This window comes from Streptomyces sp. NPDC001941, from assembly GCF_040296945.1.
Classification (GTDB): Bacteria; Actinomycetota; Actinomycetes; order Streptomycetales; family Streptomycetaceae; genus Streptomyces.
This window is the reverse complement of the sequence record NZ_JBEOYE010000055.1, coordinates 1-55,363: the sequence shown is the minus strand read 5'-3', so window position 1 is coordinate 55,363 and position 55,363 is coordinate 1. Positions and strand designations below refer to the sequence as shown.

General features: G+C 74.6%; 54 protein-coding genes (1 of these 54 cut by a window edge). 27 read left to right on the top strand and 27 right to left on the bottom strand.

Going from position 1 to position 55,363, the window contains the following annotated elements:
- The 3 genes from ABT160_RS30420 to ABT160_RS30410 form a co-directional block, all read left to right on the top strand.
- Positions 1-204, top strand: partial view of an MOSC domain-containing protein gene (locus ABT160_RS30420; RefSeq protein WP_351651124.1) — the end only. It extends 624 nt beyond the left edge of the window; only the last 204 of its 828 coding nucleotides appear in the window; its start codon lies beyond the left edge, outside the window; its stop codon occupies positions 202-204.
- Between the two features lie 126 nt (positions 205-330).
- Positions 331-933 carry an Rv1733c family protein gene (locus ABT160_RS30415; protein ID WP_502984329.1) on the top strand — a complete coding sequence of 201 codons (603 nt, stop codon included), beginning with the start codon at positions 331-333 and terminating at the stop codon, positions 931-933.
- 106 nt (positions 934-1,039) lie between these two features.
- Positions 1,040-3,436, top strand: a complete 2,397-nt coding sequence (locus ABT160_RS30410; protein WP_351651122.1) for a right-handed parallel beta-helix repeat-containing protein — start codon at positions 1,040-1,042, stop codon at positions 3,434-3,436.
- On the opposite strand, the gene ABT160_RS30405 is transcribed toward ABT160_RS30410, so the two are convergent.
- Positions 3,406-5,799, bottom strand: a complete 2,394-nt coding sequence (locus ABT160_RS30405) for a hypothetical protein (RefSeq protein ID WP_351651121.1) — start codon at positions 5,797-5,799, stop codon at positions 3,406-3,408. The two genes, ABT160_RS30410 and ABT160_RS30405, sit on opposite strands and share 31 nt — an antisense overlap.
- A 248-nt stretch (positions 5,800-6,047) precedes the next feature.
- On the opposite strand from ABT160_RS30405, the gene ABT160_RS30400 reads away from it, so the two are divergent.
- From ABT160_RS30400 to ABT160_RS30390, 3 genes are all read left to right on the top strand, one after another.
- Entirely contained in the window at positions 6,048-6,866 is an 819-nt protein-coding gene (locus ABT160_RS30400) for a DeoR/GlpR family DNA-binding transcription regulator (protein WP_351651120.1), read from the top strand.
- Positions 6,863-7,321 (top strand): SRPBCC family protein, encoded by a 459-nt coding sequence (locus ABT160_RS30395; RefSeq protein WP_351651119.1) that lies wholly within the window; start codon positions 6,863-6,865, stop codon positions 7,319-7,321. The genes ABT160_RS30400 and ABT160_RS30395 overlap by 4 nt, the downstream gene beginning before the upstream one ends.
- Before the next feature lie 117 nt (positions 7,322-7,438).
- Positions 7,439-7,927, top strand: coding sequence for an SRPBCC family protein (locus ABT160_RS30390; RefSeq protein ID WP_351651118.1), 489 nt, complete (start codon positions 7,439-7,441; stop codon positions 7,925-7,927).
- Between the two features lie 108 nt (positions 7,928-8,035).
- Here the strand turns inward: ABT160_RS30390 and ABT160_RS30385 are convergent, their stop codons facing one another.
- On the bottom strand, positions 8,036-9,178 hold the full coding sequence (locus ABT160_RS30385) for a PLP-dependent cysteine synthase family protein (protein WP_351651117.1): 1,143 nt from the start codon (positions 9,176-9,178) through the stop codon (positions 8,036-8,038).
- Positions 9,179-9,528: 350 nt separating this feature from the next.
- Here ABT160_RS30385 and ABT160_RS30380 point away from each other — a divergent pair, with 350 nt between their 5' ends.
- Positions 9,529-9,846: a hypothetical protein gene (locus ABT160_RS30380; RefSeq protein ID WP_351651116.1), complete on the top strand. Its 318-nt coding sequence runs from the start codon at positions 9,529-9,531 to the stop codon at positions 9,844-9,846.
- 283 nt (positions 9,847-10,129) lie between these two features.
- Positions 10,130-10,669: an ATP-binding protein gene (locus tag ABT160_RS30375; RefSeq protein ID WP_351651115.1), complete on the top strand. Its 540-nt coding sequence runs from the start codon at positions 10,130-10,132 to the stop codon at positions 10,667-10,669.
- A 69-nt stretch (positions 10,670-10,738) separates the two neighbouring features.
- Here ABT160_RS30375 and ABT160_RS30370 read toward each other — a convergent pair whose 3' ends face one another.
- The 3 genes from ABT160_RS30370 to ABT160_RS30360 are packed head-to-tail and all read right to left on the bottom strand — an operon-like array spanning position 10,739 to position 14,381.
- The gene (locus tag ABT160_RS30370) at positions 10,739-13,288 is read right to left on the bottom strand and encodes an FtsX-like permease family protein (protein ID WP_351651114.1); all 2,550 of its coding nucleotides are present in this window, start codon (positions 13,286-13,288) and stop codon (positions 10,739-10,741) included.
- Positions 13,285-14,100 carry an ABC transporter ATP-binding protein gene (locus tag ABT160_RS30365; RefSeq protein ID WP_351651113.1) on the bottom strand — a complete coding sequence of 272 codons (816 nt, stop codon included), beginning with the start codon at positions 14,098-14,100 and terminating at the stop codon, positions 13,285-13,287. Before ABT160_RS30365 ends, ABT160_RS30370 begins: the two co-directional genes overlap by 4 nt.
- Positions 14,097-14,381, bottom strand: a complete 285-nt coding sequence (locus tag ABT160_RS30360; protein WP_351651134.1) for an SHOCT domain-containing protein — start codon at positions 14,379-14,381, stop codon at positions 14,097-14,099. The genes ABT160_RS30365 and ABT160_RS30360 overlap by 4 nt, the downstream gene beginning before the upstream one ends.
- Before the next feature lie 214 nt (positions 14,382-14,595).
- On the opposite strand from ABT160_RS30360, the gene ABT160_RS30355 reads away from it, so the two are divergent.
- Complete coding sequence (locus tag ABT160_RS30355; RefSeq protein WP_351651112.1) at positions 14,596-15,159, top strand: TetR/AcrR family transcriptional regulator; 564 nt, start codon at positions 14,596-14,598, stop codon at positions 15,157-15,159.
- A gap of 32 nt (positions 15,160-15,191) precedes the next feature.
- Positions 15,192-15,785: a DUF4865 family protein gene (locus ABT160_RS30350; protein WP_351651111.1), complete on the top strand. Its 594-nt coding sequence runs from the start codon at positions 15,192-15,194 to the stop codon at positions 15,783-15,785.
- 67 nt (positions 15,786-15,852) lie between these two features.
- Here ABT160_RS30350 and ABT160_RS30345 read toward each other — a convergent pair whose 3' ends face one another.
- Complete coding sequence (locus ABT160_RS30345) at positions 15,853-17,085, bottom strand: ROK family protein (protein WP_351651110.1); 1,233 nt, start codon at positions 17,083-17,085, stop codon at positions 15,853-15,855.
- A 109-nt stretch (positions 17,086-17,194) separates the two neighbouring features.
- On the opposite strand from ABT160_RS30345, the gene ABT160_RS30340 reads away from it, so the two are divergent.
- From ABT160_RS30340 to ABT160_RS30330, 3 genes are read left to right on the top strand one after another with little or no spacing between them, the layout of a single operon-like run.
- The gene (locus ABT160_RS30340; protein ID WP_351651109.1) at positions 17,195-18,433 is read left to right on the top strand and encodes an MFS transporter; all 1,239 of its coding nucleotides are present in this window, start codon (positions 17,195-17,197) and stop codon (positions 18,431-18,433) included.
- A 48-nt stretch (positions 18,434-18,481) separates the two neighbouring features.
- Entirely contained in the window at positions 18,482-18,865 is a 384-nt protein-coding gene (locus ABT160_RS30335) for an SCO4225 family membrane protein (RefSeq protein WP_351651108.1), read from the top strand.
- Complete coding sequence (locus tag ABT160_RS30330; protein ID WP_351651107.1) at positions 18,852-19,604, top strand: maleylpyruvate isomerase family mycothiol-dependent enzyme; 753 nt, start codon at positions 18,852-18,854, stop codon at positions 19,602-19,604. Before ABT160_RS30335 ends, ABT160_RS30330 begins: the two co-directional genes overlap by 14 nt.
- 22 nt (positions 19,605-19,626) lie before the next feature.
- Here ABT160_RS30330 and ABT160_RS30325 read toward each other — a convergent pair whose 3' ends face one another.
- The 3 genes from ABT160_RS30325 to ABT160_RS30315 form a co-directional block, all read right to left on the bottom strand.
- Complete coding sequence (locus tag ABT160_RS30325; protein ID WP_351651106.1) at positions 19,627-20,292, bottom strand: response regulator transcription factor; 666 nt, start codon at positions 20,290-20,292, stop codon at positions 19,627-19,629.
- Positions 20,289-21,587 (bottom strand): sensor histidine kinase, encoded by a 1,299-nt coding sequence (locus tag ABT160_RS30320; RefSeq protein ID WP_351651105.1) that lies wholly within the window; start codon positions 21,585-21,587, stop codon positions 20,289-20,291. The genes ABT160_RS30325 and ABT160_RS30320 overlap by 4 nt, the downstream gene beginning before the upstream one ends.
- A gap of 270 nt (positions 21,588-21,857) precedes the next feature.
- The gene (locus ABT160_RS30315) at positions 21,858-23,096 is read right to left on the bottom strand and encodes a geranylgeranyl reductase family protein (protein ID WP_502984328.1); all 1,239 of its coding nucleotides are present in this window, start codon (positions 23,094-23,096) and stop codon (positions 21,858-21,860) included.
- Positions 23,097-23,292: 196 nt separating this feature from the next.
- Here ABT160_RS30315 and ABT160_RS30310 point away from each other — a divergent pair, with 196 nt between their 5' ends.
- A complete protein-coding gene (locus ABT160_RS30310) occupies positions 23,293-24,657 on the top strand; it encodes a dipeptidase (protein ID WP_351651103.1) in 1,365 nt (454 codons plus the stop codon).
- Between the two features lie 199 nt (positions 24,658-24,856).
- Complete coding sequence (locus ABT160_RS30305; protein ID WP_351651102.1) at positions 24,857-25,543, top strand: MBL fold metallo-hydrolase; 687 nt, start codon at positions 24,857-24,859, stop codon at positions 25,541-25,543.
- 97 nt (positions 25,544-25,640) lie between these two features.
- On the opposite strand, the gene ABT160_RS30300 is transcribed toward ABT160_RS30305, so the two are convergent.
- A complete protein-coding gene (locus ABT160_RS30300; protein ID WP_351651101.1) occupies positions 25,641-26,678 on the bottom strand; it encodes an NUDIX hydrolase in 1,038 nt (345 codons plus the stop codon).
- A gap of 248 nt (positions 26,679-26,926) precedes the next feature.
- On the opposite strand from ABT160_RS30300, the gene ABT160_RS30295 reads away from it, so the two are divergent.
- Complete coding sequence (locus ABT160_RS30295; protein ID WP_351651100.1) at positions 26,927-27,103, top strand: DUF8839 family protein; 177 nt, start codon at positions 26,927-26,929, stop codon at positions 27,101-27,103.
- A 108-nt stretch (positions 27,104-27,211) separates the two neighbouring features.
- On the opposite strand, the gene ABT160_RS30290 is transcribed toward ABT160_RS30295, so the two are convergent.
- The gene (locus tag ABT160_RS30290) at positions 27,212-28,183 is read right to left on the bottom strand and encodes an ROK family protein (protein WP_351651133.1); all 972 of its coding nucleotides are present in this window, start codon (positions 28,181-28,183) and stop codon (positions 27,212-27,214) included.
- Positions 28,184-28,334: 151 nt separating this feature from the next.
- Here ABT160_RS30290 and ABT160_RS30285 point away from each other — a divergent pair, with 151 nt between their 5' ends.
- Positions 28,335-29,414 (top strand): LacI family DNA-binding transcriptional regulator, encoded by a 1,080-nt coding sequence (locus ABT160_RS30285; protein ID WP_502984327.1) that lies wholly within the window; start codon positions 28,335-28,337, stop codon positions 29,412-29,414.
- A 51-nt stretch (positions 29,415-29,465) separates the two neighbouring features.
- Here ABT160_RS30285 and ABT160_RS30280 read toward each other — a convergent pair whose 3' ends face one another.
- The 6 genes from ABT160_RS30280 to ABT160_RS30255 form a co-directional block, all read right to left on the bottom strand.
- Positions 29,466-31,184 (bottom strand): serine/threonine-protein kinase, encoded by a 1,719-nt coding sequence (locus ABT160_RS30280; protein ID WP_351651132.1) that lies wholly within the window; start codon positions 31,182-31,184, stop codon positions 29,466-29,468.
- Positions 31,185-31,406: 222 nt separating this feature from the next.
- A complete protein-coding gene (locus tag ABT160_RS30275) occupies positions 31,407-32,696 on the bottom strand; it encodes a DUF6986 family protein (protein WP_351651098.1) in 1,290 nt (429 codons plus the stop codon).
- A 181-nt stretch (positions 32,697-32,877) separates the two neighbouring features.
- Positions 32,878-33,840, bottom strand: coding sequence for an electron transfer flavoprotein subunit alpha/FixB family protein (locus tag ABT160_RS30270; RefSeq protein WP_351651097.1), 963 nt, complete (start codon positions 33,838-33,840; stop codon positions 32,878-32,880).
- Between the two features lie 61 nt (positions 33,841-33,901).
- Positions 33,902-34,687: an electron transfer flavoprotein subunit beta/FixA family protein gene (locus ABT160_RS30265; protein ID WP_351651096.1), complete on the bottom strand. Its 786-nt coding sequence runs from the start codon at positions 34,685-34,687 to the stop codon at positions 33,902-33,904.
- Between the two features lie 200 nt (positions 34,688-34,887).
- Positions 34,888-35,394 carry a flavin reductase family protein gene (locus ABT160_RS30260; protein WP_351651095.1) on the bottom strand — a complete coding sequence of 169 codons (507 nt, stop codon included), beginning with the start codon at positions 35,392-35,394 and terminating at the stop codon, positions 34,888-34,890.
- Positions 35,395-35,717: 323 nt separating this feature from the next.
- On the bottom strand, positions 35,718-36,050 hold the full coding sequence (locus tag ABT160_RS30255; protein WP_351651094.1) for a TlpA family protein disulfide reductase: 333 nt from the start codon (positions 36,048-36,050) through the stop codon (positions 35,718-35,720).
- Between the two features lie 279 nt (positions 36,051-36,329).
- On the opposite strand from ABT160_RS30255, the gene ABT160_RS30250 reads away from it, so the two are divergent.
- On the top strand, positions 36,330-37,052 hold the full coding sequence (locus tag ABT160_RS30250; RefSeq protein WP_351651093.1) for a lysophospholipid acyltransferase family protein: 723 nt from the start codon (positions 36,330-36,332) through the stop codon (positions 37,050-37,052).
- A 268-nt stretch (positions 37,053-37,320) separates the two neighbouring features.
- On the opposite strand, the gene ABT160_RS30245 is transcribed toward ABT160_RS30250, so the two are convergent.
- The 5 genes from ABT160_RS30245 to ABT160_RS30225 form a co-directional block, all read right to left on the bottom strand.
- Positions 37,321-38,397, bottom strand: coding sequence for a threonine aldolase family protein (locus tag ABT160_RS30245; protein WP_351651092.1), 1,077 nt, complete (start codon positions 38,395-38,397; stop codon positions 37,321-37,323).
- A complete protein-coding gene (locus ABT160_RS30240) occupies positions 38,394-39,155 on the bottom strand; it encodes an SDR family NAD(P)-dependent oxidoreductase (RefSeq protein WP_351651091.1) in 762 nt (253 codons plus the stop codon). The genes ABT160_RS30245 and ABT160_RS30240 overlap by 4 nt, the downstream gene beginning before the upstream one ends.
- A 26-nt stretch (positions 39,156-39,181) precedes the next feature.
- On the bottom strand, positions 39,182-40,579 hold the full coding sequence (locus ABT160_RS30235; RefSeq protein WP_351651090.1) for a DUF6421 family protein: 1,398 nt from the start codon (positions 40,577-40,579) through the stop codon (positions 39,182-39,184).
- 81 nt (positions 40,580-40,660) lie between these two features.
- On the bottom strand, positions 40,661-41,662 hold the full coding sequence (lipP1, locus tag ABT160_RS30230; protein WP_351651089.1) for a LipP1 family hormone-sensitive lipase: 1,002 nt from the start codon (positions 41,660-41,662) through the stop codon (positions 40,661-40,663).
- The gene (locus ABT160_RS30225; RefSeq protein WP_351651088.1) at positions 41,659-42,828 is read right to left on the bottom strand and encodes an LLM class flavin-dependent oxidoreductase; all 1,170 of its coding nucleotides are present in this window, start codon (positions 42,826-42,828) and stop codon (positions 41,659-41,661) included. Before ABT160_RS30225 ends, lipP1 begins: the two co-directional genes overlap by 4 nt.
- A gap of 51 nt (positions 42,829-42,879) precedes the next feature.
- On the opposite strand from ABT160_RS30225, the gene ABT160_RS30220 reads away from it, so the two are divergent.
- From ABT160_RS30220 to ABT160_RS30210, 3 genes are all read left to right on the top strand, one after another.
- On the top strand, positions 42,880-43,596 hold the full coding sequence (locus ABT160_RS30220; RefSeq protein WP_351651087.1) for a PadR family transcriptional regulator: 717 nt from the start codon (positions 42,880-42,882) through the stop codon (positions 43,594-43,596).
- A gap of 78 nt (positions 43,597-43,674) precedes the next feature.
- Positions 43,675-43,800 carry a hypothetical protein gene (locus ABT160_RS30215; protein ID WP_351651086.1) on the top strand — a complete coding sequence of 42 codons (126 nt, stop codon included), beginning with the start codon at positions 43,675-43,677 and terminating at the stop codon, positions 43,798-43,800.
- A 109-nt stretch (positions 43,801-43,909) separates the two neighbouring features.
- On the top strand, positions 43,910-44,593 hold the full coding sequence (locus tag ABT160_RS30210) for a glycerophosphodiester phosphodiesterase (RefSeq protein WP_351651085.1): 684 nt from the start codon (positions 43,910-43,912) through the stop codon (positions 44,591-44,593).
- Positions 44,594-44,715: 122 nt separating this feature from the next.
- Here the strand turns inward: ABT160_RS30210 and ABT160_RS30205 are convergent, their stop codons facing one another.
- Complete coding sequence (locus ABT160_RS30205; RefSeq protein ID WP_351651084.1) at positions 44,716-45,276, bottom strand: GNAT family N-acetyltransferase; 561 nt, start codon at positions 45,274-45,276, stop codon at positions 44,716-44,718.
- 179 nt (positions 45,277-45,455) lie between these two features.
- Here ABT160_RS30205 and ABT160_RS30200 point away from each other — a divergent pair, with 179 nt between their 5' ends.
- From ABT160_RS30200 to ABT160_RS30190, 3 genes are all read left to right on the top strand, one after another.
- Positions 45,456-46,154, top strand: coding sequence for a DUF5134 domain-containing protein (locus ABT160_RS30200; RefSeq protein WP_351651083.1), 699 nt, complete (start codon positions 45,456-45,458; stop codon positions 46,152-46,154).
- Positions 46,155-46,273: 119 nt separating this feature from the next.
- Positions 46,274-47,209 (top strand): M56 family metallopeptidase, encoded by a 936-nt coding sequence (locus ABT160_RS30195; RefSeq protein ID WP_351651082.1) that lies wholly within the window; start codon positions 46,274-46,276, stop codon positions 47,207-47,209.
- A 33-nt stretch (positions 47,210-47,242) separates the two neighbouring features.
- Positions 47,243-47,959, top strand: a complete 717-nt coding sequence (locus tag ABT160_RS30190) for a phosphatase PAP2 family protein (protein ID WP_351651081.1) — start codon at positions 47,243-47,245, stop codon at positions 47,957-47,959.
- A 184-nt stretch (positions 47,960-48,143) separates the two neighbouring features.
- Here the strand turns inward: ABT160_RS30190 and ABT160_RS30185 are convergent, their stop codons facing one another.
- The 3 genes from ABT160_RS30185 to ABT160_RS30175 all read right to left on the bottom strand — a co-directional run bounded on the left by ABT160_RS30185 (position 48,144) and on the right by ABT160_RS30175 (position 50,422).
- Complete coding sequence (locus ABT160_RS30185) at positions 48,144-48,755, bottom strand: TetR/AcrR family transcriptional regulator (RefSeq protein WP_351651080.1); 612 nt, start codon at positions 48,753-48,755, stop codon at positions 48,144-48,146.
- Between the two features lie 156 nt (positions 48,756-48,911).
- The gene (locus ABT160_RS30180) at positions 48,912-49,607 is read right to left on the bottom strand and encodes an HAD family hydrolase (RefSeq protein ID WP_351651079.1); all 696 of its coding nucleotides are present in this window, start codon (positions 49,605-49,607) and stop codon (positions 48,912-48,914) included.
- A 131-nt stretch (positions 49,608-49,738) separates the two neighbouring features.
- Positions 49,739-50,422 carry a DUF6214 family protein gene (locus ABT160_RS30175; protein WP_502984326.1) on the bottom strand — a complete coding sequence of 228 codons (684 nt, stop codon included), beginning with the start codon at positions 50,420-50,422 and terminating at the stop codon, positions 49,739-49,741.
- A 495-nt stretch (positions 50,423-50,917) separates the two neighbouring features.
- Between ABT160_RS30175 and ABT160_RS30170 the strand changes: the two genes are divergently transcribed.
- Positions 50,918-52,267, top strand: a complete 1,350-nt coding sequence (locus ABT160_RS30170; protein WP_351651078.1) for an FAD-dependent oxidoreductase — start codon at positions 50,918-50,920, stop codon at positions 52,265-52,267.
- Positions 52,268-52,339: 72 nt separating this feature from the next.
- Here the strand turns inward: ABT160_RS30170 and ABT160_RS30165 are convergent, their stop codons facing one another.
- The gene (locus ABT160_RS30165; protein WP_351651077.1) at positions 52,340-52,687 is read right to left on the bottom strand and encodes an ArsR/SmtB family transcription factor; all 348 of its coding nucleotides are present in this window, start codon (positions 52,685-52,687) and stop codon (positions 52,340-52,342) included.
- Positions 52,688-52,859: 172 nt separating this feature from the next.
- Between ABT160_RS30165 and ABT160_RS30160 the strand changes: the two genes are divergently transcribed.
- Both ABT160_RS30160 and ABT160_RS30155 read left to right on the top strand, forming a co-directional pair.
- A complete protein-coding gene (locus ABT160_RS30160) occupies positions 52,860-53,939 on the top strand; it encodes an NADH:flavin oxidoreductase/NADH oxidase (protein ID WP_351651076.1) in 1,080 nt (359 codons plus the stop codon).
- Between the two features lie 164 nt (positions 53,940-54,103).
- Entirely contained in the window at positions 54,104-55,261 is a 1,158-nt protein-coding gene (locus tag ABT160_RS30155; protein WP_351651075.1) for a WD40/YVTN/BNR-like repeat-containing protein, read from the top strand.
- The last annotated feature ends 102 nt before the right edge of the window (positions 55,262-55,363 follow it).

The following is a 55,363-nucleotide window of genomic DNA, read 5'->3' as shown; positions in this document are numbered from 1 at the left end:
GAGGTGACCTTCCGCGTCGCCAGGCCCTGCGGGCGCTGCGTGGTGACCACCACCGACCAGCTGACCGCCGAGCGCGGCAAGGAGCCGCTGCGCACCCTGGCCCGCCACCGCCGCTTCGGCGACCAGCTGGTCTTCGGCCAGAACCTGGTGCCCGAGCACACCGGCACGGTGCGCGTCGGCGACAAGCTGGAGGTCCTGGACTGACGGCCGCCGGGCCCGGGGACCCGGCCGGTTCGAGCCGCCCTCCAGGGGAACTCGCCGACGAGCCCGGCCCGTTGGGCACAATGGGAGGACCTGGAGGCCCGGCCCGGCGGAAGGCGGTGCGCGATGGTGCGAACGGCCCTCGGACTGCGGCGCTGGCGGCACAACCCGCTGCGCAGGACCACGGACCTCGTCGAGGCGTGGACGGCCCTCCTCGCCCTGCTGCTGCTCGTCCTCGGGGTGCCCGCGGCCGGAGTGGTCGGCGGTCGGGCCACCGACGCCTCGCTGACCCAGGAGGTGCGCCGCCAGCACGCCACCCGGCACCGGACGACCGCCACCGTGCTCGGCCCGGCCGCCCCGGCGCGCACCGCGCGCGACCCCGGGCAGTCGGAGCACCCGCCGCGCCGCGCGGTCACCGCCCGCTGGACGGCCACCGACGGCACCCCGCGCACCGGCCCGGTGGCCACCGCCTCCCCCGGCGCCCGCCCCGGCACCACGCTGACGGTGTGGACCGACCCCACCGGACGGCTCGTCAACCAGCCGCTGGGTGTGGCCACCGCACATACGCACGCCGTCCTGACGGGCCTCTCCTCCGCCCTGCTCACCGCCCTCCTGGTCGAGGGCGTCCGGCGCCTCGTCGTATGGCGGCTCGTACGGCGGCGGTACGCGCGCCTGGACCGCGCGTGGGCCGCGGCGGGCCCGGACTGGGGACGCACCGGCACCGGCAGCTGAGCCGGAGCGCGCAGCCCCCGTACCGGTCAACTCACGCCCGCCCCGCGCGCTACGGTGGTGCGACCGGTTCACCAGCTGACACACGAGGCGGGGGCAGAGCAGCGCCATGGCACAGGGCACGGTCCAGGTGACGCACGGCGGAACGTCTCGGTGGCGGCGCCGGACGGGAGAGTACGCCTCCCTGGCCGCCGCCCTGGAGGCCGCGGGCGACGGGGACGTGCTGACCGTCGCTCCCGGCACGTACCGGGAGAACCTCGTCCTGCGGCGGGCGATCACGCTGCGCGGGCCCGAGGGTTCGGCCGGGTCGGTGCGCATCGCGCCGACCGAGGGCGTCCCGCTGACCGTGCGCGCCTCGGCGACCCTGCGCGACCTGCACGTGGAGGGCCAGGACGCGGCGGCGCCCGCGCTGCTCGTCGAGGACGGCACGCCCGAGCTGGTGGACCTGCGGATCGTCACGCGCTCGGCGGCCGGCATCGAGGTGCGCGGCGCGGCCCGGCCCACCGTGCGCGGCTGCACCGTGGACAACCCCGGCGGCGTGGGCATCGGCGTCCTGGACGGCGCGGGCGGGGTGTTCGAGGACTGCGAGGTGGTCGCGGCCGGACAGTCGGGCGTCTCGGTGCGCGGCGGTGCCCACCCGCGCCTGGAGCGCTGCCGGGTGCACCACGCCTCGGGCGCCGGGTTCAGCGTCACCGGCGAGGGCAGCGGCCTGGAGGCGCTGGGCTGCGAGGTGTACGAGATCAAGGGCACTGGTGTCCAGATCGCCTCCCGGGCCGCCGCGCACCTGACGAACTCCTCGGTGCACCGCACGAGCGCCGACGGCATCACCCTGGACACCGACGCGGTGCTCACGCTCGCCGACTGCGACATCCACGACATCCCGGAGAACGCGATCGACCTGCGGTCGCGCTCGGTGCTGACGCTGACCCGCTCCACGGTCCGCCGCTTCGGCCGCAACGGCCTGTCGGTGTGGGACCCGGGGACCCGGGTGGACGCCAACCAGTGCGAGATCCACGACAGCACGGGCGACTACCCGGCGGTGTGGGTGAGCGACGGGGCCACCGCGGTGCTCGACGCGTGCCGGGTCCACGACGTGCCGGACGCGCTGTTCGTCCTGGACCGGGGCTCGCGCGCGGACGTGGTCGACAGCGACCTGTCCCAGGTGCGCAACACGGCGGTGTCGGTGAGCGACGGCGCGTCGGCGCAGCTGGACGACTGCCGGATCAGCCACGCCTCGACGGGCGCCTGGTTCCGCGACCACGGCAGCGGCGGCACGCTCAGCGGCTGCACCGTGGACTCGGTGCAGACCGGCGTGATCGTCACCAAGGGCGCCGACCCGACGATCGAGCGCTGCACCGTCACCTCCCCCGCCGAGGCGGGCTTCTACGTCTCCGCCGAGGGCCGGGGCACCTTCCACAACTGCCGGGTGACCGGCAGCGGCGGCTACGGCTTCCACGTGATGGACGGCTGCCGCACCACGCTGCGGCGGTGCCGCACCGAGCGCTGCGCGCGCGGGGGTTACGAGTTCCCCGAGGACGGGCCGCTGGTGGAGGACTGCACCAGCGACGAGAGCGGGGTGCGGGCGCCGGAGCCGGTGCCGCCGGTGGTGCAGACGGCCACCCAGACGACCGGGCTGCTGTCCGCCGTACCGGCGCAGGCGCCGCAGGCCGCGGTGCCGGCCGCGCGGGAGGAGTCGCGCTCCTCGACGGACGTGCTGGGCGAACTGGACACGCTGGTGGGCCTGGACAGCGTCAAGCGCGAGGTGCGCAGCCTCACCAACATGATCGAGGTGGGCCGGCGCCGTCAGGAGGCGGGCCTGAAGGCCGCCTCGGTCCGCCGCCACCTGGTCTTCACCGGCTCCCCCGGCACCGGCAAGACGACCGTGGCGCGGCTGTACGGCGAGATCCTGGCGTCGCTGGGCGTGCTCGAACGCGGCCACCTGGTCGAGGTGTCCCGGGTGGACCTGGTCGGCGAGCACATCGGCTCGACGGCGATCCGCACCCAGGAGGCGTTCGACCGGGCGCGCGGCGGGGTGCTGTTCATCGACGAGGCGTACGCGCTGGCGCCGGAGGACTCCGGGCGGGACTTCGGCAAGGAGGCCATCGACACGCTGGTGAAGCTGATGGAGGACCACCGGGACGCGGTGGTGGTGATCGTCGCCGGGTACACGGCCGAGATGGAGCGGTTCCTGACCGTCAACCCCGGTGTGGCGTCCCGCTTCTCACGGACCATCACCTTCAGCGACTACCTGCCCGAGGAGCTGCTGCGGATCGTCGAGCAGCAGGCCGAGGACCACGAGTACCGGCTGGGCACGGGCACCTCCGAGGCGCTGCTGAAGTACTTCACGGCGCTGCCCAAGGGCGCCGCTTTCGGCAACGGCCGCACCGCGCGCCAGACGTTCGAGGCGATGGTGGAGCGGCACGCGGGGCGGCTCGCGGAGCGCGCCGAGGCGAGCACCGAGGACCTGACCCTGCTCTACCCGGAGGACCTGCCCGAACTGCCGTGATCCAGGGCCGGGTTCGGATCCGTGCCCGGGTCGGGGTACGGGTCGGGCGCGGCGCGCTGGCGGGGCAGGGCGGGCGGCAGCCGGTCGAGCAGTTCGTCGCGCTCGGCGGCGAAGGCGGGGTCGGCCTGGTAGTCGGAGTGGCCCAGGACCGGCTCCGGCAGCGGGTGTTCGCCGGTGCGGCCGTAGACGACCGGGTCGCGCAGCGCGTGGTGGTCGACCTCGGAGGCGCCCCGGTCCCGGGTGACCAGGACGGGGCCGCCGATCGGGTCGGTGTGCCGCCACAGGTTGCGCCAGCAGTGCAGCTCCCGGTTGAGCGCGTCGAGTTGGCGCGGTCCGAAGTAGGCGGGGAACCAGCGCCCGTACAGCCGCTCCAGCGGGGAGCCGTAGGTGAGCAGCGCGACCCGGCGCCGGGTGCCCGCGGGCAGCTGCCAGACGGCCGCGGCGGCCAGCACGCTGCCCTGCGAGTGCCCGGAGATGACCAGGCGTCCGCCGGTCAGGCCGGTCCAGGACGTCATGCGCCAGGTGAGGTCGGGCACGGCCCGCTCGGCGTAGCAGGGCGGCGCGAAGGGGTGCGCGGCGCGCGGCCAGAAGGTGCCGACGTCCCACAGGATGCCGATGGTGCGGCGGGCCGAGGGGTCGGCGTAGGCCCGCCGCCCCCAGGTCACGAAGAGCACGAAGCCGAAGCCGATGAGCCAGGAGCCCAGCCACTGGGCGGTGTCGGCGACGCCCTGGACCAGCGGCGGCGCGTCGTCGAAGGCCCGGCCGGGCACGTCGCCGGTGACCCAGGCGCCCACCACGGCGCCCGCGCCGAGGACGAGGGTGGCGCCGGCGACGGTGCCGATCAGGGTGGGCGCGGCGTCGGTGAGCGAGGCGCGGGCCCGGATGCCCGCGATGCGGCGGGTGCGCACGGGGTCGGGGCGCTCGCCGGGGTAGTCGGACTCGACGACCGGGCGCAGCCGGCGGGCGCTCAGCGCGGTGCGCACGGCGAGGGCGGCGCCGGGCAGCAGCAGGAGCAGGAAGAGCACCGGGATGACCGAGGCCTGCCAGCTGAGCAGGACGGGCGGTCCCGGGATGCGCCCGCCGCCCATGCCGGGGGTTCCGGAGCCGTCCAGCCAGTCGGCGACGCGCTGGGCGACCCCGCCGGTCATCACGCCGCCCAGGGCGCAGGCCAGCATGGCGACGGCGGGTCCGGCGAAGCCGTGCATCGCGGTCCTGTCGTGCGGTGAGCGGCGGTACAGCGTCCGGGCGGCCAGGGCGAGGGCGACGACCAGGGCGCCCTGGCCGAGGGCGAGCAGCCGGAAGGTGGTGTCGCCGGGGAGGGTGCCGGCCGAGGTCCAGGCGGGCCGGGACCAGCCCGCGTACACCACGCCCGCGGCGAGCAGCGCCAGTGCGGCGGCGGGCAGCCAGCTGACCAGCAGGCCGTCCAGGCGGCGGTCCATCCGGTTCTCGCTGCGGCCGCGGCGCAGCACCACCAGGACGACCACGACGGCGCCGAGCACGATCAGGGCCTCCAGGACCGAGCCGGTGGTGCGGCCGAACGTCCCGGCGTGCGCGCGGTCGTGGCGGGCGGCGGCGCCGGTGACGGCGGCGGCCACGGTGAGGAACCCGGCGGCGGTGTGCGCGGCGCGCAGCCGGGCGACCAGCCGCCTGCCGTACCAGAAGCCGGGGCGGCCGAGGGCGGGCCGCAGCGTCTCGGGCGCTCCGGGCGGCGGCTCCAGGCCGTCGCCCATCGGCGGGCGCTGGGCCTCGTAGGCGCTCCAGGTCCGGTTGGAGAGGTACCAGAGCAGGCCGACCAAGGCGGTGGGGACGACGGAGGCGAGGCCGAGCCTGCGGCCGGGCTGGGACCACCAGCCGCCGTCGGCGACGGAGGCGAAGGTGAGCCAGGAGCGGCGCACGGCGCAGGCCTCGGAGCCGGCGCACTGCCAGGCGGTCAGGTCGAGGGCGACCTCGCAGGCGGCGGCGGTGAGCAGCACGGTGAGGCTGAGGGCGACGAGCCGCACCAGCGCCCCGTACAGCCGCTTGGTGCGGCGCAGGCCCTCGGTGGCGGGGCGCGTCCAGTGGGCGAGGTTGACCACCATGAAGGGCAGCAGGAGCAGCCACAGGGCGCGGGCGCCGTTGCCCGAGGTGAGGTTGGACCAGACGTACGCCTCGGGGACCGGGGCCTCCTCGTAGCGCTCGGGGTGGTGTTCGGCCCCGGTGTCGTCGGCGCGGCGGAACATCGCGGCGGTCCCGTCGCCGCAGACGCGCACGGTGCGCGGGTCGCCGAGCATGTCCTGGGGGGTGGCGCCGCCGACGCCGTGCACGAGCAGTTCGAGGGCGCAGCCGCCGCGCGGCGGGGGCGGGGTGGCACGGGACACGTCCATGATTCGCTCTCCGGGACCGGTGGCGGGGCCGAACCGGACGCCGCACGACCAGAATCGCCGATCCCGGACGGCCCGCGCACGCTCCCTCACGGAATCTCCGCACGTGGCCCGCCCCGCGCCCGCGCGCGGCGGGGCGTGCGAGGATGAACGTTCCGGGGCCCTGCCGTAGGCCGGGTCCGGGCCCGCGGTGCCGGAGCGCGCACCGGGCGTCGAGGGACGTCAACGACACGGAAGGACCGGCCCCTGCGGTGAGCGACAACCAGAACCTGCTCGCGGAGCAGCGCCGCGCCCTGATCCTGGACGAGGTCAGGCGGCGCGGCGGGGTGCGGGTCAACGAGCTCACCCGCCGGCTCAACGTCTCGGACATGACGGTGCGCCGGGACCTGGACGCGCTGGCCCGCCAGGGGGTGCTGTCCAAGGTGCACGGCGGCGCGGTGCCGGTGGTGGAGGCGAGCACGCACGAGCCGGGCTTCGAGGCGAAGTCGTCGCTGGAGCCGGGCGCCAAGGAGGACATCGCGCGGGCGGCCGCGGCGATGGCGGTGCCGGGCAGCGCGATCGCGCTGTCGGGCGGCACCACGACGTACGCGCTGGCGCAGCAGCTGCTCGACGTGCCGGACCTGACGGTGGTGACCAACTCGGTGCGGGTGGCGGACGTGTTCCACGCGACGCAGCGCCCCTCGGGCGGGGCCCGGCCGGGCGCGGCGACGGTGGTGCTGACCGGCGGGGTGCGCACGCCGTCGGATTCGCTGGTGGGTCCGGTGGCGGACCAGGCGATCCGCTCGCTCCACTTCGACGTGCTGTTCCTGGGGGTGCACGGCATCTCGGTGGAGGCGGGCCTGTCGACGCCGAACCTGGCGGAGGCGGAGACCAACCGGCGGTTCGTGGCGTCGGCGCGCCGGGTCGTGGTGGTGGCCGACCACACCAAGTGGGGCACGGTGGGGCTGAGTTCGTTCGCCGGCCTGGACGCGGTGGACACGTTCGTGACGGACGGCGGCCTGTCGGCCGGGGCCCGCGAGGAGATGGCGGAGCACCTGCCGGGGCTGCTGGTGGCGGGCGAGGAGCGGTGAGCCCGTTCCGCATCGCGCGCACGGTGCCGCTGACCCCCGAGGAGGCGTGGCGCCGGGTCACGGACTGGCCCGCGCACGGGGCGCTGGTGCCGCTGACCCGCACCACCGTGCTCCCGGGGCCCGGGGGCGGGGTCGGCACCCGGTTCTCGGCGCGCACCGGGCTCGGGCCGCTGGCCTTCGAGGACCCGATGGAGGTCACGGTCTGGGAGCCGCCCGCAGCGGGCCGCCCGGGCCGCTGCCGACTGGTCAAGTACGGCCGCCTGGTGCGCGGTTGGGCGCTGATCGAGGTGTACGGGAGCGGGGGCGGCGCGCGCGTGGAGTGGCTGGAGGACCTGCGGGTGCGGGGCCTGCCGAGGGCGTTCGACCCGGTCCTGGAGCGGGCGGGGCGGCGGGTGTTCGGGCGCGCCCTGGACGCGCTCCTGGCCGGCCCCGACGACGAAGGACCGGCGGCCTGATTCCCGTACCTCCGTGAAGGCGGGGCGGGATTCCCGTACCGCTGAGGACTTGTGACGGGTGGTCAGCTAGGGTGTGCGGGCCCGCGCACCATCCCTCTCGTCCGGAGGTTCGGTCCCATGGCACGCCGACTGCGGCCCGTCGAGCTCGACTTCGTCCGTTCCGCGCCCGTGCGCCTGGCCTTCTCGGCCGAGGTGTCGGCGTCCGCGGAGGCCGTGTACCACGCGCTCGCCGAGGACCTGGCGAACACCCCGGCCTGGTTCACCCCGGTGGTGGCGGCGCGTCCCACCCGGGACGGCGCGGGCCGCGAGGTGCGGCTGCGCGGCGGGGTGGTGTTCCAGGAGACGATCATGGCGCGGGACCCGGGCGCGCGCTACGCGTACCGCGTGGACGAGACCAACGCCCCCGGCCTGCGGGCCCTGTTGGAGGAGTGGCTGATCACGCCCGCGGTGGCCGGGGCGCGCACCCGGGTGCGCTGGACGATGGCGGTCGACGGCACCGTCCCGCTGCGGCTGACGGTGCGGGCGGCCGGGGCGGGGATGGGGCGCTCGTTCCACGGGGCGATGCGCAACCTCGACCGCAGGCTCGCGACCGCCCCGCCCCGGTGACGCGTCCGTTCGCCGGACTCGCGACCGCCCCGCCCCGGTGACGCGTCCGTTCGCCGGACTCGCGACCGCCCCGCCCCGGTGAACCCGGCCTGATCCGACCGGCAGTCCCTAGCTCGGCCAGGTGCCGTCCGCGAGGAAGCCCTCGATGGCGGCGGCGTACGGCGCGATGTCCAGGCCCTGTTCGGCCAGCCAGGCGTCCGAGTAGTACTTGTCCAGGTAGCGGTCGCCCGGGTCGCACAGCAGCGTCACCACGCTGCCCCTGCGGCCCTCGGCCAGCATCTCCGAGATGATCTTGAAGGCGCTCCACAGGCCGGTGCCGGTCGAGCCGCCCGCCTTGCGGCCGATCGCGCCCTCCAGCGCCCGTACCGCCGCGACGCTCGCCGCGTCCGGCACCTTCATCATCCGGTCGATCGCGCCGGGCACGAAGCTCGGCTCCATCCGGGGCCGCCCGATGCCCTCGATGCGCGAGCCGCAGTCGGCGCTGGCCAGCGGGTCGTTGTCGACCCAGCCGTCGAAGAAGCAGGAGTTCTCCGGGTCGGCGACGCAGATCCGGGTGTCGTGCTGCATGTAGTGCACGTAGCGGGCGATGGTCGCCGAGGTGCCGCCGGTGCCCGCGGTGGCCACGATCCACGCCGGGTCCGGGTACCGCTCAAGGCGCAGCTGCTGGAACATCGACTCGGCGATGTTGTTGTTGCCCCGCCAGTCCGTCGCGCGCTCCGCGTAGGTGAACTGGTCCATGTAGTGGCCGCCGCTCTCCGCCGCGAGCGCCGCCGCCTCCTCGTACATCTTGCGCGAGTCGTCCACGAAGTGGCACTGCCCGCCGTGGAACTCGATGAGGCGGCACTTCTCGGCGCTGGTGGTGCGCGGCATCACCGCGATGAACGGCACCCCGATCAGCTTGGCGAAGTACGCCTCCGACACCGCCGTGGAACCGCTGGACGCCTCGATGACCGGCTTGCCCGGCCGGATCCAGCCGTTGCACAGGCCGTACAGGAACAGCGAGCGGGCCAGCCGGTGCTTGAGGCTGCCGGTCGGGTGCGTCGACTCGTCCTTGAGGTAGAGGTCGATGCCCCACGCCTCGGGCAGCGGGAAGAGGAGCAGATGGGTGTCGGCGGACCGGTTGGCGTCGGCCTGCACCCGGCGCACGGCCTCCTTCAGCCACGTGCGGTAGCCCTCGTCGCTGCGGTCGACGTCGACGGTCTCCGCGGCCGCTCCGGTCCCGTGCTGCTCGCTCTGCTCGGCGGTGCTCATGCGCGCCACTCCTCGTGGTCTCGGGTCGAACTCCCCACCCTCGACAGTACCGCTCTCACCTGCACAAACGTTCACTTTGACCGTCCATAGCGGTGACTTGGGGACGGACGGGGAACGCTGTTCGAAGGTGGTCGGACGGCCGTTCGGGAGCGTTTCGGGCGCGGCCCGGCGCCGCCGTCGAACGCCGTCAGCCGTCCGGAGGACGGAAACCACCCCGAACCCGAAGTATCGGAATGCGCCCTGGTGCGCACGCCCCGGGCGGGGCAGACTGACCGCGCGGGACCGGCCTCGCGCGGCCGGGTCATCGCGACGCGACGCGCGGGACGCGCGAGGTGCGAAGGGACGGAGCCATGGCAGAGCCCGAATTCAGCGCCAGGGGCGTACGGATCGAGCGCTGGCCCCGGTCGCTGACGAAGGCGGGCGAGGTGCTGATCAAGGACGGCAGACTCGCCCTGATGAACAGCTACGGCCGGGTCATCGACAGCGCCCCGGTGCGCGCGGTCCGGGCGGGCCGCCCGTGGTTCGCGGGCGACGACTCCACCGTGGCGACCGTCAACGGCCACCGCTACCGGCTGACCATGGGACGCCCCGACCGGGCCCCGGACGGGCCCACCCTGGCGGGCCGCTTCCTGGACGCGGTGCGCCGGGCGCGCGGGGGCGGGTCCTGACGCGGCCCGGCCGCCGCGAGTTGCGCGGCACCCACCCCTGGGCCACGCTGGTCTCACCTCACACAGGGTTATCCGGCGGTGACGCTGCGACCCGGCCCGCCGCCGCGGCCGAACGCGCGACAGAGCGCGTGGACGGGCCCGCGCGCGGGATCGGGCGGGCGCGGGTGCAGGAGCGTGCGAGAGAACGCGCGACAGGACAGCAGCGTACGAAAGAACAGCAGAAGGCCGACTGCTGGATCCGATCCTTCGTCTTCTTCCGGACCTCATTCGGGGAGTCGCAGCCGTGATCAGCCAGCCAAGCAGGCACTGCGCAGTGGAGCTCCAGGCCCTGCCCTCGCGGATCGGTCAGGTCCGCAGAATCGTATCGGCGCAACTGCGCTACTGGCACCTGGATCCGCTCATAGACCAGGCGGCGCTCGGGGTGACCGAGCTGCTGACCAACGTCCACCGGCACGCGCAGCCGGACAAGACCTGCACCGTCGAGATCGAGCTGCTGCTCGACCGGCTCACGGTGTCCGTCCACGACCACGACCCGCGGCTGCCGACGCTGCGCGAGCCCGACCTGCTCGCCACCTCGGGGCGCGGCCTGGCGCTGATCGCGGCGGTCAGCGAGAGCTGGGGCGTACGGCCGCGGGGCGACGCGGGGAAGGTCGTGTGGTTCACGCTCCCCGCGCCGTCCGACGCCGTGGCCCTGCCGCCGTACCCGGTGTACGGATCGACGACCGAGGGGCCGTTCCCGGCGGGCGACGCCGCGCTGCCCTTCCGCGCGCCGGACGGCGCGCCGCTCGGGGCGGCGGCCGCCCGGTCGGCGGTCGCGGGCTGAACCGGGCGGCGGGAGTACCGGGCACGTGCGCGGTACGGGACCCCCGTCGGCCCGTACCGCCCACCGCGTTCACTCCGTGGCCACGGCCCCCAGCACGTCCAGGCGGGCCGCCCTGCGCGCGGGCCGCCAGCCCGCCAGCGCGCCCGCCGCCAGCCCCACGGCCGCGACCAGCAGCAGCCGCGCGACCGGCACCGCGAAGGCGAAGGAGCTGTCGGAGGCGCCGTCCGAGGCGCGTACGAGCACCCAGCCGAGGAACGCGCCGAGACCCAGGCCGCCCAGCGTGCCGAAGGCCGCGACGAGCACCGACTCCCAGCGCACCATCGCCCGCAGCTGCGCCCTGGTCTGGCCGACGGCGCGCAACAGGCCCAGTTCCCGGGTGCGTTCGTGCACCGCGAGGGTGAGGGTGTTGGCGATGCCGAGCAGGGCGATCAGCACGGCGAGCGCGAGCAGCGCGTAGACCAGGGTGAGCATCATGTCGATGCCGCCTGCCGAGGTCCGCGCGTACTCCTCGCGGGTCTGCACGGCCGGAGCGCCGTACGCCCGCGCGGCCCCGTCGACGGCCGCCTTGCCCGCCGCGGTGCCCACGCCGTCCTTGAGCACGACCGACACCAGCCGGTCGGCGTCCTGGGTGCGGTGCGGCGCCCAGGCGGCCCGGGAGACCACGTAGTCGCCCGCCAGCTCCGAACGCCCGTACACCGCCCGGACGGTGAAGGTCGCGCTCGTGCGGTCGGCGAACGTCAGCCGCACCCGGCTGCCGGTGCGCAGGCCCCACGCGTCCGCCTCCGGGCGGGCCAGTGCGAGCCCGTCGGCCCCCAGGCCGTCCAGCGAGCCCTCGACCCGCCCGAGGTCGAAGGCGCGGCCGAGCGCGGCCGGGTCGGTGACGGTCAGCGCGCGGCCCCGCCCGTCGACCTCGGCCACCCCGGTGCCCAGGCCCACGGCGGTCGCCACCTCGGGCAGCTTCGCCAGCGCCGGGGCGAGCCGGGGGCTCAGTCCGCTGCCGCCCGCGCCGAAGGAGGGCGCGCTGACCGCGACGTCGCCGGCGAAGGAGCGGGACACCGTCCGGTCCATGGTCGCCTTGAGGGAGGCGGCGAAGACGGTGAAGAGGGTGACCACGGCGACGCCGATCATCAGGGCGGTGGCGGTGGCCGCGGTGCGCTTGGGGTTGCGCAGCGCGTTGCGGCGGGCCAGGCCCCGGTTGACGCCGCGCAGCGGGCCGCCCAGGGCCCGTACGGCGTACGTGGAGGCGAGCGGGCCGAGCACCACCAGGGCGGCCAGGGCGAGCACCGCGCCGGCGCCGGTGAGCCAGAGCGAGTCCGTGCCCAGGCTGAGCCCGAGCGCGGCGGCCAGGACCGCGCACCCGGCGAGCGCGCGGGGGCGGGAGGCGGCGGAGCGGTCCACGGCGCTCTCGCGCAGGGCGGCGAGCGGGGCGGTGCGCCCGGCCCGCAGCGCGGGCAGCAGGGCCGAGCCCAGGCACACCAGCACCCCGACGGCGAGCGGCAGGACCAGCGAGGGCCACCGGATCACCAAGTCCCCTTCGGGGAAGGGGAATCCGATCGCCGGGAAGAGGGCCTGCAGGCCCGCGGCGACGCCGATGCCGCCGAGCAGCCCGGCCGCCGACGCGGCCAGCGCCACGACCGCGGCCTCCGCCAGCGTCGAGGCCACCACCTGCCGCCGCACCGCGCCCAGGGCGCGCAGCAGGGCGTTCTCCCGGGTGCGCTGGGCGACGACGATCGCGAAGGTGTTGTGGATGGAGAACACCGACACCAGCAGCGCCACCCCGGAGAAGACCAGCAGGAAGGTGGTGAACAGGGTGAGGAACTGGCCGGAGACCATCTCGGTGCTCTGCTCGGCGGACTCCTGCCCGGTGATCGCCTCGACCCCCTGCGGCAGTACGGGAGCCAGCGCGTCCACCAGCTGCCGCTGCGATACGCCGTCGGCCGCCCTGACCTGCACGGACGCGGCGCGTCCCGGGCGCGGCCCGAGGTACTTCTCCGCGTCGGCCCGGGTCATGCCGGTGAAGGTGACCTGCCCCATGCCGTCCTCGCCGCCGAAGGTGGCCAGGCCCACGATCCGCACCCGCACCGGGTCGGGCGTGCGCAGCACGGTGGTGTCGCCGAGCGCCAGGCCGCCCGCCTTCGCGGCGCCCCGGTTGACGACGACCTCGCCGGTGGCGCGCGGGGCCCGGCCCTCGGCGAGCCGGTAGGGGTTGAGGCGGGCGTCCTCGATCCAGTTGCCGGCCGTGGTGGGCGGACCCTGGCCGCCGACCGCCTTGCCGTCGGCGCCGACGAGCTGGCCCGCGCCCTCGATCCTCGGCTCGGCGGCGGCCACTTGGGGCAGCCGGGCCAGCGTGGTGGCCAGCGAGGCGTCCACGGACTGCCGGGTGCCCTCGGACTGCCCGGGCACGGTCACCGTGTCCGCGCCGCGCACCACCGCGTCCGTACCGCTGGTGGCGCCCGCGAACATCGAGTCGAAGCTCGCCCGCAGGGTGTCCCCCATGACCAGGGTCCCGGCGAGGAACGCGACGCCGAGGAGCACGGCGGTGAACGTCCCGGCGAAGCGCCGCTTGTGGGCGCGCAGCGAGGCGAGGCTGAGCCGCAGCGAGGTGCGGGCGGCACTCATGTGCCTGTCCTTTCCGCGGAGTCGGGCACGAGTGCGATCGGTCCGGGAACGGCCGACGGTGAAGTGGGTCGAGGGGCCGGCGTGTTGGCGTCGAAGGCCTTCATCCGGTCCAGGACGCGGTCCGCGGTGGGCCGCTCCATCCGGTCCACCAGGCGCCCGTCGGCGAGGAAGACCACCTCGTCGGCGTGGCTCGCGGCGACCGGGTCGTGGGTGACCATGACGACCGCGCGGCCGGTGGTGCGGGCAGTGCGGCCGAGCAGCCGCAGCACCTCCTCGCCCGCCCGGGAGTCCAGGTTGCCGGTCGGTTCGTCGGCGAAGACCACGTCCGGGTCGCCCGCGAAGGCGCGGGCGACCGCGACCCGCTGCTGCTGGCCGCCGGACAGCTCGGACGGGCGGTGGTGCAGCCGGTCGCGCAGCCCGACGGTGTCCACGAGCGCGTCCAGCCGGCCGGCGTCGGGGGCACGCCCGGCGAGGTCCAGCGGCAGCGTGATGTTCTCGGCGACCGTGAGGGTGGGCAGCAGGTTGAAGGCCTGGAAGACGAAGCCGACGCGGTCCCTGCGCAGCAGGGTGAGCCTGCGGTCGTCCAGGTCCGACAGGGCGGTGTCGCCGATGAGGGCGGCGCCCGAGGTGAGCGTGTCGAGCCCGGCCGCGCAGTGCAGCAGGGTGGACTTGCCGGAGCCGGAGGGGCCCATGATCGCGGTGAAGCGGCCGGCCGGGAAGGCGACGCTCACCCCGTCCAGGGCGCGGACCTCGGTGTCGCCGCGCCCGTAGACCTTGACGGCGTCGACGACCCGGGCGGCGGGGGCGCTCACGCCCGGCCGCCCTTGCCGGTGCGCCCGAACTGCTCGTCCAGGACGCTGAGGCGGCGCCAGTACTCGTCCTCGTCGATCTCGCCGGAGGCGAAGCGGTGGCCGAGCACGGCGATCGGCGAACGGCTCTCCGGCCCGTCCCCACGGGGGCCGGGGCGGCGCCCGTGCCACACGGTGCGGCGCAGGAAGGTGACGACGGTCAGGGCGACGGCGGCCCAGACCAGGGGGAAGAACAGCACCCAGGGCCCGGGGCCCTCGTGGGCGAGGGCGGTGGCGGTGTGCACGGCGGCCTCCTCGGTCGCGGACGGTGCCGCGACGCCCGGTGGCGGCGCGGTCTGACGCGCTTCGAGCCTCGCCCCGCGCGGGGTGCCGCGTCGTCGTACGGCCAGCGGCCGTGTGCGTACCCCCACGGGAGTACGGGGCCGGGCGCGGCCTGCTCCCGGCGGCGCCGGGGGCCGCACCGGGTGTGCTGTACCAACTGGTAGGTAAACTGTCGGCATGAGCACCCGGGAGCGACTCGTCCAGGCCACCCGCGCCCTGCTGTGGGAGCGCGGCTACGTGGGCACCAGCCCCAAGGCGATCCAGCAGCAGGCCGGCGCCGGGCAGGGCAGCATGTACCACCACTTCAGCGGCAAGCCCGAGCTGGCCCTCGCCGCGATCGAGGCCTCGGCGGGGGAACTGCGGCGGGCCGCCGAGTCCGCGCTGGACGGCCCCGGCACCGCGCACGCGCGCGTGGCGGCCTATCTGCTGCGCGAGCGCGACGCGCTGCGCGGCTGCCCGGTCGGGCGCCTGACCATGGACCCGGACGTCTTCGCGAGCGCCGAACTGCGCGCCCCGGTGGACGAGTTGTTCGACTGGCTGCGCGGCCGTCTCGCTTCGGTGGTGCGCGAGGGCGTGGCGGCGGGCGAGCTGGCCCCGGAGCTCGACCCGGAGCGCACGGCGGCCACGATCGCCGCGACCGTGCAGGGCGGCTACGTCCTGGCGCGCGCCTCGGGCACGGCGGACGGGTTCGACGCGGCGGTGCGCGGCCTGCTCGACCTGCTGGCCCCGCCGGCCAACTGACGTACACCACCAGCGTTTCGAGGAGCAGCCCCGTGCACGCGATGCAGTACGAGATCACCCTGCCCGCCGACTACGACATGCGGATCATCCACGACCGGGTGGCCACCCGCGGCCATCTGCTGGACGACTTCCCCGGCCTGGGGCTCAAGGCCTACCTCGTGCGGGAGCGCGCGGACGGGGCACCGGTCAACCAGTACGCGCCGTTCTACCTGTGGGTGGCGCCCGAGGGCATGAACGACTTCCTGTACGGACCCGGCTTCCAGGGGATCGTGAACGACTTCGGCCGCCCGGTCGTGCAGCACTGGACCGGCCTGGCCCACCGGGAGGGCGCGGAGTCCGCGGCGGTGCCCACGCACGCGACCCGCCACCGGACGGCGGTGCCGGAGGGCCTGGCACCGGCGGACGCGGTGGCGGCGGCGCTGGAGGAGAACCGGCGGCTGGCGCGGAGCGCGGGCGCGGTGGCCTCGGCGGTGGCGGTGGACCCGCGCCACTGGGAACTGCTGCACTTCACGCTGTGGGCGGGCGGGGCGCCGGACGCGCCCGGCGAGCTCTTCCGGGTGCTGCACCTGTCGCAGCCCCAGCGTGGTGGACTCGCGGACGGACGGCGGGAGTCCACGGCCTTCTGAACGACGGAACCCCACTGGCCGCCGAGCGGCGGGAGCCAACCGCCCGCTGAGCCGCCCGGCCGCTTCCTCAGGCGTTCGCCACCGGTCTTCCCAGCGCCGCGAGCGGATCGTCGAGGACCGGCTGCCAGGCCAGTTCCGCGGCGCCGACCAGGCTGTTGTGGTCCAGCGAGCAGGCCAGGATCGGCACTCCCCCGCTGCGGCCCCACAGGCTGCGGTCGGCGACCACGGCGCGCAGCCGGTCCGGGTCCGCGTCGAGCAGGGCGCGGTGCAGGCCGCCCAGGACGATCCGGTCCGGGTTGAGGATGTTGACCAGGCCCGCGAGGCCGAGGCCGAGGCGGTCGACGAGTTCCTCGGTGGCCAGCCGTACCCCCGGCTCGTCGCGCTCGTCGCGCAGCAGGTCGCGGGCCTGCTGGAGCAGCGAGACCTCGGGGCCCGGCTCGCGCCCGGCGGCGGCCAGGAACGCCATCGGGTCGGTCTCGACGTCCAGGCAGCCCCGGCCGCCGCAGTGGCAGGGGCGGCCCTCGGGGTTCACGGTGAGGTGGCCGACCTCCAGGGCCAGGCCCGAACTCCCGCTGTGCAGGCGGCCGTCGAGGACGAGCGCGCCGCCGACGCCGCGGTGCCCGGTGGCGACGCAGAGCAGGTCGCGGGCGCCCCGCCCGGCGCCGTGGCGGTGCTCGGCCAGGGCGGCGAGGTTGACGTCGTTCCCGGTGAAGGCGGGGCCTTCGATGCCGGCGTCCCGCACCCGCTCGGCGAAGACCTCGCGCACCGGGGAGCCCGCGGGCCAGGCCAGGTGCAGCGGGTTGAGGGCGAGGCCCTCGGGCTCGGCGACGGCCGAGGGCACCGCGAGTCCCGCGCCCACGCAGCGGCGGCCGGAGGCGCGCAGCAGCTCCGCGCCCGCCTCCACCACGGCGCCGAGCACCTGCGCCGGGTCCTCGGAGACGGTGACGCAGCCGGGGGCGGTGGCCACGATCGCGCCGCCGAGGGAGACCAGCGCGGCGCGGAAGCCGTCGGCGTGCACCTGCGCGGCGAGCGCGACGGGCCCCTCGTCGTCGACGAACAGGCGGTGCGAGGGGCGGCCCTGGGCCCCGGCGGGAGCGGTGGGCCGGGAGTCGACCCGGATGAGTCCGAGGGCCTCCAGTTCGGCGGCGACGGCGCCCGCCGTGGCGCGGGTCACGCCCAGTTCCGAGGTCAGGACGGCTCGGGTGGGGGCGCGGCCCGTGTGCACCAGTTCCAGCGCCGGTCCGAGGGCGCCACGGCCCCGGTCGAGCCGCGTGCGGGGGGTTGTCGCCTTGCCGTTCATGAGGGCGAGTCTCCCATGATCCGCGGCGCCGGTGGCCCGCGCGGCGCCCGCTCGTCGCGGGTGGCGGGCCGCCTTGTCGCGGGTGGCGGGCCGCCCCTATGCTGAGTTTGTGCCGCACCTAAACAAACTACGGACGGCCGTTCAGGGGGGCCCGGGCGGAGACACCGCCCCACCTTCCCTGTCCCGCCTCCGCACCGCCCTGACCCTCTTCTTCGCCCTCGACGGCTTCCTGTTCGCCGGCTGGGTCGTCCGCATCCCCGCGATCAAGCAGCAGACCGGCGCCTCCGCCGGCGACCTCGGCCTCGCCCTGCTCGGCGTGTCCGCCGGCGCGGTCGTCACCATGACGCTCACCGGCCGCCTCTGCCACCGCTACGGCAGCCACCCCGTCACCGTCGTCTCCGCCGTCCTGATGTCCCTGAGCATCGCCCTGCCGCCGCTCACCCGCTCCCCGCTCGCCCTCGGCCTGGTCCTGCTGGTCTTCGGCGCCGCGTACGGCGGGATCAACGTCGCGATGAACAGCGCCGCCGTCGACCTGGTCGCCGCCCTGCGCCGCCCCGTGATGCCGTCCTTCCACGCCGCCTTCAGCCTCGGCGGCATGACCGGCGCCGGGCTCGGCGGACTCGTCGCGGGCGGCCTGTCCCCCACCGCCCACCTGCTCTGCCTGACCGGCGCCGGGCTGCTGCTGACCGCCGCCGCCGGACCCGTACTGCTGCGCCACCCCTCGCCCGCGCCCCCGGAGCGCGCCACGGGGTCCCGTACGCCCGCCGGCACCCGGCCCCCGCGCCTGGAGGGCCGGGCGCGCCGCCTGGTGGCCGTCTTCGGCGCGATCGCGCTGTGCACGGCGTACGGGGAGGGCGCGATGGCCGAGTGGGGCGCGCTGCACCTGGAGCAGGACCTGTCCGCGCACCCGGGCGTCGCCGCCGCCGGGTACTCGCTCTTCGCGCTCGCCATGACCGCCGGGCGCCTCTCGGGCACCGCGCTGCTCGAACGCCTCGGCCAGACCCGCACCCTCGTCGCGGGCGGCGCCACCGCCTCGCTCGGCATGCTGCTCGGCGCCCTCGCCCCCACCGTGTGGCTCGCCCTGCTCGGCTTCGCCGTCACCGGCCTGGGCCTGGCCAACCTCTTCCCGGTGGCCGTGGACCGCGCGGGCGCCCTCGCCGGGCCCGGCGGGGTGGCCGCCGCCTCCACGGTCGGCTACGGCGGGATGCTGCTCGGGCCGCCCACCATCGGGTTCGTCACCGAGTGGTCCTCCCTGCCGGTCGCCCTGACCACGGTCGCGGCCCTCGCCGCGGGCGCGGCCCTGATCGGCTACGCGGCCCGCAACGCGACGGCGCCGCGGCCCGGTTGAGTACCCGTACTCAGGCGGACGTCCGCCGCGCCGGACACACTGGTCGCCATGATCACCCCAGTCCCCGCCTCCCGTCCGGTGCTCCGGTGGCTGCGCGGCGCGGCCCGTACGGCCCTGTGGAACCCGCTCTCCACGCCGTACCTCGTCGTCGCCCTCCTCGCGATCCTCGTGGCCATGGGCGACGGCGGTTCCGACGCGGCGGGGTTCCTCTCGCTCGCGCTCGCCCTGCCGGTCGGCCCGGTGCTCTTCCGCGGCGCCGACTCCCTGTTCCCGCACGGCATGTCCGACGGCGCGCTCATGTCGGCGTTCGTCGTGGCGTACCTGCTCAACGCACTGCTCCTCGGCCTCCTCCTGCGCGTCCTGCGGTCGCCGCACGCCCGTGCGAAGGGACCCGTGCCGCACTGGCACAATCCCCCGCATGGAGACAACTGAGCTGATCGCGTCCCTGGCCCGCGAGGGCGAGTTGCTCGCCCTGGCCGCCGAGCGGGCGGGGTCCGACGCCCCCGTGCCGACCTGCCCCGGGTGGCGGACGCGGGACCTGGTGCGGCACGTGAGCAGGGTCCACCGGTGGGCCGGGACCCTCGTCGCCGAGCGGCACGCCTCGTACGTCCCCGACTCCGGGGACCCCGACCTCGACGGGGACGCCCTGGTCCGCCACTACCGCGAGGGCCTCGCCCTGCTGGTGGCCGCCCTCACCGAGGCGCCCGACGACCTGGAGTGCTGGACCTTCCTGCCCGCGGACGGCGCGCGCGCCTTCTGGGCCCGCCGCCAGCACCACGAGACGACGGTCCACCGCGTCGACGCCGAGTCGGCCCTCGCCCCCGTGGGCGCGGCCACCCCGGTCGCCCCGGCGCTCGCCGCCGACGGCATCGACGAGCTCCTGCTCAGCTTCCACGGCCGCGAGCGCAGCCGGGTGCGCACCGCCGCGCCGCGCACCCTGCGGGTACGGGCCACGGACACCGGCGACGCCTGGACCGCGCGACTGTCGCCCGACGCGCCGCCCGTCACCGCGCGCGGCGAAGAGGGCACCGCCGACTGCGAGTTGAGCGGGACCGCGCACGACCTCTACCTGTACCTGTGGAACCGGCTGCCCGCCGACGCGCTCAAGCCCGCCGGTGACGCCGAGGTCGTCCGGACCTGGCGGGAGACGTCCGCCGTCACCTGGTCCTGACGGACGCGCCCCGGGTGGCTCCTCAGTCCAGCCAGCCGGGGCGCACCAGGCCCGACTCGTAGGCCAGGACCACCAGTTGGGCCCGGTCGCGGGCGCCCAGCTTCACCATCGCGCGGCTCACGTGGGTCTTGGCGGTGAGCGGGCTGACCACCAGGCGGCGGGCGATCTCCTCGTTGGACAGGCCCATCCCCACCAGCGCCATCACCTCCCGCTCGCGCACGGTCAGACCGCTCAGCGCGGGCGGGTCCACCGGCACCTTGGAGCGGGCCGCGAACTCGGCGATCAGCCGCCGGGTCACCCCGGGCGAGAGCAGCGCGTCGCCCTCCACCACCGCCCTGACCGCGCGCAGGAGTTCGTCCGGCTCGGTGTCCTTCACGAGGAAGCCCGAGGCGCCCGAGCGGATCGCCTCGAAGACGTACTCGTCCAGCTCGAACGTCGTCAGCATCACCACCTTCACCGCACCGAGCCCCGGCTCCCCGGTGATGCCCCGGGTCGCCGCGAGGCCGTCGAGCACCGGCATCCGGATGTCCATCAGGACCACGTCCGGCACCGACTCCCCCACCAGGCGCACCGCTTCGGCCCCGTCGGCGGCCTCCCCGACCACCTCGATGTCGGGCTGCGCGTCCAGCAGCGCCCGGAACCCGGCGCGCACGAGCAGCTGGTCGTCGGCGAGCAGGACGCGGATCACGGCGTCTCCTCCGGGGCGTCGGCGGGCGGTTCCAGGGGGTGTTCGGGCGGCTCCAGGGGCAGCGCGGCCTCGACGCGGAAGCCGCCGTCCGGGCGCCGTCCCGCCTCGATCGTGCCACCGAGCGCGGCGGCGCGCTCCCGCATCCCGGCCAGGCCGTTGCCGCTGCCGCCCGCGTCGGAGCCGGTCGCGGGCCCCTCGTCGTCGATCCGCAGCTCCAGGCGCCCGGGCGGGAACGCCAGGCGCACCCGGGCGGTACGGGACGAGGAGTGCCGCACCACGTTCGTCAGCGCCTCCTGCACGATCCGGAACGCCGCCAGCTCCGTGCCCGGCGCCAGCGGAGGCCGCTCCCCCGGACCCTCCACCGCCACGCGCAGCCCGGCCGCCGCCGCCTGCCGCACCAGCTCCGGCAGCCGGTCCAGGCCCGGCGCCGGGGCGCGCGGCGCCTCACCGGGGGCCCGCAGCGTGTCCAGGACCTGGCGCACCTCGCCCAGCGCCTCCTTGCTGGCGGCCTTGATCGTGGTCAGCGCCGTGCGCGCCTGCTCCGGGTCGGAGTCCAGGAGCGCCAGGCCCACCCCCGCCTGGACGTTGATCACCGAGATCGAGTGGGCCAGCACGTCGTGCAGCTCCCGGGCGATCCGCAGCCGCTCCTCGTCGGCGCGCCGCCGCTCGGCCGCGGCCCGCTCGGCGCGCGCCCGCTGCCCCTGCTCGCGGCGCGTCCTGGCCAGCTCGGAGGCCGCCAGTACGGCCATGACCCAGGCGGCGACGGCCAGTTCCTGCCCCCAGGGCGCCGCGCGGTCGCCGGCCGGCGGCAGCCACGCGTACAGCCAGTGGCCCACCACCACGTGCCCGAGCCAGAGCAGCCCCAGCGCCCACCAGGCGGCCCTGCGGTGCCCGGCGACGACGGCGGCGAAAGCCGCCACCACGACCGGTACGAACACCGGCCCGTACGGGTAACCCGCCCCCAGGTAGACCAGGACCGTCGCCGCGACGGCGAACACCACCGGGACCGGACGGCGCCCCCGCAGGAGCAGCAGGGCGGGGCCGAGGACGAGCAGCACCCGGGCCAGGGCGTCCAGGGGCACCCGCTCGGGCTGGCGGTGCGCGACCAAGTGGCTGCCGAGGACGACGAGGACGGCCACCAGCAGCGTGGACCGCCAGGGCAGCCGGGCCTGCGCGCCCGCACCCGCCCAGCGCTCCCAGCGCGGGCCCTCGTGTGAGCGTGGTGACGTGGTCCCGTCGCGTAGAGGGGTGCCGTCGGCGCGGGTCCGCGGCGGGGAGATGTACCGCTCGTCCATACCGCCACGCTAGACGCGCCGGGTCCCGCCCGACGTCCGCCGGGCGGGGTGGTCGCGCCTACTCCCCCGGGAGTACGCGGGCCCCGCCCCGCCACACCGCTACGTCAGCCCCACCTCGTACGCGAGCCGGGCCGCCGCGTGCCGGAAGAACGCCTCGCGCTCCTCGACCACCGGTGTTCCGCATCACGGTCACCCCGTGAGCCGGTCCTCCCCACCTTGCCGCGCCCTCGGCCCGCGCCACCACGCCCCGTACGACCGGCCCTCTCCCCCTCAGCCCCTGCGCTCCAGCAGGTCCATCGCGCGCCGCGCCATCGCGTGCGTACGCACGAGGCCCGCCAGGGTCGTCGAGCCGCGCGTGATGTCGGCGAACGCCTTCCACGCGGGCCGCAGCCCGGTGATCGCCGCGTGCAGCACCCCGGGGCGGCGCTCGAACAGCGTCAGCATCCGCCGCCCGACCGCCATCTCCACACCGAGCCCGGCCTTGACGGCGAACGCGTAGTTGAGGGCCTGACGGCGGGCGTCGACCGCGTCGTGCGACTCGGCGATCCGCACCGCCCACTCCCCCGCCAGACGGCCGGAGCGCAGCGCGAAGGAGATTCCCTCGCGGGTCCAGGGTTCGAGCAGGCCCGCCGCGTCGCCGCAGACCAGGACCCGGCCGCGGGAGAGCGGCGAGTCGTCGCTGCGGCAGCGGGTGAGGTGGCCGGAGGAGATCTTCGGCTCGAACCCGGCGAGACCGAGCCGGGCGATGAAGTCCTCCAGGTACTGCTTGGTGGCGGCCCCCTCGCCGCGCGCGGAGATCACGCCGACGGTGAGGACGTCGCCCTTGGGGAACACCCAGCCGTAACTGCCGGGCATCGGGCCCCAGTCGATGAGCACCCGCCCCCGCCAGTCCTCGGCGACCGTCGCGGGCACCGGGATCTCCGCCTCCAGGCCGAGGTCGACCTGGTCCATCGTGACCCCGACGTGTGCTCCTATCCGGCTGGCGCTGCCGTCGGCGCCGACCACGGCGCGCGCCAGGACCGTCTCGCCGTCGGACAACACGACCGCGACGGTGCGCCGGTCGGGCACCGCCGTGCCGTGCTGCTCGACCCGGGAGACGGTGACGCCGGTGCGCAGCTCGGCGCCCGCCTTCTGCGCCGCCTCGACCAGGCCCTGGTCGAACTCGGGCCGGTTGATCAGCCCGAACAGCATCCGGCGCGAGCGCCGGGTGCGGGTGAAGCGGCCGTTGAGGGAGAACGTGACGGCGTGCACGCGGTCCTGGAGCGGGAGCTCGAAGCCGGGCGGCAGCGCGTCGCGGGAGGGGCCGATGATGCCGCCCCCGCAGGTCTTGTAGCGGGGCAGCTCGGACTTCTCGAGGAGCAGCACCCGCCGTCCCTCGTTGGCCGCCGCGTGCGCCGCGGAGGCTCCCGCCGGTCCGGCGCCGACCACCACGACGTCCCAGACGGGGGCGTCCGCGCCGTCGGCGGACTCGTCCCCAGCGGCTCCAGCGGCTGCGTTCTCGCTGCTCACGATGTGTTCCTGCTCCTGATCAGACCCGGGTCCCATGCTCAGGACCGCATCCTACGGCGAGAGGGCTCCCCGCCCCTTGTGGGAGGATCACACCTGTATTCGCCCTACACACAACACACACGTCGTACGGGCCGGCGGCACACCCGCCGGGAGCCCACGACACCTTCACAACGTCGTACCCGCGAGGAGCGTGCCCATGACCGCCCACCCGATCGCCGAGACCGTCGCGTCCCTGATGCCCCGCGCCAAGGCGGAGCTCGCGGAGCTGGTGGCCTTCCAGTCGGTGGCGGACGAGGCCGTGGCCCCGAAGAGCGAGTGCGAGGCCGCCGCGGCCTGGGTCGCGGACGCGCTGCGGGCGGAGGACTTCGAGGACGTGGCGGTGCTCGACACCCCCGACGGTTCGCAGGCGGTGTACGGCGTGCTGCCGGGGCCCGCGGACGCCCCGACGGTCCTGCTGTACGCGCACTACGACGTGCAGCCGATGCTGGACGAGGCCGCGTGGGTGTCCCCGCCGTTCGAGCTGACCGAGCGGGACGGCCGCTGGTACGGGCGCGGGGCAGCCGACTGCAAGGGCGGCTTCATCATGCACCTGCTCGCGCTGCGCGCCCTGAAGGCGAACGGCGGGGTGCCGGTGACGGTCAAGATGATCGTCGAGGGCTCCGAGGAGCAGGGCACGGGCGGCCTCGAGCGGTACGCGCAGGCCAACCCGGAGCTGCTGACCAGCGACGCGATCGTGATCGGCGACACCGGCAACTTCCGGCTCGGCCTGCCCACGGTGACGTCGGCGCTGCGCGGGATGACGATGATCAGGGTCTCGGTCGAGACGCTGCGCGGCAACCTGCACTCGGGCATGTTCGGCGGCGCCGCCCCGGACGCGCTGGCCGCGCTGATCCGCGCGCTGGACTCGCTGCGGGCGGAGGACGGCTCGACGGTCATCGAGGGCCTGGAGCCGGACGGGGTGTGGGACGGACTGCAGTACCCGGAGGAGGACTTCCGGACGGACGCCAAGGTCCTGGACGGCGTGGGCCTGCCGGGCAACGGCACGGTCGCCGACCGGCTGTGGGCGCGCCCCGCGGTGACGGTGGTCGGCATCGACTGCCACCCGGTGGCGGGCGCGACGCCGTCGATCCCGTCGACCGCCCGGGCGCAGATCAGCCTGCGGATGCCGCCCGGCGTGGACGCGACCGAGGCGACGAAGCTGCTCTTCGCCCACCTGGAGAAGCACGTGCCGTGGAACGCGCGCGTGTCGTTCGAGCAGGTGGGGCAGGGCGACGCGTTCCGCGCGGACGTCGAGAGCCCGGCGTACCGCTCGATGGCGGAGGCGATGGCGGTCGCGTACCCCGGTCAGGAGATGCAGGCGGCGGGCATGGGCGGCTCCATCCCGCTGACCAACGCGCTGGCGGCGCTGTACCCGGAGGCGGAGATCCTGCTGATCGGGCTGAGCGAGCCGGAGGCGCAGATCCACGCGGTCAACGAGTCGGTGTCGCCGCAGGAGCTGGAGCGGCTGTCGGTCTCGGAGGCGCTGTTCCTCTCCAACTACGCGCAGTCCAAGCGCGGTTGACACGGGCGCGATCGGTACGTGACGGGGCGGGCGGCCTTGACGGGCCGCCCGCCCCGCTCCCTGTGGGAACGGACCGGGCGTCACGATCCGGGCGTAACGGTCCGGGCGGAATGGTTCCCGCCGTCGTTGCGCGTCGGGCGAAGATCGCCGGGAGCGTAGTCGCGTGCGCCGGGCGGTGATCGGTCCGTACGTTCACGGCATGGACTTCATCGAGGTGACACCGCGACTGCACATGCTCCGCTTCCCGATCGGCCAGGCCTACCTCTGGCGCGACGGCGCGGAGCTGACCCTCGTCGACGCCGGCTGGCACGGCTCGGCCCCCGAGATCGAGCAGGCGCTGCGCGGCGCCGGCCTGGACCCCGGCGGGCTGCGCCGGATCGTCATCACGCACGGGCACCGCGACCACGTGGGCGCGGCCGGTGAGCTGGCCGCGCGGTTCGGCGCCGAGGTGCTCGCCCACCGCCTCGACGCCCCGCTGGTGCGCGGCGCGGCCCCGGTCCCGGACCCGGTGCTCCTGGACTGGGAGGAGCCGCTGTACGCGCACGGGCTGACCGTCCCCGACATGCCGTCCACCCCGGTGGACCGGGAGCTGGAGGACGGCGACGAGCTGCCGTTCGGCGACGGCGCCCGGGTGGTGCACGTCCCCGGGCACACGCCGGGCTCGATCGCCGTCCACCTGCCGCGCCACGACGTGCTGTTCACCGGGGACACGGTCTCCACGCTCGGCGGGGTGATGCTCGGCGTCTTCCACGTGGACCGCGAGCAGGTGCGGGAGTCGGGCCTGAAGCTGGCCGGACTCGCCCCGGCCACGGTGTGCGTGGGCCACGGCGACCCGCTGACCGTGGACGCGGCGAAGACGCTGCGGGAGGTGGCCGAGGCGGCCTGAGCCCCGGCCGGACCCCTGACCCGAACCAGCCGCCCGCGCGCCCCGGCCTCCCCCTGTCCCCGTACCGGCCGTCCCCGGACCGGGTGGTGGACGCCGCTCACCCCACCGGCACCCCCGCCTCCAGGTTGAGCACCGTCCCGCGCTCCCGGGCCCGCAGGGCCCAGCGCAGGCGCTCGTAGCGGTTGGGCGGCAGCATGGTGGCGGCCTCCGCCTCGGTGGCGAACCGCCAGCCGCGCAGCTCGGAGCCGGGGAGCACCAGGTCGCGGGCGGTGTCGGGGGCGATCCGGCCGCCGTCGAAGAGCAGCCGCAGCCCGCCGTAGCCGGGGTGGCGGGGCGGCTCCCAGTCGACGACGAGCAGCCTGGGGACCGCCTCCAGGGTGATGCCGATCTCCTCGGCGACCTCCCGGATGCCGGCGCGCGCGGGCGGTTCGCCCTGTTCGACGACACCGCCGGGGAACTCCCAGCCGGGCTTGTAGGTGGGGTCGACGAGCAGCACCCGGTCCCGGTCGTCGAAGAGCAGCACCCCCGCGGCCAGCGTCTCGCCGCGCGGCTCCGGGGTCTGCACGATCGAACACGGCGCCGCGGCCCCGGAGTCCAGGGCCGCGACGACGGCCTCGGCGGTCTCCCGGGGGGTGAGGCGGCTGTTGTCGACGCGGTGGGCGTCGGCGCCGAGCCAGCCGCCGAGGGCCGCCAGGTAGGGCTCGACGTGGTCGTACGACCACTGGCGCACGCGCTGTTCGGCCTCGGGCGCGTCGGGCTCCTCGCGGGCGGCGATGCGTGCCCGCAGGATCGTTTCCTCCGGTGTCAGGACGATGTGGTGCACGGCGATGCGGCGGGAGGCGAGCCCGCCGAACACCTCGTCGCGGTACTCCTGTCTGAGCAGGGTCATCGGCACCACGAGCACCCCGCCCAGCTCGGCGAGGAGCGCGGCCGCGGTGTCGACGACCATCCGCCGCCAGATCGGCAGGTCCTGGAAGTCGTCGACCTCGGCGAGGCGTTTGTGCGGCAGCAGGTTGCGCAGCCCGAAGCCCGTCAGCTCGGGGTCGTACAGCGTGCTGTTCGGGATCAGGTCGATCAGTTCGCGCACCGTGCTGGTCTTGCCCGCGCCGAACGTACCGTTGACCCAGACGATCACGGTTCCCCCTCATCTCCGTGGCCCGCAGTCGTAGCCCCCTGTGGCTTGCCCGGAACACCCTGCCACGGAAACCCGTGTTCGGGACCCGGCAGCCTGTGCGGGGTGCGACTGTGACCGTGCTGTTGCCGGTTCGCCACCACCCGGGGACCCCTCCGGTGCGTCCCTTGTGTCAGGGCAACGGTGACCGCGGCGGGAGGACCGTCGTTGGAGCCGGTAGCCGGACCGAGGAAGACGAAGAGGGGTGCGCGATGCGCCGTACGGTGCTGGAGAGGTTTCCCGCGGGGGGACCGCGCGGCAGCTGGCCCGCCGAGGAGTTCGCCCGGGCCCGCAGGGACGAGGGCCTGGCCGCGGAGGTGGTGATGGACCTGGACACCGACGCGTTCCTGGTCGTGGTGGCCCCCGGGGCGGCCGAGCCGGTCGGCTGAGCACCCGGTCCCGGGCGACGCCGCGCCCCGGGCCTCCGGCACCCCGGCCCCCGGGTGTCCGGGATGCCAGCGCCCGGCGCCCGCGCGGCCGTTCGGACCCGCCGCGCCTCAGCCGCCCAGCGCCGCCGCCCGGTCCGCCGCGCTCCTCGACCCCACGGGCCTCGGGGCCGCGGCCGCCGCGCCGAGCAGGCCCGCGTCGGTGCCGGTGAGCGCGGGGGCGACCACCAGGCCGCGTACGAAGGAGAGCGTCGCGTAGTCCGCGAGCGCCCGGCGCAGCGGCGCGAAGAGCACCTCGCCCGCCCCCGCGACGCCCCCGCCGATCACGGCTATCTCGATCTCCACCAGCGTCGCGGTCGCCGCGATCCCCGCCGCGAGGGCCTGCGCCGCCCGCTCGAACGACGCCACGGCCACCGGGTGCCCGGCGTGCGCCGACGCCGCGACGGCCGCCGCCGAGGCGTCGCCGTCCGGGCCCGGCGTCCAGCCGCCCGCCAGGGCGCGCCGCGCGATGTTGGGGCCGCTGGCGATGCGTTCGACGCAGCCGCGCGCGCCGCACGGGCAGGCGTCGCCGTCCAGGTCCACGCTGATGTGGCCGATGTGGCCCGCGTTGCCGGTGGGTCCGGTGTGCAGCTTGCCGCCGAGGACCAGGCCGCCGCCGACACCCGTGGAGACCACCATGCAGAGCGCGTTGGCGTGACCGCGCGCGGCGCCCTGCCAGTGCTCGGCCGCGGTCATCGCGACGCCGTCGCCGACCAGTGCCACGGGCAGTCCGCCGACCGCCGCGCGCACCCGCTCGACCAGCGGGTAGCCGCGCCAGCCGGGCACGTTGACCGGGCTGACCGTACCGGCGGAGGCGTCCACCGGGCCCGCGCTGCCGATGCCGACGGAGCCGACGCCCGGCCACAGCGGGGAGCCGGCCAGCTCGGCGAGGACGGCCTCCACGGCCCGCATGACCGTCTCGCCGTCCTCGCGCGCGGGGGTGGGGCGCTGCGCCCGCAGGAGGATCCGGCCGCCGTCGTCCACCAGGGCGCCCGCGATCTTGGTGCCGCCGATGTCGAGCGCGGCGACGAGGTCGTTGTGCATCGGTTCCGGTTCCCCCATGGTGACGTCGGTGTCGAGGCCGTACGGTATGGCGCGAACGTGCCGCGCCGCACGGCGGATCCGGTGAAGGACCGCACCGCACCGTACGTGCGGAACACAGTCTCCATTCCCTTGACAACGTTGTCTAGGGCCTATGCTCGACGCCACACCGTTCCACCCGACGACAGGACAGCGCACCGTGGCCGAAATCGCCCGCCGCACCGAGCACCGCTACGGCAACCGGCCCACCATGAAGGACGTCGCCTCCCGCGCGGGCGTGGGCCTGAAGACCGTCTCGCGCGTCGTGAACGGCGAGCCCGGCGTCACCCCCGAGACCGAGCGGCGCGTGCAGGAGGCCATCGAGGCCCTGGGCTTCCGCCGCAACGACAGCGCCCGGGTGCTGCGCAAGGGGCGCACCGCCTCCATCGGCCTGGTCCTGGAAGACCTCGCGGACCCCTTCTACGGGCCGCTCAACCGCGCCGTCGAGGAGGTCGCCCGGGCCCACGGCGCGCTGCTCATCAACGGCTCCAGCGCCGAGGACCCGGACCGGGAACAGGAGTTGGTGCTGGCGCTGTGCGCGCGCCGGGTCGACGGACTGATCGTGATCCCGGCGGGCGACGACCACCGCTACCTGGAGCCGGAGATCAAGGCGGGCGTCGCCACCGTCTTCGTGGACCGCCCGGCCGGGCGCATCGACGCCGACGTGGTGCTCTCCGACAGCTTCGGCGGCGCCCGGCAGGGGGTGGCGCACCTGATCGCGCACGGCCACCGCAGGATCGGCTTCGTCGGCGACCAGCCGCGCATCCACACGGCGGTGGAGCGGCTGCGCGGCTACCGGGCGGCGATGGAGGACGCGGGCATGGAGGTGGACGACTCCTGGGTCTCGCTGGGCACGACCGCGCCGGACCGGGTGCGCGCGGCAGTGGAGGAGATGCTGTCCGGGCCCGAGCCGGTGACCGCGCTGTTCGCGGGCAACAACCGGGTGACCGTGACGGCCGTGCGGGTGCTGGCCGGGCGCGAACACCCCGTCGCCCTGGTCGGGTTCGACGACATCGAGCTGGCCGACCTGCTGGGCATCACGGTCATCGCGCAGGACGCGGCGGCGCTGGGGCGCACGGCCGCCGAGCGGCTGTTCCGCCGCCTGGACGGGTTCGAGGACGAGCCCGCGCGCACCGAGCTGCGCACGGTGCTGATCCCGCGCGGCTCCGGCGAGGTGCCGGGCCCGGGGGCCTGATCTCCGTAGGCCGCGTCTTCAAGATCCCCACGCCACCCGGGCGGGGCGCGGTCAGCACACCGGCAGCCCCGGCAGCGGGGCGTCGTTGTCGCCGCCCTTGATGTAGACCACGCTGAAGTAGACGTTGGTGTTGCCGCTGTCGTCGTCGGTGCGGGCCCACCAGTGGTTGGTCCACTTCCCGTACGTCTCGCGGCGGCCCAGGTCGACCTGGCAGTAGAAGTAGTTGGTGCCCGCGCCCAGGACGCCCATCTCGCCGCCGTCGTGCCGGTAGGTCTTGGCCGAGCGGTAGACCGTGCAGTCGTACTTCCCGCCGCCGGCGGCGTGGCAGGCCGGGGCGGGCGCCGGGTCCTGTCCTCCCCCGCCGCCGGTACCGCTGCCCGCGCCGCCGGTCGGCCGGGGGGTGGGCTTGGTGCCGGGCCGGGGCGCGCGGGAGGCGGAGGGCCGCGGGGAGGGCCCGGCGGTGGCGCGGTCGCCGGTGCGCGGCGAGGGGTCGTCGGCGCCGGGCTCGCCGGCCGTGGAGGCGGACGCGGGTGCCGACGGGCCGGGAGCACTGGCGCCCGGCTCCAGGACGCGCCCGTCCTCGCCCCGCTGCTCCGGGCTCGCCGCGCCGCCGCCCGCCGCGGACCGCCCGGTGGCGGTCTCGCCGCCGCCCATGAGGGCGTAGGTGACGCCGCCCCCGGCGAGCACGACGGCCGCCGCGGCGGCGGCCACGACCACCCGGGTACGGCTCCGGCGTCCGCGGCCGCCCTCGCCCGAAGGTCCGCCCCCGCCGGGCAGCGGCACGGCGGAGGTGGGCACGGCGGGAACGGGGGCGGGTTCGGGGACGGCGGGTCCGAAGGCGCCGGGAGCGGGGGCGGACGCCGGGCCGAAGCCCACCGGGCGGTGCGGCACGGCGTTGCGGACGGTCGGTACGCGGGTGTGCGCGGGCGGCCCCAGCGGCGCCGTGGAGGTGTCGGCCCGCCCCTCGGCCACGTCCGCGAGCAGCCGCGCCGCCGTCGCCGCGTCGGGCCGCAGGGCCGGGTCCTTGTGCATCAGGAGGCGCAGTACGGGGGCGAGCGGCCCGGCCCTGCGGGGCTCGGGCAGCGGCTCCACGACGATGGCGTTGAGCGTGGACCAGGTGGAGGTGCGGCGGAAGGGCGAGGCGCCCTCCACCGCCGCGTACAGGGTGGCTCCCAGGGCCCACACGTCGGAGGCCGGTCCGGGCTGGTGGCCCTGGGCCCGCTCGGGCGCCAGGTAGTCGAGCGAGCCGACGAGTTCGCCGCTGCGGGTCAGACGGGTGGCCGAGCCGTCGCCGGGGTCCTCCATGGCGGCGATGCCGAAGTCGGTGAGGACGACCCGGCCGCCCCGGTCGAGCAGCACGTTGCCGGGCTTGACGTCCCGGTGCAGCACTCCGGCCGCGTGGGCGGCGGCGAGGGCGTCCAGGACCCCCGCGCCGATCCGGGCCGCCTCCAGCGGCTCCAGGACGCCGCGCTCGTGCAGCACGTCGTCGAGCGAGGGCCCGTCGACGAGCTCCATGACGATGACGGGGCGGCCGTGGTGGTCGGCGACGTCGTGGACGGCGATGACCCCGGGGTGGCGGACCCGCGCGGCGGCCCGGGCCTCGCGGCGCATCCGCAGCCGCAGGTCGGCCAGTTCGGGGCCGGAGGAGTCGGTGTACGTACGGAGCTCCTTCACGGCCACCTCGCGGCCCAGGACCTCGTCGACGGCGCGGTGCACCACGCCCATGCCGCCCTTGCCGAGCTGCCGGACGACCCGGTAACGCCCGGCGATCGGCTCCCCCGGCCCGGCCGCCTCGCGCGGCCCGGCGGCTTCACCCGGCCCGGACCGGTGCTCCTGCGCCGCCCCGTGGTCCTGTCCGGCGCCGTGCTCATGTCCTGCCCGGTGGTCCTGCCCCGGCCTGTCGTCCCCCGAAGACACAGCGGCCCCGTTCCCCTCGTCGCGCGTGTGGTCGCGTACAGGGTACGGGGCCGCTGTGACAGGGCCTTCGGGTGCTTACAGGGCCGTGGCCGTCAGGTCGCCGCGGCGCGGGGCGGCGAAGCCGTCCAGGTCGGCGCGGGTCAGCCCGGTGAGGGCGGCGACCTCCGCCTCGCCCAGGGCGCCGCAGTTCAGGCCGCGGAGCAGGTAGGAGGCGAGGGCCTTGGCGGTGGCGGGCTCGTCCATCACGTCGCCGTCGGTGTGGCTGACGTAGGCGGCAAGACGGGCGGCGGCGGCCTCGAAGCCCTCGCGGTAGAAGGCGAAGACGGCGGCGTAGCGGGTGGGGATGTGGCGGGGGTGCATGTCCCAGCCCTGGTAGTAGGCGCGGGCCAGGGCGCGGCGGGTGAGGCCGTAGTGCAGGCGCCAGGCCTCGTGGACCTTCTCGGTGCTGCCGACGGGCAGGACGTTGGTGGAGCCGTCGGAGACGCGCACGCCGGTGCCCGCAGCGGCGACCTGCATGACGGCCTTGGCGTGGTCGGCGGCCGGGTGGTCGCTGGCCTGGTAGGCGGCGGAGACGCCGAGGCAGGCGCTGTAGTCGAAGGTGCCGTAGTGCAGTCCGGTGGCGCGGCCCTCGGCGGCCTCGATCATGCGGGAGACGGTGGCGGTGCCGTCGGGGCCGAGGATGGACTGGCTCGTCTCGATCTGGATCTCGAAGCCGATGCGGCCGGCGTCCAGGCCGTGGGCCTTCTCGAAGGCCTCGACCAGGCGGGTGAAGGCGGTGACCTGCTCGGCGTAGGTGACCTTGGGCAGGGTGAGGACCAGTCCGTCGGGCAGGCCGCCGTGCTCCATCAGGCCGGTGAGGAAGACGTCCAGGGTGCGGATGCCGCGGTCGCGGACGGCCGCCTCCATGCACTTCATGCGGATGCCCATGTACGGGGCCGCCGTGCCGTTCTCGTACGCCTCGGTGATCAGCCGGGCGGCGCGGGCCGCGTCGTGGTCCTCGTCGGCGCCCTTGTAGCCGTCCTCGAAGTCGACGCGCAGGTCCTCGACCGGCTCGCTCTCCAGCTTGGCGCGCACGCGCGCGTAGACGTCCTCGGCGAGGTCCTCGCGCAGGCCGACGGCGGCGGCGAAGGAGGCGGCGTCCGGGGCGTGCTCGTCGAGGGCCGCGAGGGCCTGGTCGCCCCAGGAGCGGATGGTGTCGGCGGCGAAGACCTCGCCGGGCACGTACACCGTGTGGACGGGCTGGCGGGTGCCGGGGTCCCCCGGGTAGCGGCGGGCGAGTTCCGCGTCCACCGCGGCGAGGGAGGCGCTGATGCCCTCGCTGACCGCACCGGTCAGGCTCGTCGCCACCTTCTCCTGCTGACCCATTCCCACACCCTCCACAGCTCGCTTTTCCGCTTCACGGAATCAGTAATCCGTATAGCGAAGTTAATGGGCGGTGATGACCTGCGTCAATGCCTTCCCGGCCCTCCTCGATGGTCGCCGGTACGACGCCGGGGCCGCGCGGTGAGTGATCACCACGCGGCCCCGGGCGGGTCCTGCGAGCGGGTCAGCCCTTGCGGGACTGGACCTCCTCGGTCAGCTGCGGCACGACGTCGAACAGGTCGCCGACCACGCCGTAGTCGACCAGGTCGAAGATCGGGGCCTCGGCGTCCTTGTTGATCGCCACGATCGTCTTCGAGGTCTGCATGCCCGCGCGGTGCTGGATCGCGCCGGAGATGCCGGAGGCGATGTACAGCTGCGGGGAGACCGACTTGCCGGTCTGGCCGACCTGGTTGGAGTGCGGGTACCAGCCGGCGTCCACGGCGGCGCGGGAGGCGCCGACGGCGGCACCGAGCGAGTCGGCGAGCTTCTCGATGACCGCGAAGTTCTCGGCGCCGTTGACGCCGCGGCCGCCGGAGACCACGATCGCGGCCTCGGTCAGCTCGGGGCGGCCGGTGGACTCGCGCTCCTTGCGGCTGGTCACCTTGGTGCCGGTGGCGAGCGCGGAGAAGGTCACCGACAGGGCCTCGACGGCGCCGGCGGACGGGGCGGCCTCGACCGGGGCCGAGTTCGGCTTGACGGTGATGACCGGGGTGCCCTGCGAGACGCGGGACTTGGTGGTGAAGGCCGCGGCGAACACGGACTGGGTGGCCACCGGACCCTCGTCACCGGCCTCCAGGTCGATGGCGTCGGTGATGATGCCGGACTTGATGCGCAGCGCCAGGCGGGCCGCGATCTCCTTGCCCTCGGCGGAGGACGGCACCAGCACGGCGGCCGGGGAGACGGCGTTGTACGCGGCCTCCAGGGCGTCCACCTTGGGGACGACCAGGTAGTCGGCGAACTCGGCGGCGTCGGACGTGAGCACCTTGACCGCGCCGTGCTCGGCGAGCACCGCGGCGGTGCCCTCGGCACCGGCGCCCAGGGCGACGGCCACGGGCTCGCCGATGCGGCGGGCCAGGGTCAGCAGTTCCAGGGTGGGCTTGCGGACGGCTCCGTCGACGTGGTCGACGTAGACGAGGACTTCAGCCATGGGACTTCGTATCTCCTGCTGTTGCGAAGGACGGGGGGCGTTGCGTGGCTCTGCGCGAGCCTCAGATGAACTTCTGGCTCGCGAGGAACTCGGCCAGCTGCTTGCCGCCCTCGCCCTCGTCCTTGACGATCGTGCCCGCGGTGCGCGCCGGGCGCTTGTCCGCGGAGTCCACCGCGGTCCAGGCGTTCTCCAGGCCGACCTCGTCCGCGTCCAGGTCCAGGTCGCCCAGGTCCAGGGACTCCACCGGCTTCTTCTTGGCGGCCATGATGCCCTTGAAGGACGGGTAGCGGGCCTCGCCCGACTGGTCCGTCACGGACACGACGGCGGGCAGGGACGCCTCCAGCTGCTCCGACGCGGTGTCGCCGTCGCGGCGGCCCTTGACGGTGCCGTCCTCGACGGAGACCTCGGAGAGCAGGGTGACCTGCGGGACGCCCAGGCGCTCGGCCAGCAGGGCCGGCAGCACGCCCATGGTGCCGTCGGTGGACGCCATGCCGCAGACGACCAGGTCGTAGCCGGTCTTCTCGATGGCCTTGGCGAGCACCAGCGACGTGCCCATGACGTCGGAGCCGTGCAGGTCCTCGTCCTCGACGTGGACGGCCTTGTCGGCGCCCATGGACAGGGCCTTGCGCAGGGCGTCGTTGGCGTCCTCGGGACCGACGGTGAGGACCGTGACCTCGGCGTCGTCGGCCTCGTCGGCGATCTGGAGCGCCTGCTCCACCGCGTACTCGTCCAGTTCCGACAGCAGGCCGTCGACGTCGTCACGGTCGACGGTCAGGTCGTCGGCGAAGTGCCGGTCGCCGGTGGCGTCGGGCACGTACTTCACACAGACAACGATCCTCAAGCTCACGCCGGCTCTCCTACTGCATCGTCATTACTGGGCTGCCTTGTTGCACGCAGCATAGGCGCCTGAAGGGGCTCTTTCCGGTCGGGGCGAGCGACGCCCCGACCGGAATATTACTCGTCAGTACACCCAGCTCTTTCCCAGTAAGCAAGCGCTTTGAACTGTGACCTTGCCAACGCTGAGTAATCGGTCCGCGCGGGGAACTCTCAGTCCCTGAGCGCGTTGAAGCGCCCCTGGTGGTAGAGGAGCGGACGGCCCTCGCCCCGGGGGTCGCCCGACACGGCCTGGGCCAGCACGATCCGGTGGTCCCCGGCCGGCACCCGGGCCACCACCCGGCACACCAGCCAGGCCAGGACGCCGTCCAGTACGGGGACGCCCTCGGGGCCCTCGTGCCAGCGGGTGGGCGGGGCGAAGCGGTCGGCGCCGCTGCGGGCGAAGGTGGCGGCGAGCTCGCCCTGCTCCTCGGCGAGTATGTGGACGCCTATGTACTCGGCCTGCGAGACGACCGGCCAGCTGGAGGAGCCGGTGCCCACCCCGAACGAGATCAGCGGGGGCTCGGCGGCGACGGAGTTGAGGGAGGTGGCGGTGAAGCCGACGGGCCGCTCACCACGCGCGGTGATCACGGCGACGCCCGCGGCGTGCTGCCGGAAGACGGAGCGCAGCAGCTCGGGGCCGGCCAGCTGAGGAGTGCGGAGGTCCGGATAAGCCGTCATGGAATTGTCCTTCTGGTCCTTCTGCGAAAAGGGCGGGGCGGTCCGTGGGTGCTCAGACACCCGGACAGCGCGCGCTCGCGTTGCGGGCCAGGTCGACGTGGACCCTGCCGTAGAGAAGGAGTTCAGTGGGCATTGAGTCAGACTGACGATCGAGGGGACGCCCAGTCAAGTGACTTCCACGATATGGGAGATGCGTCACCAGACCGCCACGGGACGTACATCCGCGCACCTCAGAAGGGCCGCGATGCCGTACGCCGGCACCTCGCCGGGCACCCGGGCCCGGACGCCTCACACCGTCTCTCACACCGCCTCTCACCCGCCCTTCACACCGCCTCTCCCAGCGCCGCGATCACATCGACCCGGCGCGGCTGTCCCGCCGCCCTGCGCACCTCGCGGCCCTCGCGGTCCAGCACCAGCACGGTCGGCGTCTTCACCACTCCCAGCTCCCGCACGAGGTCCAGCCGGGCCTCCGCGTCGACCTCCACGTGCGCCACCCCCTCGACCATCGCCGCGACCTCCGCCAGCGTGCGCCGGGTCGCCCGGCAAGGCTGGCAGAACGCGCTGGAGAACTGCACGAGCGTGGCCCGCTCCCCCAGTTCCGCGCCGAGCTCCTCGGGGCCCAGCCTGCGGCCGCCCCCGGGCACGTCCTCGTCCATCTCCGCCTCCCACTGCCTTCCGGTCGTCCCCCACCGTCCCCAAGCGCGCGGGGCGGCGGAGGAATTCCCCCCGCCCCGGGTGGGCATGAGTGCCGTGACCTGCTGTGCGACGCGGCCGGGGCCCGGTGGTGACGTGACGAGAATCTCGCCGTCGGGCGGGCCCAGGACTGGCACGCGTGCCCCGTTTGGGGCACGATCTGGCCAACGCCGGAAACCTACGGCCGCGTAACTTCGCCGGGAGAACCCTCCCCAGGCTTCATAGAGAAGGGTGCTCTCCTGATGGCAGAGCTTGTCTATCGGCCGGTCATCGGCGCCGCCCTGACGCTGTTCAAGGCGCTCGACCTGAAGATCGACACCCAGGGCTCGGAGAACATTCCGCGCACCGGCGGCGCGGTCCTGGTCAGCAACCACATCAGCTACCTGGACTTCATCTTCACCGGCCTCGCGGCCCTGCCGCAGAAGCGCCTGGTGCGGTTCATGGCGAAGGACTCCGTCTTCCGCCACAAGGTGTCGGGCCCGCTGATGCGCGGCATGAAGCACATCCCGGTGGACCGCAAGCAGGGCGAGGCCGCGTACCAGCACGCCCTGGACGCGCTGCGCTCCGGCGAGGTCGTCGGCGTCTTCCCCGAGGCCACGATCTCCCAGTCCTTCACGCTCAAGAGCTTCAAGTCGGGCGCCGCGCGGCTGGCCCAGGAGGCGGGCGTGCCGCTGGTCCCGATGGCGCTGTGGGGCACCCAGCGGCTGTGGACCAAGGGCCGCCCGAAGAACTTCAAGCGCCAGCACATCCCGGTGACGATCCGCGTGGGCGAGCCCGTGGAGGCGCCCGCCGACCAGTACGCGGGCGCCATCACCCGCCGGCTGCGCGAGCGCTGCCAGGAGCTCCTGGAGGCCGCGCAGCGCGCCTACCCGGTGCGCCCCAAGGACGCCACCGACACCTGGTGGATCCCGGCCCACCTGGGCGGTACGGCCCCGACGGCGGCCCAGGTCCGCGAGGCCGGCTGAATCGTCCCTGCGCCGCGGACGGTGCGCACGACGCCGCCGGGCCCGCGCCCGGCGGCGGGACTGACGGCGGCGGGACTCACGGCGGTGGGACTCACGGCGGCGCACGGAAACGGCCGGACGGAATCAATGGATTTCCGTCCGGCCGCAGGTCTGTCCAGGCGGGAAGACCGCATGCCCGTCCAGGCGCGAAGAAGGGGCTCGGCCCAGGCGTGAAGAAGGGCTCGGCCCAGGCGCGAAGAGGAGCTCCGCCCGAGGCCGGAAGAGGGGCTCAGCGCCCCATCTCCTCCTTCAGCGCCTGCACGAACGCGTCCACGTCCTCCTCGGCCGTGTCGTACGAGCACATCCAGCGCACGTCCCCGGCCGCCTCGTCCCAGAAGTAGAAGCGGAAACGCTTCTGCAGCCGTCGCGTCACCTCGTGCGGCAGCCGCGCGAAGACCGCGTTCGCCTGCACCGGGTAGAGGATCTCCACCCCGTCCACTCCGCGCACGCCCTCGGCCAGGCGCTGCGCCATCGCGTTGGAGTGCCGGGCGTTGCGCAGCCACAGGTCCTTCGCGAGCAGCGCCTCCAGCTGCACCGACACGAACCGCATCTTCGACGCCAGCTGCATCGACAGCTTGCGCAGGTGCCGCATCTGGCGCACCGCGTCCGGGTTGAGGACGACCACGGCCTCGCCGAAGAGCATGCCGTTCTTCGTCCCGCCGTACGAGATCACGTCCACGCCGGCCGCGTTGGTGAACGCGCGCATCGGCACGTCGAGCGCGGCGGCCGCGTTGGCTATCCGGGCGCCGTCGAGGTGCACCTTCATGCCCAGGCCGTGGGCGTGCTCCACGATCGCCCGGACCTCCTCGACCGTGTAGACGGTGCCCAGTTCGGTGTTCTGGGTGATCGAGACGACCTGGGGCATCGCCCGGTGCTCGTCGTCGAAGCCCCACGCCTGCCGGTCGATCAGCTCCGGCGTCAGCTTGCCGTCCGGGGTCGGTACGGTCAGCAGCTTCAGGCCGCCCATGCGCTCCGGGGCGCCGCCCTCGTCCACGTTGATGTGCGCGGACTCGGCGCAGACCACCGCGCCCCAGCGGTCGGTGAGCGCCTGCAGGGCGGTGACGTTGGCGCCGGTGCCGTTGAACACCGGGAACGCCTCGGCCGAGGAGCCGAAGTGGCTGTGGATGACCCGCTGCAGGTGCTCGGTGTACTCGTCGTCGCCGTAGGAGACCTGGTGGCCGCCGTTGGCGAGCGCGAGCGCCGCCATGACCTCGGGGTGCGCGCCCGCGTAGTTGTCGCTGGCGAACCCGCGCACCGAGGGGTCGTGGTGGCGTCGCGCGTCGGTCTTGTGGGGCTGGTGGGTCACGGCTTGGGGGTCAGCCACAGGCGCTGTCCGTTCACTTCCCGGGCGGGCCGGTCCCAGACTCCGGCGATGGCGTCGGCCAGTTCCGTCACGTCCGTGAAGCCCGCGAACTTCGCATTCGGGCGCTCGGCGCGCATCGCGTCGTGCACCAGTGCCTTGACCACCAGGATCGCAGCCGCCGTCGAGGGGCCGTCCTCGCCCCCCGCCTTGCGGAAGGCGTCGCCCAGCGCCAGCGTCCACGCCTCGGCCGCCGCCTTGGACGCGGCGTACGCGGCGTTGCCCGCGGTGGGCTTGCTCGCACCGGCCGCGCTGATCAGCAGGTAGCGGCCCCGGTCGCTGCGCTGGAGCGCCTCCTGGAAGGCCAGCGAGGTGTGCTGGACCGTACGGATCAGGAGCTTCTCCAGGAAGTCCCAGTCGGCCAGGTCGGTCTCGGCGAACGAGGAGCTGCCGCGCCAGCCGCCCACCAGGTGCACCAGCCCGTCGACCCGCCCGAACTCCTTCTCCGTCTTGCGCACCCACTCCCGGGTGGCCTCCAGGTCGAGCAGGTCCACGGTGTCGCCGGTGACCGTCGCCCCGCCGTGCGCGTACCGCGCGGCGTCGACGGCCTCGGCCAGCCGCGCCGGGTCGGCGTCCGAGCCGACGACCGTGGCGCCCGCCTCGGCCAGCCGCAGCAGGGTGGCGCGGCCCGCCGGGCCGGCCGCTCCCGCGACGGCGATGACGGCGCCGTCCAGGGCGCCCGCGCTCGCACTGTTCTCTGACATGGTCGTCGCCTCCTGGGTGCCGGAGCTCACGCGGCCGCTCCCTCGTGACGCTCGGCGGTGATCCCCTGGGTCGAGGCGATCACGGCCTTGAGCTTCTTGGAGAGCGCCTCATAGAACATGCTCAGCGGAAACTCGTCCGCGAGCACGTCGTCGACGAGCTTGCGCGGCTGCTGGGACAGGTCCAGGGCGTCGGGGCCCTTGGCCCAGCGGGAGCCGGGGTGCGGGGCGAGGTAGGCCGAGACCAGTTCGTACGCCTTGAACCAGTGGACCAGCTTCGGGCGGTCGATGCCGTCGCGGTACAGCGCCTCGATCTCGCCGCACAGCTGGTTGGTGACCTCGGGGGCGCGCTGCCAGTCGATGGTCAGCTTGTTGTCCGTCCAGCGCACCACGTCGTGCTTGTGCAGGTACGCGAAGAGCAGCTGGCCGCCGAGCCCGTCGTAGTTGCGGTTGCGGTCGCCGGAGACCGGGAAGCGGAACATCCGGTCGAACAGCACGGCGTACTGCACGTCGCGCCCGTGCGCGTTGCCCTCCGCCTCCAGCCTGACGGCCTCCTTGAAGGCGGTCAGGTCGCAGCGCAGCTCCTCCAGGCCGTACATCCAGAACGGCTGGCGCTGCTTGATCATGAAGGGGTCGAACGGCAGGTCGCCGTGGCTGTGCGTGCGGTCGTGGACCATGTCCCACAGCACGAACGCCTGCTGGCAGCGCTCCTGGTCCTCGACCATCGCCCGGATGTCGTCGGGCAGTTCCAGGCCGAGCACGCGCACCGCCTCGCCGGTCACGGCGCGGAAGCGGGCCGCCTCGCGGTCGCAGAAGATGCCGCCCCAGGTGAAGCGCTCGGGCGCCTCGCGCACGGCGATCGTCTCGGGGAAGAGGACGGCCGAGTGGGTGTCGTACCCCGCGGTGAAGTCCTCGAAGGTGATGCCGCAGAACAGCGGGTTGTCGTAGCGGGTGCGCTCCAGGTCGGCCAGCCACTCGGGCCACACCATGCGCAGCACGACCGCCTCCAGGTTGCGGTCCGGGTTGCCGTTCTGCGTGTACATCGGGAAGACGACCAGGTGCTGCAGGCCGTCGACGCGGTCCGCGGCCGGGTGGAACGCGAGCAGCGAGTCCAGGAAGTCCGGCACGTCGAAGGCGCTGTCGGCCCACTTGCGCAGGTCGGCGACGAGCGCGGCGTGGTACGACGCGTCGTGCGGGAGCAGCGGGGAGAGCCGCTCGACCGCGCGCGCCACCCGCTCCACCGCGTCCTCCGCCAGGGCGCGGGACGGCGCGCCCTCGGCGTCGAAGTCGATCGCGCCGTCCTTGGACTGCCAGGGACGGATCTCTTCGACGGCACTCTTGAGCTCCGTCCAGGCGGGGTGGTCGACCACCCGGTCCGCGGTGGCTATCCCCCCACCGACGACGTCCTGCACAAGAATTTCCGTCATGACACACCCTCCACGGGAGAACCTCGCGTTAAGTCACCGTATCCATGTGCGGTTCTCCGTCACAAGAGGGACCAAGGGAAATTATCCTGCGCACCCCCCATGGTCACCGGAATTCTTCCTGTGAGGAACCGTTCCGGCTATCGCTTCTGCCACCGAGGACAGGGCGCGGCCCGCCTCCTCCAGATGGGGGGCGACGGCCAGGAAGCCGTGGAAGAGGCCCGGGTGGCGCGACTCGGACGCCTCGACTCCGCTTGCCCGCAGCCGCTGCGCGTACACCTGTCCCTCGTCGCGCAGCGGATCGCAGCCGGCCGTCACCACGTGCGCCGGGGGCAGCCCCGCCGGGTCCGCCCGCAGCGGCGAGGCCAGCGGGTGGCCGCCGTCGCCGTCCGGGCCCAGGTACTGCTCCCAGAACCAGTCCACGTGCGCGGCGGTGAGGAAGTAGCCGGTCGCGTTCTCGCGGAAGGAGGTGGTGTCCCGGGCCGCGTCCAGGGCCGGGTAGACCAGCGCCTGCAGGGCGATCGCCGGGCCGCCGCGCTCCCGGGCCAGCAGCGCCGCCGCGGCCGCCAGGTTGCCGCCCGCGCTGTCGCCCGCCACCACCAGGCTCGCCCCCTCCAGGTCGGCCAGGTGCGCGTCCGCCCAGCTCAGCGCCGCGTACGCGTCCTCCACGGGCGCCGGGAAGCGGACCTCGGGGGCCAGCCGGTAGTCCACCGAGACCACGACGGCCCGCGCCTCGCGGCACAGGGCGCGGCAGGTCCCGTCGTGGCTGTCCAGGCCGCACAGCACCCAGCCGCCGCCGTGCAGGAAGACGACGACGGGGTACGGCCCCGGGCCCTCGGGCCGGTAGATCCGCACGGGCAGCTCCGGCGCGCCCTCCGGCCCCGGCACCGTGCGGTCCTCGACCCCGCCCACCGGCAGCGGCGGCGACGGGTCCCTCGGCGCCGCGTCCAGCACCCGGCGCGCCTCGGCGGCGTCGGTGACGGACCCGCCGACGTCGGGGAAGACCCCGGCGAGCAGATCGGCGAAGGCGCGGGCGGCGGGGTCGAGGCGGTCGGGCCCTTCGGGGACGGCGGGCATCCCGGTCATCGCACGGCCCCCTTCGCGTGCCGAGCGGCGGTACGCGCCCCGGGACCGCCCCCGCGGAAGTGCGGGATCACCGTCTCGCCCCACTGCCGCAGGGTCTCCAGGCACGCCTCCTGCGGCACCGTCCCCATCTGCACCAGGCACATCACCTCGTCCGCGCCCGCGTCGCGCAGCCGCTCCACGTACGCGACGGCGTCGTCGGCCGTCCCGTAGGCGTGGTCGGCGTGGAACGTCGCGGTCGCCGTCGGCCGCACCGGGATGCGCTGCTCGTGCAGCCGGGCCGTGACCTGCTCGGCGGCCCGGCGCAGCTCCGCCGCCTCGTCGGCGCCCTCGACCACCGCCTCGTCCGGGACGCCCGCGCCGCCGTACCAGTGCCCGATGGCCTGCGCGAAGAACCGCTGCCCGCGCAGCCCCACCGCGCGCGCCCGCTCCCCGTCGTCCGAGACGATCGTCGGACACAGCACCGCGAAGTGGTCGTTGACCACCGACGACACGAACCGGCCGCCGTCGCGCGCGGCGCGCGCCTCGTCGTACGCACGGCGCATCCCCGCCACCGCGTCGGGCCCGGCGAACCCCATCACCAGCGCCCCGACGCCCAGCTCGGCCGCCCGCACCAGCGTCTCCGTACGGCTGCACGCCAGGAACAGCGGCGGGTGCGGCCACTGCCGCGGCCTGGGCAGGATCGGGTGCGGGCCGATGTCGAGCAGCTCGCCGTGGTGCTCCAGCTCGTCCTCCTGCCACGCCCGGCCGATGATCCGCAGGGCCTCCTCCACCTCCTGGGTGGTCCGCGCCGGGTCGACCCCGCACAGCGAGGTCTCCTGCACGGTGCCGCCGCGACCGGCCCCGAGGTCGACCCGGCCGCCGGAGAGCAGGTCGAGCATGGCGGCGCGCTCGGCCACCCGGACGGGGTGGTTGAAGCGGAACGGCATGCAGACGACGCCGTGGCCGAGGCGGATGGTGCTGGTGCGCGCGGCTACGTAACTGAGGAAGACCTCGGGCGCGCTCATGTGCGCGTACCACTTGAGCGCGTGGTGCTCGACCGCCCAGATCCGGTCGAAGCCCATCTCCTCGGCCAGGACCGCCTGTTCGACGCAGTCGTGGATGACCTGGCGCTCGTGCTCGGGGGTCGGGTCGGCGAGTTGCGCTTCGAAGATCACGGAGAATTCCACGGGCCCTCCAGGGGGTTGCGTCCGTGCGCTGCCCTCACTTCAATTCGCCATATGACTAATCGTCAGATGCCGAAGAAGCAAGGGGAGTCGGAGGAGACTTTCGCTACTGCCCCGGGTCGTCCGGAGCCCGACCCCGCGCCACCGGCCGCCGACCTGCCCGCGACCGCGTGGGCCGTGCTCGGCCTGCTCTCGTTCCCCGGGGAGCGCACCGGCTACGACCTCAAGAAGTGGGCCGACGCCTCCCTGCGCTTCTTCTACTGGTCGCCCGCCATCAGCCAGGTCTACGCCGAGCTGCGCCGCCTGGAGTCGCTCGGCTACGCCACCTCGCGCCGCTCGGGCCCCGAGGAGCCGCGCGCCAGGAGGGCGTACGCCATCACGGCGGCCGGCCGCGCCGCCCTGGCGCACTGGTCGCGGACGGACGGCTGCGGACCGGCCGTGCTCAAGCACCCCCTCGTCCTGCGCGTCTGGCTGGGGCACCTGGCCGCCCCGGAGCGCCTGCGCGAATTGATAACCCATCACATGGCGGCCACCGAAGCGGAGTTGAAGGAGGTACGGGACGCGCTCGCGCGGGCCGAGGGAGTGACGGGCTGGGACCATCCGTGCGTCGCCCTGCGCTGGAGCGAGCGACAGCGGGCCGCGGAGCTGGAGTTGGCGCGGGCGATGCTCGACGACCTGGCACAACTCGGCCCGGGGTTGGGACGTATCGCCCCGGAAGCTGATGAACCGGGCGCCCGTCAAGCCCCGTGGGACGCGCCCACGCACGGGTGACGAGGCACGCCCCGCGCCCGCCGCGGCGGTAGGACGGACGTGTCACCCCACTCCCCCGCACCACCGGAGCCGTACGCCGTGAGCATTCGAGCCGTCCTCGTCGCCGCCGTCCTCACCGGCTTCCTCCTGGGCGTGGCCGGCGCCCGGGCGGACCACTCCGCTCCCTCGCGCGAGACGGGTTCCGTCCTGGAGGCGGGCCACTAGGCTGCGACCCGTGCCGCGTGGGGCACCAGCACCGCGCGGGAGCCGCCGGCCCGGGACGCCGCACCGCCGACCGACCGGGCTCGACCACTCGACGGGAAGCGAGAAGATCTTGAGTTTCCTCACCATCGGTCATCGCGGAGTCATGGGTGTCGAACCGGAGAACACCCTCAGGTCCTTCGTCCGGGCCCAGCGCTCCGGCATGGACGCCATCGAGCTGGATCTTCACCTGAGCAAGGACGGCGCCCTCGTCGTCATGCACGACACCGAACTGGACCGCACGACCGACGGCACCGGCCCGATCTCCGAGAAGACCCTCGCCGAGCTGCGCGAACTCGACGCGGGCGGCGGTGAGCGCATCCCGCTCTTCGACGAGGTGCTCGACGCCGTGTCGGCGCCCCTGCAGGCCGAGATCAAGGACGCGGCGGCGGCCCGCGCCCTCGCCGAGGTGATGCACCGGCGCGGTCTGGCCGGGCGGGTCGAGGTGGCCTCGTTCCACGACGAGGCCGTCACCGAGATCGCCCGCCTGGTGCCCGGCGTGCGCACGGCCCTGGTCGCGAGCCGCTGGGACGACGACATCGTGGAGCGCGCCGTCGCCGCCGGGGCTCCCACCCTCGCCCTCAGCATCCGCCGCCTCACCCTGGAGGTGGTCGAGCGGGCGCACGGCGCGGGCCTGCGCGTCATCGGCTGGGTGGTCAACACCCAGGACCAGCTGCGGCTGGCCCGCGCACTGGAGCTGGACGGCGTCACCACGGACTACCCGGAGATCCGCCGCACGGGCCGCTTCACCGCCTGACGGACCACCGGGACGGGGCGGGTGCACCACGGCACCCGCCCCGGAGTCGGCAGAGCATCGGCCGCCCGGGCTCGGATCGCGCGTCGGATCGGACCGCGAATCGGCTCGGACCGCGCGTCGGCTCAGACCGCGCCGGAGAGCGGCTTCACCAGGAGCTCGAAGCACAGGTCGTCCCGCTGCGGGATCCCGAAGCGCTCGTCGCCGTACGGGAACGGCGTCGTCTCCCCGGTCCTGCGGTACCCCCGGCGCTCGTACCAGGCGATCAGCTCCTCGCGCACCGTGATCACCGTCATGTGCATCTCGCGCACGCCCCACGTCTCGCGCGCCTGCCGCTCCGCCTCCGCCATGATCTGGCGTCCGACACCACCGCCCTGCACCCCCGGGCGGACCGCGAACATCCCGAAGTAGGCCGCCTCGCCCCGGTGTTCGAGCTGGCAGCAGCCGGTCAGCTCGCCGTCGCGCTCGGCCACGAGCAGCCGCGAGCCCGGCTTGGTGATCACCTCGCGCACCCCGTCGGCGTCGGTGCGCTGCCCCCGCAGGATGTCCGCCTCCGTCGTCCAGCCCGAACGGCTGGAGTCCCCGCGGTACGCCGACTCGATCAGCGGCACGAGCGCGGGCACGTCGGCCTCGACGGCATCGCGGTAGGTGAGGGCGGAGGCCTCCTGGGGCGTGGCGGTGTCCATGGCGTCTGGGTCTCCCTCATGGGTGTCGCGGATCACCACGAGGGTAACGCCGTCCCCACGCGCCCCGCGCCGGGCACCGTGCTCCCCCTCGTACACCCCTGCGCTCGCATGCCGCTCGTATGGGCCGGCCGCCCGGCGGGCATCGACCAGGGGACGACCGTCGAGCGGGGAGGTACGCCGTGCACGGACCGGTGCTGTCCGGCTGGCTGCTCATGGCACTGTGCGCGGCGACCGGCGCCTACTGCCTGGTCCGCAGGCACGCCTGTACGGGCGCGGAGCGCCGTGTCGCGGGCAGCGAGGCGGTGATGGGGTTCGGCATGGCGGCCATGGCCCTGCCCGCCGCCGTCTACGTCCCGCCGGAATGGAGCTGGCTGGTGTACGCCACGGTGTTCGGCGCGGCCGGGCTGCGCGCACTGTGGCCCGCCCTGCGCAGCCCGCACCACCTGCACCACCTGGTGGGCTCGGCCGCGATGGTCTACATGGCGGTCGCCATGGGGACGGGCATGGGGGCGGGCGGGGGCCTGGGGATGGACATGAGCGGCGGCATGGGCGCCGGCATGAGCGGCGGTGGCGCACAGGGGGCGCACGCGGGTCACGGCATGAGCGCGGGCGTACCCCTGCTCACCGGCGCGCTGCTCGTCTACTACACGGTGTACGTCCTGCGGACCGGCGCCCGGCTCGTCCCGGTCGCGGCGGCGGTCGGGGCGACGGGGGCCGTCGGGGCCTCAGGGGCCGTCGGGGCCTCAGAGGGTGGAGGTGGTGTGGGCGCCGGAGGTGCGGGCGGGGCCGCCGCGGTGTGGGGGGCGCGGCCCGAACTCGCGCTCGCCTGCCGCCTGTCGATGGCGATCGCGATGCTCGCGATGCTGGTCGCCCTGTGAGCGGCGGCGGCTGAAGGGCGCACCGGACGGCGCGCCGGAAGGGCCGCGGAAACGTGGCGTACGTCACTTGGCGCGTGAGGTCATACCGACGGGTACAGCCGCACTCATAAGGTGACCGCATGGTGGTCTCCCTCGCGCTGCTCATGCTCGGTGCACTCGTCGCCGTCGCCGCGCCAAGGGTCCTGGCCCGCGCCGACTGGCCGGAGCGCGAGCCCGTCGTGGCGCTGTGGGTGTGGCAGTGCGCCGTGGCCGCCGTCCTGCTGAGCTTCGCCCTCGCGATGGTGTTCAGCGCGTCCGCCGCCTGGCAGGCCGTGCGCGGAAACCTGTTCGCGCCCGCCCCGCACGGAGTACTGGAGGCGTACGCCCTGACGGCGCACCGCCCCTGGTCCGCGGTGCTGGCCGTGCTCCTCGCGCTCGGCGGCGTGTGGAGCGCCGCGATGCTCACCCGCGAGGTGCGCCGCGCCCGCGTGCGGCGCGCCCGGCGCCGGTCCGAACTCCTGCACCGCTCGCCGCTGTTGCCGGGCGAGGAGCGCGGCGGCGGCCCGCTCGTGGTCCTGGAGGGCGAGCGCGCGGACGCCTGGTGGCTCCCGGGGACGCCGCCCCAACTGGTCGTCACGACGGCCGCGTTGCGTCGCCTGAAGGGTCGTCAGCTCGATGCGGTGGTGGCGCACGAGGAGGGGCACGCCAAGGCCCGCCACGACTGGCTGCTGCACTGCTCGGCGGCGCTGGCCGAGGGGTTCCCGCGCATCCCGGTGTTCGCCGCGTTCCGCGACGAGATGCACCGCCTGGTGGAGCTGGCGGCCGACGACGTCGCCTCCCGCCGCTTCGGCCGCCTGACGATCGCCCTGGCCCTGGTCGAACTCAACGAGGACCGCGGCGTGTTCGGCCCCGGTTCCGGCCCCGACGCCCAGCTGCCGCAGCGGGTCGACCGGCTCCTCAGGGCCCAGCCCCGCCTCCCGGCCGTACGCCGCCTGGGCCTGACGGCGACCGCCACCCTGGTCCCGGCCGTCCCCCTGTTGGTCGCATTCATCCCCGGGCTCAGCGCGCTGGGATAGCTTGCGGGGGCCCGATTCGGCAAGGATCACCCCATGTGCACCCCCACACCACCCCCACCCGCACCACCGGTACGCGACCGCGCCCTGCCCGTCCTGGCCGCCGCCCTCACCGGCGCGACGCTGCTGCTCACCGTGCTCGTCGCGACCGGCTGGAGCCCGCTGCACGACCTGGACCGCTCGCTGGCCGACTCCCTGCACCGCAGTGCGGTCGCCCACCCGGCCCTGACGCGGGCGAACCTGATCCTGAGCGACTGGGTGTGGGACCCGGTGACGATGCGCGCACTGGCCGCGGTGACGGTCCTGGCCCTCTGGTGGCGGCGCGAACGGGGCCTCGCCATCTGGTTCGCGGTCACCACCGCCCTCGCGGCGGCGCTCCAGCAGGGACTGAAGTCGCTCATCGGCCGCGAACGCCCGCAGTGGCCCGACCCGGTGGACTCGGCCCAGTTCGCGGCGTACCCGTCGGGCCACGCGATGACGGCGACGGTCACCTGCGGCCTGCTGCTGTGGCTCCTGGCCCGCTCACCGGCCGGCGACCGCGTGTGGCTGACCGGCCTGACGGTGGCGGCCGTCTCGGTGATCGGCGTCGGGGTGACCCGCCTGTACCTGGGCGTCCACTGGCTGACGGACGTGGTCGGGGGCTGGCTACTGGGGGCACTGGTGGTGGCGGTCGCGGCGTGGACGTACGAACGGCGGACAGCGAGCAGCGAACAGCGGTCACCGGACAGCGAACGGCTGACAGATGACCGCTGACAGATGACCGCTTACCGCTGACGAATGTCAGCTGACAGATGACGGCTGACGGCTGACGGCTGACGGCTGACGGCTGACGGCTGACGAACTTCAGCGTCTGTCAACGGTCATCTGTCGTCCGCCCGCTGTCAGCCGTCAGCTGCCGTCTGCCGTCTGTCATCCATCAGCCGTCAGCTGACATCCGTCAGCCCCCATCCCCCACCCCCACCGGCGGCACCCCCATCCCCCACTCCAGCCCGTAGCGCTGGAACAGTTCCGCGCGCAAGCGTGGCAGGGGCATCGCCGCCCCCGGGAGGACCACCGCGAACACCGCGCCCATCAGCAGGGCGCGCAGCAGCGGGTAGTCGACGTCCGCGTTCTCCACCCCGTACCGCTCGACCGTGTCGCGCAGCAGGAACGCCAGGCGTTGCTGCTCCGGGCACTGGAGGAAACCTTCCGCCTGGAGGATCCCCGCCATGTGCGTGCGCATCAGCACCGGGCGGTCCACCGCGAGGCCCAGGATCGCGTCGATCGCACGCGCCAGGCGCTCGCGGCCGTCCTCCGTGCGCGGCGTGCGCTCCAGCGCTTCCTCGAGCCGCAGGTGCATCAGCCGGTGGACGGCGGACTGCAGGAGCTGGCGCTTGCCGGGGAAGTAGTACGAGACGAGGCCCCGCGCGGAGCCCGCGCGGTCGGCGATGTCCGAAAGTGTCGTTGCCTCGTAGCCGCGCTCGGAGACGAGGTCCGCGGTCGCCTGGAGGAGCTTCTCGCGGGAACGGCGACGAAGCTCTTCATTGACCGATGCGCTTCGCGGGGACATGCTTAACTCCTGCGTTGACTGGCTCAGAGCCAATATACTCAGCGCAGCCCTTGGCCGCGTGCTGACGTACCTGGTCAGAGGGCATGCCACCCGGATCCGGCGACGCGGGGGATCGTCGGATCCGGGTGGTTTCCGGTGTCTTCTCCCGGGTGGTCCTCAGGCGATTCCGGCCAAGATCGGAACAAGCCCTTCCGGTCGCTGCGACGCCGGAAGGTGATCCACGAAGTGCACGGCGCAGCCGAGCGCCGCCGCGCCGCCGTCGGCGATTCGGTCATCCCCGACCATCAGCACGTCCTCCGGTTCGAGCCCCAGCGCCTCGCAGGCCACCCGGAAGAGGCGGGCGTCCGGCTTCTGGACGCCGTGTTCGTACGACAGGACGTACGTGTCGACGTACGCGTCGAGGCCGTGCGCGCGGAACACCGGCCGCAGGTCCCACCCGATGTTGCTGACCACGCCGACCCGGACGCCCCGCCCGCGCAGCGCACCGAGGACGCGGCCCGCGTCGGGGTACGGGTGCCAGGCCTCGGGCCGCATCTGCCGGTCGTACATCTCCTCGTGGAGCTCCGGGTCGGGCAGTTCGACCTGGCGCGCGAGGCCGGTGTAGGCGGCGCGGTGGCGCACGGCGTCGACGTCGCGGGTGGCCCAGAGCCCGGCGAGCGCCTCGGGAACGCGCTCGGGCGGCGTGCCGCCGGCCACCGCGCCGACCCGGTCCAGCTCGCGCGCCCAGCGGTCCACGTCCGTGGGCGTCGCGCTGGTTCCGCGGGCCGCGAGCGCGGCGCGCAGGCAGGAGTCCGCCGTCTCGATGCGGAAGAGGGTCCCGGAGAAGTCGAAGAGCACGCCCTTGATCGTCATGTGGCGATCCTCGTGGCCCCGGTGCGCGCGCCACAAGTGCGCCGGGACGGGCCCGTATCCGCCGTACGTACCCGGCGGCGCGCCCGGCCGCGTACCCGGATGCGTGCCCCGCCGCGTACCCGGTGGCGTGCTCAGCGGCGGTTGTGGCGCGGTGTCAGGTAGCCCTCGTCGCGTGCTCCCGCGATCAGCCGGAGCGACTTGCGGCGGCTGCGGCCCGTGGCGCACATCACGGCGAGCACCGGGTCGCGGCCCTCGCGCTGCGCCGCGGTGTAGGCCTCGGCGGCGATGCGGCGTCCGGCCTGGCCGCGCGGCCAGCCGGAGCGGGCGCGGTGGGCGGGTTCGCGTTCGCGTTCGTACTCCCGCTCGTACTCCCGCTCCCTGGCGTCCGCGAGGAGGCCGGGGAAGGTGCCCCAGCTGGCGACGGAGGTCGCGGTCGGCGCGCCCCAGGCGCCGCCGCCCTGTCCGGCGAGGGCGCGCCAGGCGTCGGCGAGCGGGCGTTCGATCCACTGGGCGACCTCGCCGAGCACGTCGAGCGGCAGCGGGGGCTCGGCCCGCAGGTCCTCCAGGGAGACCCGGCCGTCGTCGGCGACCACGGCCATCACGTCCACGCGCGCGCCGTCGGCGAAGGTCAGCCGGAACTGGAACCAGGGCGGCAGGACCTCGCGCGTACCGGAGCCGTGGCCCCGCAGTTCCCAGACGGGCCACATCTCCGTCGCGACGCCGGCGTCGACGCCGTCCACCGTGCCCGTTCCGTTCGGTCCGTCGGTTCCATATCCGTACGGATCGTCGATGGTGGAAAAGTCACGTACAGGCATAAACACAAAGTAATCAGGCATATCGCCGGAGACACGGTCGGCACGCACACGGGTCTCCGACCAGGCACTCCTACAGCGCATCCGGGAGCGTCAACACGGCGGTCAACCGGGCGCGTCAACCACGGTCGTCAACCCTCGTACGCCACCGTGCCCGTCGGCCCGCGCCCGCCCCGCCGCACGCCGTCCTCGCGCGCCCGCGCGGCACCTCCCCCGCGCCGGGCCCTCCACCTCCGGGCGCCCCGGTGCGATGCTGAGGTCCCACGTCCGTGCGCGTGGTCCGCGCGCGGCCGTCGGTACGTACGGCCTTGCGCACGCGTTGCGCGACGACGCCAGCGTGTACCACCTGCCGGTCGCACCCCCGCGCCGGCACCTCCCGCACCACCTCCCGCACCGCCCTCGCGTGGATCCTTCGCCCATTCCGTGCACCTCGCAGACCTCGCGGCCCGGCGGTTCCGGACATCCGGAGCCGCCGGAAGCCCGTGGAAGGAGCGCACCGTGCTTCGTGTCGCCGTCGTCGGTTCCGGTCCGAGCGGGGTGTACGCCGCCCAGGCCCTGGTCGAGCAGACCCTCGTGCCCGGGGTGCGGGTGGACGTCCTGGACCGGCTGCCGTGCCCGTACGGCCTGGTCCGGTACGGCGTCGCACCCGACCACGAGAAGATCAAGTCCCTCCAGAACAACCTGCGGGGCGTCCTGGAGCACGAGCGGGTCGGCTTCCTCGGCAACGTCGAGGTGGGCGCGCGCGGCCTGACGCCCGAGCGACTGCTCGGGCTGTACCACGCGGTGGTGTACTGCGTCGGGGCGGCGCGCGACCGCAAGCTCGGGGTGCCGGGCGAGGACCTGGTCGGCAGCGTGTCGGCGACGGACTTCGTGTCCTGGTACAGCGCGCATCCGGACGCCGACCCGGCCGGGTTCGCCCTGGGGGCGCGCTCGGCGGTGGTGATCGGGGTCGGCAACGTGGCGGTGGACGTGGCCCGGGTGCTGGCGCGCGGCGCGGGCGAACTGCGGCCCACGGACGTGCCGGAGTCGGCGCTGGACGTGCTGGACCGCAGTCTGGTGCGGGACGTGCACATGGTCGGGCGGCGGGGCCCCTCGCAGGCGAAGTTCACCACCAAGGAGCTGCGGGAGCTGGGGTCGATGCCCGCCGCGCGGGTGGTGGTGGAGCCGTCGGACCTGGTGCTGGACCCGGCGTTCGCGGACCCGTCGGGGCTCGCGGCGGCCAGCCGGCGCAACGTGGAAGTGGTACGCGGCTGGGCGGACGGCGCCCCGGCGGACGGCCCGGAGCGCCGCATCCACCTGCGGTTCTTCCTGCGGCCGGTGGAGGTCGTCGGCGAGGGCGGGCGGGTCGTGGCGGTGCGTTTCGAGCGGACCGAGCCGGACGGGGCTGGCGGGGTGCGCGGTACGGGCGCGTACGAGGAGGTGGAGGCCGGTCTGGTGCTGCGGGCGGTGGGCTACCGGGGCGTGCCGCTGGCGGGGCTGCCGTTCGACGCGGCGAGCGGGACGGTGCCGCACCTGGCGGGGCGGGTGGTGCGGGCGGGGGCCGCCTCGGCGGGTGAGTACGTGGCGGGATGGATCAAGCGCGGTCCGACCGGGGTGATCGGGACGAACCGGCCGTGCGCGAAGGAGACGGTGGCGTCGCTGCTCGCGGACGCGGAGGAACTGGCCCGCCGCCCGGTGGTGGAGGACGTCGAACCCGAGGTCGCGCTCCGGGAGTTGGGGATGCGCCCGGTGCGGTGGCCGGGGTGGCTCTCGATCGAGGAGGCGGAGGCGCACCTGGGTCGTTCGCTGGGGCGCCGCACGGTGAAGATCGGTGACTGGCCGGGGCTGTTGGGGGCGGCGGGGGCGTAGGGGGCGGGGCCGCGGGGGGCGGGGGCTTCAGGAGGACCGCCGGGGCCGCCGGGCCTCCCCCGACGCCGGGCCTCACGCCTGGTCGCGCTGCTCCTGGCGGGTGGCGGAGCCCAGGACGCTCTGCAGGAGGCCGGGGAAGAGGGCTTCCATGTCGTCGCGGCGCAGGCCGTTCATCTTGGCGGTGCCCCGGTAGACCTGCTGGATCACGCCGCTTTCGCGCAGGACGCGGAAGTGGTGGGTGGTGGTGGACTTGCTGACCGGGAGCTCGATGTCGGAGCAGTTCAACTCGGCTCCGGCCTGGTCGAGTTCGCAGACGACGCGGAGCCGCATCGGGTCGGAGAGCGCGTGCAGGACGGTTTCGAGGCGGATCTCGTCGCGGGCGGGGTGGTCCAGGGCGCGGGGGCTGGTCACGGTGCTCACGACGGCCTCTTTCCGGTGCTCCATCAGTACGGGTCCCCGGCGGCACGGGCACCTGGCCGGGGCAGGTCCGGCACGACCCATTGTACGAGAAGCCTCGTAGTTTGACAGCTGCCGTACTACGATGGGTACCGTACAAGCGGCATCCGGAAGCACCACCCGAATGGAGTCCGTCGTGAGCGCCCTCTTCGAGCCTTACACGATCAAGTCCGTCACCATCCCGAACCGTGTCTGGATGGCGCCCATGTGCCAGTACTCGGCGGCGCCGGACGGTCCGCTCACCGGAGCTCCCGGCGACTGGCACTTCGCGCACTACGGCGCCCGCGCCACCGGCGGCACCGGCCTGGTGATCACGGAGGCGACCGCGGTGAGCCCCGAGGGCCGGATCAGCCCCTACGACCTGGGCATCTGGAACGACGAACAGGTCGAGGCCTTCCGCCGGATCACCTCCTTCGTCCGCGACCAGGGCGCCGTCGCCGGCATCCAGCTGGCCCACGCGGGCCGCAAGGCCTCCACGGACGCCCCCTGGGAGGGCGGCGGTCCGCTCGGCGAGGACGCGCACGGCTGGCGTCCGGTCGGCCCGAGCGAACTCCCCTTCGCCGAGGGACACCCGGTTCCGGCCGAATTGACGGTTGATCAGATCACCACGGTCGTACGGGACTTCGCGGACGCGGCGCGGCGCTCCCTGGAAGCCGGCTTCCAGGTCGCGGAGATCCACGGGGCGCACGGGTACCTGATCGGCGAGTTCCTCTCGCCGCACAGCAACCACCGTACGGACGGCTACGGCGGCTCGTTCGAGAACCGCGCGCGCTTCGCCCTGGAGGTCGTGGACGCGGTGCGGGCCGTGTGGCCCGACGAGCTGCCGCTGTTCTTCCGCATCTCGGCGACCGACTGGCTGGAGGAGAACGGCTGGACGGCCGACGACACCGTGCGCTTCGCCGCGCTCCTCAAGGAGCACGGGGTGGACCTGCTCGACGTCTCCACCGGAGGCAACGCCGCGGGCGTACGCATCCCGGTCGGCCCCGGCTACCAGGTCCCGTTCGCGACCCGGGTGCGCACCGAGACGGGCCTGCCGGTGGCGGCCGTGGGCCTGATCACCGAGTTCCAGCAGGCCGAGAAGATCGTCGCCAACGGGGAGGCCGACGCGGTGCTGCTCGGCCGCGAGCTGCTGCGCAACCCGTCCTGGGCCCGCCAGGCGGCCCGCGCCCTGGACGGCGAGATCCGCACGCCCCAGCAGTACCTGCGGGCGGTCTGACGCCGGGCCCGGGCGGCCCCGCGTCGAAGACCGGAGACCGCCCCGCCCGCAAGCGAAGACCGACCCCGGCCGAGACCGACCCCGGCCGAAGCCCCTCCGTGCAGCGCCTGCGCCGCGCGGAGGGGCTTTGACCTGCGGGGACTCCGCTCCGGAAGCCACTGTCAGTGGGTGGGTGCAGACTGGCCCGTATCCGAGACAACGGCGTCCTGGAGGTGTCGGCCATGCCCGACGTACGACTACCCGACGTACTACTGACCGTGGGCACCCGCAAGGGGCTCTTCATCGGCCGCAGAAGCGGTGGCCGGTGGAGGCTCGACGGCCCGCACTTCAACGCGCAGGCCGTGTACTCGGTCGCCATCGACACACGGCGGAGCGTGCCCAGGCTGCTGGTGGGCGGGGACAGCGCGCACTGGGGCCCTTCCGTGTTCCACTCCGACGACCTCGGCGCGACCTGGACCGAGCCGAAGCGGCCCGCGGTGAAGTTCCCCCAGGACACCGGGACTTCGCTGGAGCGGGTCTGGCAGCTGCACCCGGCGGGGCCCGACGAGCCGGACGTGGTGTACGCGGGGACGGAACCCGCCGCGCTCTTCCGCTCCGAGGACGGCGGGGAGAGCTTCGAGCTGGTGCGGCCGCTGTGGGAGCACCCGACGCGGGAGAAGTGGGTGCCGGGCGGCGGCGGGGAGGCAGTGCACACCGTCGTCACCGACCCCCGCGACCCGAAGGCCGTGACCGTCGCCGTGTCCACGGCCGGGGTCTTCCGCTCGCGCGACGGCGGGGCGAGCTGGGCGCCGTCCAACAGCGGCGTGTCCGCCGTGTTCCTGCCCGACCCCGACCCCGAGTTCGGCCAGTGCGTCCACAAGATCGCGCAGGACGCGGGGGACCTGGACCGGCTGTACCTGCAGAACCACTGGGGCGTGTACCGCAGCGACGACGCGGGCGGGCACTGGCAGGACATCGGCGAGGGCCTGCCCTCCACGTTCGGGTTCGCCGTCGCCGCCCACCCCCACCGGGCCGACGTGGCGTACGTCTTCCCCATCACCGCCGACGCGGACCGGGTCCCCGCCGACCGGCGCTGCCGCGTCTTCCGCACCACCGACGCGGGCGCGGCCTGGGAGCCGCTCTCGCAGGGGCTGCCGCAGGAGGACCACTACGGGACCGTGCTGCGCGACGCGCTGTGCACCGACGACGCCGACCCCGCCGGGATCTACTTCGGCAACCGCAACGGCGAGGTGTTCGCCAGTGCCGACGACGGCGACAGCTGGCGGCAACTCGCCTCCCACCTCCCGGACGTGCTGTGCGTACGAGCGGCGGTGGTCGGATGAAGTGACCGTCAGACATCCCATGCCGTAGCGGTGTCAAGCTGCGGTTGGGAGGGTTGCGTGGTGTGACCAGGCGGTGGCCTCGTCGTAGGGGGTACGGGTCTT

Coding starts and splice junctions, on each gene's coding strand:
- ABT160_RS30410 (WP_351651122.1), top strand. CDS start 1,040: ATGGCACAGGGCACGGTCCAGGTGACGCACGGCGGAACGTCTCGGTGG.
- ABT160_RS30405 (WP_351651121.1), bottom strand. CDS start 5,799: ATGGACGTGTCCCGTGCCACCCCGCCCCCGCCGCGCGGCGGCTGCGCC.
- ABT160_RS30390 (WP_351651118.1), top strand. CDS start 7,439: ATGGCACGCCGACTGCGGCCCGTCGAGCTCGACTTCGTCCGTTCCGCG.
- ABT160_RS30385 (WP_351651117.1), bottom strand. CDS start 9,178: ATGAGCACCGCCGAGCAGAGCGAGCAGCACGGGACCGGAGCGGCCGCG.
- ABT160_RS30380 (WP_351651116.1), top strand. CDS start 9,529: ATGGCAGAGCCCGAATTCAGCGCCAGGGGCGTACGGATCGAGCGCTGG.
- ABT160_RS30370 (WP_351651114.1), bottom strand. CDS start 13,288: ATGAGTGCCGCCCGCACCTCGCTGCGGCTCAGCCTCGCCTCGCTGCGC.
- ABT160_RS30355 (WP_351651112.1), top strand. CDS start 14,596: ATGAGCACCCGGGAGCGACTCGTCCAGGCCACCCGCGCCCTGCTGTGG.
- ABT160_RS30345 (WP_351651110.1), bottom strand. CDS start 17,085: ATGAACGGCAAGGCGACAACCCCCCGCACGCGGCTCGACCGGGGCCGT.
- ABT160_RS30335 (WP_351651108.1), top strand. CDS start 18,482: ATGATCACCCCAGTCCCCGCCTCCCGTCCGGTGCTCCGGTGGCTGCGC.
- ABT160_RS30330 (WP_351651107.1), top strand. CDS start 18,852: ATGGAGACAACTGAGCTGATCGCGTCCCTGGCCCGCGAGGGCGAGTTG.
- ABT160_RS30320 (WP_351651105.1), bottom strand. CDS start 21,587: ATGGACGAGCGGTACATCTCCCCGCCGCGGACCCGCGCCGACGGCACC.
- ABT160_RS30310 (WP_351651103.1), top strand. CDS start 23,293: ATGACCGCCCACCCGATCGCCGAGACCGTCGCGTCCCTGATGCCCCGC.
- ABT160_RS30305 (WP_351651102.1), top strand. CDS start 24,857: ATGGACTTCATCGAGGTGACACCGCGACTGCACATGCTCCGCTTCCCG.
- ABT160_RS30295 (WP_351651100.1), top strand. CDS start 26,927: ATGCGCCGTACGGTGCTGGAGAGGTTTCCCGCGGGGGGACCGCGCGGC.
- ABT160_RS30290 (WP_351651133.1), bottom strand. CDS start 28,183: ATGCACAACGACCTCGTCGCCGCGCTCGACATCGGCGGCACCAAGATC.
- ABT160_RS30285 (WP_502984327.1), top strand. CDS start 28,335: ATGCTCGACGCCACACCGTTCCACCCGACGACAGGACAGCGCACCGTG.
- ABT160_RS30275 (WP_351651098.1), bottom strand. CDS start 32,696: ATGGGTCAGCAGGAGAAGGTGGCGACGAGCCTGACCGGTGCGGTCAGC.
- ABT160_RS30270 (WP_351651097.1), bottom strand. CDS start 33,840: ATGGCTGAAGTCCTCGTCTACGTCGACCACGTCGACGGAGCCGTCCGC.
- ABT160_RS30260 (WP_351651095.1), bottom strand. CDS start 35,394: ATGACGGCTTATCCGGACCTCCGCACTCCTCAGCTGGCCGGCCCCGAG.
- ABT160_RS30255 (WP_351651094.1), bottom strand. CDS start 36,050: ATGGACGAGGACGTGCCCGGGGGCGGCCGCAGGCTGGGCCCCGAGGAG.
- ABT160_RS30250 (WP_351651093.1), top strand. CDS start 36,330: ATGGCAGAGCTTGTCTATCGGCCGGTCATCGGCGCCGCCCTGACGCTG.
- ABT160_RS30240 (WP_351651091.1), bottom strand. CDS start 39,155: ATGTCAGAGAACAGTGCGAGCGCGGGCGCCCTGGACGGCGCCGTCATC.
- ABT160_RS30235 (WP_351651090.1), bottom strand. CDS start 40,579: ATGACGGAAATTCTTGTGCAGGACGTCGTCGGTGGGGGGATAGCCACC.
- lipP1 (WP_351651089.1), bottom strand. CDS start 41,662: ATGACCGGGATGCCCGCCGTCCCCGAAGGGCCCGACCGCCTCGACCCC.
- ABT160_RS30220 (WP_351651087.1), top strand. CDS start 42,880: ATGACTAATCGTCAGATGCCGAAGAAGCAAGGGGAGTCGGAGGAGACT.
- ABT160_RS30205 (WP_351651084.1), bottom strand. CDS start 45,276: ATGGACACCGCCACGCCCCAGGAGGCCTCCGCCCTCACCTACCGCGAT.
- ABT160_RS30195 (WP_351651082.1), top strand. CDS start 46,274: ATGGTGGTCTCCCTCGCGCTGCTCATGCTCGGTGCACTCGTCGCCGTC.
- ABT160_RS30190 (WP_351651081.1), top strand. CDS start 47,243: ATGTGCACCCCCACACCACCCCCACCCGCACCACCGGTACGCGACCGC.
- ABT160_RS30185 (WP_351651080.1), bottom strand. CDS start 48,755: ATGTCCCCGCGAAGCGCATCGGTCAATGAAGAGCTTCGTCGCCGTTCC.
- ABT160_RS30180 (WP_351651079.1), bottom strand. CDS start 49,607: ATGACGATCAAGGGCGTGCTCTTCGACTTCTCCGGGACCCTCTTCCGC.
- ABT160_RS30175 (WP_502984326.1), bottom strand. CDS start 50,422: ATGCCTGTACGTGACTTTTCCACCATCGACGATCCGTACGGATATGGA.